At 63.1% G+C, this 57,671-nt stretch carries 48 protein-coding genes and 1 pseudogene (1 of these 49 running past the window's edge); 24 read left to right on the top strand and 25 right to left on the bottom strand.

Translation table 11 applies throughout. From position 1 onward, the window contains the following. On the top strand, nucleotides 1-964 hold the 3' portion of the coding sequence (locus J7302_RS20435; RefSeq protein ID WP_215378875.1) for an NnrS family protein. It extends 224 nt beyond the left edge of the window; 964 of the gene's 1,188 nt are visible here — the last part of the coding sequence; its start codon lies off the left edge, out of view; it ends in the stop codon at nucleotides 962-964. 13 nt (nucleotides 965-977) lie between these two features. Here the strand turns inward: J7302_RS20435 and J7302_RS20430 are convergent, their stop codons facing one another. Further along, nucleotides 978-2,342: an MBL fold metallo-hydrolase RNA specificity domain-containing protein gene (locus J7302_RS20430; protein WP_215378874.1), complete on the bottom strand. Its 1,365-nt coding sequence runs from the start codon at nucleotides 2,340-2,342 to the stop codon at nucleotides 978-980. A 120-nt stretch (nucleotides 2,343-2,462) separates the two neighbouring features. On the opposite strand from J7302_RS20430, the gene J7302_RS20425 reads away from it, so the two are divergent. Then, entirely contained in the window at nucleotides 2,463-3,353 is an 891-nt protein-coding gene (locus J7302_RS20425; protein ID WP_215378873.1) for a GGDEF domain-containing protein, read from the top strand. 147 nt (nucleotides 3,354-3,500) lie between these two features. Here J7302_RS20425 and J7302_RS20420 read toward each other — a convergent pair whose 3' ends face one another. Next, entirely contained in the window at nucleotides 3,501-4,403 is a 903-nt protein-coding gene (locus J7302_RS20420) for a universal stress protein (protein WP_215378871.1), read from the bottom strand. Between the two features lie 184 nt (nucleotides 4,404-4,587). Between J7302_RS20420 and ftsH the strand changes: the two genes are divergently transcribed. The 3 genes from ftsH (at nucleotide 4,588) to J7302_RS20405 (ending at nucleotide 7,769) form a co-directional block, all read left to right on the top strand. Then, on the top strand, nucleotides 4,588-6,444 hold the full coding sequence (ftsH, locus tag J7302_RS20415; RefSeq protein ID WP_215378868.1) for an ATP-dependent zinc metalloprotease FtsH: 1,857 nt from the start codon (nucleotides 4,588-4,590) through the stop codon (nucleotides 6,442-6,444). A 51-nt stretch (nucleotides 6,445-6,495) separates the two neighbouring features. Further along, nucleotides 6,496-7,056, top strand: coding sequence for a GNAT family N-acetyltransferase (locus J7302_RS20410; RefSeq protein WP_215378866.1), 561 nt, complete (start codon nucleotides 6,496-6,498; stop codon nucleotides 7,054-7,056). 170 nt (nucleotides 7,057-7,226) lie between these two features. Then, nucleotides 7,227-7,769, top strand: coding sequence for an Hsp20/alpha crystallin family protein (locus J7302_RS20405; RefSeq protein WP_215378864.1), 543 nt, complete (start codon nucleotides 7,227-7,229; stop codon nucleotides 7,767-7,769). Nucleotides 7,770-7,949: 180 nt separating this feature from the next. Here J7302_RS20405 and J7302_RS20400 read toward each other — a convergent pair whose 3' ends face one another. After that, on the bottom strand, nucleotides 7,950-8,846 hold the full coding sequence (locus J7302_RS20400; RefSeq protein WP_215378862.1) for a universal stress protein: 897 nt from the start codon (nucleotides 8,844-8,846) through the stop codon (nucleotides 7,950-7,952). Nucleotides 8,847-9,036: 190 nt separating this feature from the next. Here J7302_RS20400 and J7302_RS20395 point away from each other — a divergent pair, with 190 nt between their 5' ends. The 3 genes from J7302_RS20395 (at nucleotide 9,037) to J7302_RS20385 (ending at nucleotide 11,455) form a co-directional block, all read left to right on the top strand. Beyond that, the gene (locus tag J7302_RS20395) at nucleotides 9,037-9,987 is read left to right on the top strand and encodes a ribose-phosphate diphosphokinase (protein WP_215378860.1); all 951 of its coding nucleotides are present in this window, start codon (nucleotides 9,037-9,039) and stop codon (nucleotides 9,985-9,987) included. 106 nt (nucleotides 9,988-10,093) lie between these two features. Then, entirely contained in the window at nucleotides 10,094-10,834 is a 741-nt protein-coding gene (gene fnr / locus J7302_RS20390) for a fumarate/nitrate reduction transcriptional regulator Fnr (RefSeq protein WP_215378858.1), read from the top strand. A gap of 54 nt (nucleotides 10,835-10,888) precedes the next feature. After that, nucleotides 10,889-11,455, top strand: a complete 567-nt coding sequence (locus J7302_RS20385) for a phosphoribosyltransferase family protein (protein ID WP_215378856.1) — start codon at nucleotides 10,889-10,891, stop codon at nucleotides 11,453-11,455. Between the two features lie 70 nt (nucleotides 11,456-11,525). On the opposite strand, the gene rloA3 is transcribed toward J7302_RS20385, so the two are convergent. The 9 genes from rloA3 to J7302_RS20340 form a co-directional block, all read right to left on the bottom strand. Further along, a complete protein-coding gene (rloA3, locus tag J7302_RS20380; protein ID WP_215378853.1) occupies nucleotides 11,526-12,038 on the bottom strand; it encodes a retropepsin-like aspartic peptidase RloA3 in 513 nt (170 codons plus the stop codon). A gap of 109 nt (nucleotides 12,039-12,147) precedes the next feature. Beyond that, a complete protein-coding gene (locus J7302_RS20375; protein WP_215378851.1) occupies nucleotides 12,148-13,410 on the bottom strand; it encodes an MgtC/SapB family protein in 1,263 nt (420 codons plus the stop codon). A gap of 131 nt (nucleotides 13,411-13,541) precedes the next feature. After that, nucleotides 13,542-13,787 carry an acyl carrier protein gene (locus J7302_RS20370; protein ID WP_215378847.1) on the bottom strand — a complete coding sequence of 82 codons (246 nt, stop codon included), beginning with the start codon at nucleotides 13,785-13,787 and terminating at the stop codon, nucleotides 13,542-13,544. A 10-nt stretch (nucleotides 13,788-13,797) separates the two neighbouring features. Further along, nucleotides 13,798-14,913 (bottom strand): dihydrolipoamide acetyltransferase family protein, encoded by a 1,116-nt coding sequence (locus J7302_RS20365; RefSeq protein WP_215378845.1) that lies wholly within the window; start codon nucleotides 14,911-14,913, stop codon nucleotides 13,798-13,800. Nucleotides 14,914-14,949: 36 nt separating this feature from the next. After that, nucleotides 14,950-15,924, bottom strand: a complete 975-nt coding sequence (locus J7302_RS20360) for an alpha-ketoacid dehydrogenase subunit beta (protein ID WP_215378842.1) — start codon at nucleotides 15,922-15,924, stop codon at nucleotides 14,950-14,952. Then, nucleotides 15,921-16,910 carry a pyruvate dehydrogenase (acetyl-transferring) E1 component subunit alpha gene (pdhA, locus tag J7302_RS20355; protein WP_215378840.1) on the bottom strand — a complete coding sequence of 330 codons (990 nt, stop codon included), beginning with the start codon at nucleotides 16,908-16,910 and terminating at the stop codon, nucleotides 15,921-15,923. The genes J7302_RS20360 and pdhA overlap by 4 nt, the downstream gene beginning before the upstream one ends. Next, nucleotides 16,907-18,667, bottom strand: coding sequence for an acetate--CoA ligase (acsA, locus tag J7302_RS20350; protein ID WP_215378838.1), 1,761 nt, complete (start codon nucleotides 18,665-18,667; stop codon nucleotides 16,907-16,909). Before acsA ends, pdhA begins: the two co-directional genes overlap by 4 nt. Nucleotides 18,668-18,682: 15 nt before the next feature. Beyond that, nucleotides 18,683-19,522, bottom strand: a complete 840-nt coding sequence (locus J7302_RS20345) for an iron-sulfur cluster-binding protein (protein WP_215378836.1) — start codon at nucleotides 19,520-19,522, stop codon at nucleotides 18,683-18,685. Continuing rightward, on the bottom strand, nucleotides 19,519-20,535 hold the full coding sequence (locus J7302_RS20340; RefSeq protein WP_215378834.1) for a 4Fe-4S dicluster domain-containing protein: 1,017 nt from the start codon (nucleotides 20,533-20,535) through the stop codon (nucleotides 19,519-19,521). Before J7302_RS20340 ends, J7302_RS20345 begins: the two co-directional genes overlap by 4 nt. A gap of 298 nt (nucleotides 20,536-20,833) precedes the next feature. Here J7302_RS20340 and J7302_RS20335 point away from each other — a divergent pair, with 298 nt between their 5' ends. Continuing rightward, on the top strand, nucleotides 20,834-21,817 hold the full coding sequence (locus tag J7302_RS20335; protein ID WP_215378832.1) for a magnesium transporter: 984 nt from the start codon (nucleotides 20,834-20,836) through the stop codon (nucleotides 21,815-21,817). A 12-nt stretch (nucleotides 21,818-21,829) separates the two neighbouring features. On the opposite strand, the gene J7302_RS20330 is transcribed toward J7302_RS20335, so the two are convergent. The 9 genes from J7302_RS20330 to J7302_RS20290 form a co-directional block, all read right to left on the bottom strand. Beyond that, entirely contained in the window at nucleotides 21,830-24,481 is a 2,652-nt protein-coding gene (locus tag J7302_RS20330) for a cation-translocating P-type ATPase (protein WP_215378830.1), read from the bottom strand. Between the two features lie 51 nt (nucleotides 24,482-24,532). Continuing rightward, nucleotides 24,533-25,201 (bottom strand): dienelactone hydrolase family protein, encoded by a 669-nt coding sequence (locus J7302_RS20325; RefSeq protein ID WP_215378828.1) that lies wholly within the window; start codon nucleotides 25,199-25,201, stop codon nucleotides 24,533-24,535. A 17-nt stretch (nucleotides 25,202-25,218) separates the two neighbouring features. Continuing rightward, nucleotides 25,219-25,902, bottom strand: coding sequence for a phosphoribosyltransferase (locus J7302_RS20320; RefSeq protein ID WP_215378826.1), 684 nt, complete (start codon nucleotides 25,900-25,902; stop codon nucleotides 25,219-25,221). 190 nt (nucleotides 25,903-26,092) lie between these two features. After that, nucleotides 26,093-27,001: a universal stress protein gene (locus tag J7302_RS20315; RefSeq protein WP_215378824.1), complete on the bottom strand. Its 909-nt coding sequence runs from the start codon at nucleotides 26,999-27,001 to the stop codon at nucleotides 26,093-26,095. A gap of 287 nt (nucleotides 27,002-27,288) precedes the next feature. Next, nucleotides 27,289-28,227, bottom strand: coding sequence for a quinoprotein relay system zinc metallohydrolase 1 (locus J7302_RS20310; RefSeq protein ID WP_215378822.1), 939 nt, complete (start codon nucleotides 28,225-28,227; stop codon nucleotides 27,289-27,291). Nucleotides 28,228-28,237: 10 nt separating this feature from the next. After that, nucleotides 28,238-28,984: a quinoprotein dehydrogenase-associated SoxYZ-like carrier gene (locus tag J7302_RS20305; protein WP_215378819.1), complete on the bottom strand. Its 747-nt coding sequence runs from the start codon at nucleotides 28,982-28,984 to the stop codon at nucleotides 28,238-28,240. Nucleotides 28,985-28,998: 14 nt separating this feature from the next. After that, a complete protein-coding gene (locus J7302_RS20300) occupies nucleotides 28,999-29,877 on the bottom strand; it encodes a substrate-binding periplasmic protein (RefSeq protein WP_215378817.1) in 879 nt (292 codons plus the stop codon). Nucleotides 29,878-29,882: 5 nt separating this feature from the next. After that, the gene (pedF, locus tag J7302_RS20295) at nucleotides 29,883-30,320 is read right to left on the bottom strand and encodes a cytochrome c-550 PedF (protein ID WP_215378815.1); all 438 of its coding nucleotides are present in this window, start codon (nucleotides 30,318-30,320) and stop codon (nucleotides 29,883-29,885) included. A 592-nt stretch (nucleotides 30,321-30,912) separates the two neighbouring features. Beyond that, entirely contained in the window at nucleotides 30,913-31,350 is a 438-nt protein-coding gene (locus J7302_RS20290; RefSeq protein ID WP_215378813.1) for a cupredoxin domain-containing protein, read from the bottom strand. A 155-nt stretch (nucleotides 31,351-31,505) separates the two neighbouring features. Between J7302_RS20290 and J7302_RS20285 the strand changes: the two genes are divergently transcribed. From J7302_RS20285 to J7302_RS20240, 10 genes are all read left to right on the top strand, one after another. Then, on the top strand, nucleotides 31,506-32,720 hold the full coding sequence (locus J7302_RS20285) for an ABC transporter substrate-binding protein (protein ID WP_215378810.1): 1,215 nt from the start codon (nucleotides 31,506-31,508) through the stop codon (nucleotides 32,718-32,720). A 4-nt stretch (nucleotides 32,721-32,724) separates the two neighbouring features. Then, the gene (locus J7302_RS20280) at nucleotides 32,725-33,693 is read left to right on the top strand and encodes a YVTN family beta-propeller repeat protein (protein WP_215378808.1); all 969 of its coding nucleotides are present in this window, start codon (nucleotides 32,725-32,727) and stop codon (nucleotides 33,691-33,693) included. Further along, nucleotides 33,690-34,421 carry an ABC transporter ATP-binding protein gene (locus tag J7302_RS20275; RefSeq protein ID WP_215378806.1) on the top strand — a complete coding sequence of 244 codons (732 nt, stop codon included), beginning with the start codon at nucleotides 33,690-33,692 and terminating at the stop codon, nucleotides 34,419-34,421. The genes J7302_RS20280 and J7302_RS20275 overlap by 4 nt, the downstream gene beginning before the upstream one ends. Before the next feature lie 97 nt (nucleotides 34,422-34,518). Further along, nucleotides 34,519-35,310 (top strand): ABC transporter permease, encoded by a 792-nt coding sequence (locus J7302_RS20270; protein WP_215378990.1) that lies wholly within the window; start codon nucleotides 34,519-34,521, stop codon nucleotides 35,308-35,310. Nucleotides 35,311-35,420: 110 nt separating this feature from the next. Further along, nucleotides 35,421-35,978: a PQQ-dependent catabolism-associated CXXCW motif protein gene (locus tag J7302_RS20265; RefSeq protein ID WP_215378804.1), complete on the top strand. Its 558-nt coding sequence runs from the start codon at nucleotides 35,421-35,423 to the stop codon at nucleotides 35,976-35,978. A 53-nt stretch (nucleotides 35,979-36,031) separates the two neighbouring features. Then, nucleotides 36,032-36,694: a response regulator gene (locus tag J7302_RS20260; protein WP_215378802.1), complete on the top strand. Its 663-nt coding sequence runs from the start codon at nucleotides 36,032-36,034 to the stop codon at nucleotides 36,692-36,694. 39 nt (nucleotides 36,695-36,733) lie between these two features. Then, entirely contained in the window at nucleotides 36,734-37,591 is an 858-nt protein-coding gene (locus tag J7302_RS20255; protein WP_215378800.1) for a DMT family transporter, read from the top strand. Nucleotides 37,592-37,897: 306 nt separating this feature from the next. After that, a complete protein-coding gene (locus J7302_RS20250; protein WP_215378799.1) occupies nucleotides 37,898-40,600 on the top strand; it encodes a type VI secretion system Vgr family protein in 2,703 nt (900 codons plus the stop codon). Next, nucleotides 40,597-42,441, top strand: coding sequence for a phospholipase (locus tag J7302_RS20245; protein WP_215378798.1), 1,845 nt, complete (start codon nucleotides 40,597-40,599; stop codon nucleotides 42,439-42,441). Before J7302_RS20250 ends, J7302_RS20245 begins: the two co-directional genes overlap by 4 nt. Further along, nucleotides 42,441-43,727 carry an SEL1-like repeat protein gene (locus J7302_RS20240; protein WP_215378797.1) on the top strand — a complete coding sequence of 429 codons (1,287 nt, stop codon included), beginning with the start codon at nucleotides 42,441-42,443 and terminating at the stop codon, nucleotides 43,725-43,727. The genes J7302_RS20245 and J7302_RS20240 overlap by 1 nt, the downstream gene beginning before the upstream one ends. A gap of 151 nt (nucleotides 43,728-43,878) precedes the next feature. On the opposite strand, the gene nahK is transcribed toward J7302_RS20240, so the two are convergent. From nahK to pqqF, 4 genes are all read right to left on the bottom strand, one after another. Next, a complete protein-coding gene (nahK, locus tag J7302_RS20235; RefSeq protein WP_215378796.1) occupies nucleotides 43,879-46,509 on the bottom strand; it encodes a hybrid sensor histidine kinase/response regulator NahK/ErcS' in 2,631 nt (876 codons plus the stop codon). Next, the gene (nosP, locus tag J7302_RS20230; protein ID WP_215378795.1) at nucleotides 46,439-47,605 is read right to left on the bottom strand and encodes a nitric oxide-sensing protein NosP; all 1,167 of its coding nucleotides are present in this window, start codon (nucleotides 47,603-47,605) and stop codon (nucleotides 46,439-46,441) included. The genes nahK and nosP overlap by 71 nt, the downstream gene beginning before the upstream one ends. A 398-nt stretch (nucleotides 47,606-48,003) precedes the next feature. Beyond that, nucleotides 48,004-49,182 carry a porin gene (locus J7302_RS20225; RefSeq protein WP_215378793.1) on the bottom strand — a complete coding sequence of 393 codons (1,179 nt, stop codon included), beginning with the start codon at nucleotides 49,180-49,182 and terminating at the stop codon, nucleotides 48,004-48,006. 557 nt (nucleotides 49,183-49,739) lie between these two features. Beyond that, nucleotides 49,740-52,178: a pyrroloquinoline quinone biosynthesis protein PqqF gene (pqqF, locus tag J7302_RS20220; protein WP_215378791.1), complete on the bottom strand. Its 2,439-nt coding sequence runs from the start codon at nucleotides 52,176-52,178 to the stop codon at nucleotides 49,740-49,742. Nucleotides 52,179-52,406: 228 nt separating this feature from the next. On the opposite strand from pqqF, the gene J7302_RS20215 reads away from it, so the two are divergent. The 5 genes and pseudogenes from J7302_RS20215 to J7302_RS20195 all read left to right on the top strand — a co-directional run. Next, entirely contained in the window at nucleotides 52,407-52,730 is a 324-nt protein-coding gene (locus tag J7302_RS20215; RefSeq protein ID WP_215378789.1) for a hypothetical protein, read from the top strand. 409 nt (nucleotides 52,731-53,139) lie between these two features. Next, nucleotides 53,140-53,364: a hypothetical protein gene (locus J7302_RS20210; protein WP_215378787.1), complete on the top strand. Its 225-nt coding sequence runs from the start codon at nucleotides 53,140-53,142 to the stop codon at nucleotides 53,362-53,364. Between the two features lie 293 nt (nucleotides 53,365-53,657). Next, nucleotides 53,658-55,181: a sigma-54-dependent transcriptional regulator gene (locus J7302_RS20205; RefSeq protein ID WP_215378785.1), complete on the top strand. Its 1,524-nt coding sequence runs from the start codon at nucleotides 53,658-53,660 to the stop codon at nucleotides 55,179-55,181. 548 nt (nucleotides 55,182-55,729) lie between these two features. Next, nucleotides 55,730-56,107: a glycine cleavage system protein GcvH gene (gene gcvH / locus J7302_RS20200; protein ID WP_215378783.1), complete on the top strand. Its 378-nt coding sequence runs from the start codon at nucleotides 55,730-55,732 to the stop codon at nucleotides 56,105-56,107. A 9-nt stretch (nucleotides 56,108-56,116) separates the two neighbouring features. Continuing rightward, nucleotides 56,117-57,671, top strand: a pseudogene (locus J7302_RS20195) (glycine dehydrogenase (aminomethyl-transferring)); the annotation flags it as partial.

Here is a 57,671-nt window from a genome sequence, read left to right as displayed (position 1 = left end):
CTTATTGACTGCGGTACAGAGCTGGACCGGGCAGCCCGGACTCAGCGGCCGGCCACTGGTCCTGCTGTTCCTGGTCTGGCTGGCGGCACGTATCGCCTGGTTCCTGCCCCTGCCCGTCGCGCTATTGGTCGCCACGCAAGCAGCATTCCTGCCGTTGCTGGCAGCGGTCCTGGGCATGCAGCTCTGGCGGGTGCGCCAGCGCCGGAATTACCCCGTGGTGGCCGTGCTGCTGTTGATGGCCGCATGTCAACTGCTGGCCCTCTGCGGGCTGGCCTGGGCCGATGACACGTTGCAGCGTCAGGGGGCGCTCGGAGCGCTCTGGCTGGTTGCGGCCCTCCTCAGCCTGATCGGTGGGCGGGTGATCCCCTTCTTCACCCTGCGCGGTGTTGGCCGCCCTGATCCGTTCCCACCGCGACCGTGGCTGGATTGGCTGACCTTCGGCTGTTCACTGTGCATTGCCGGTATGACCGCAGCGGGGATCGGCGTCCAGCCTTCACTGCTGGTGGCGCTGTTGTTCCTGCTGGCGACCATGCTGCATGGGGAGCGGTTGCTGCTGTGGCACGACCGGCGAATCTGGCAGGTTCCCTTGCTCTGGTCGCTGCACCTGGCCTACGCCTGGCTGATGCTGGCCACCCTGGGCATGGCCTTGTGGCACGCTGGGTTGATAAGCCAGTCGAGCTCTGCCACCCACGCCCTGGCCGTAGGCGCCATGGGCGGCCTGATCCTGGCGATGATCGCAAGGGTCAGCCTCGGGCATACCGGACGGCCATTGTCGCCTCCAGCGGCCATGGTCTGGGCCTTTGTTCTGCTACAACTGGCGGCCCTCAGCCGTGTGCTGCTGACAGCCCTCTCGACCTTCGGCCTGTGGCTCTCTGCACTGGCGTGGATAGCGGCGTTCCTGCTGTTCCTGCGCTACTACGCGCCCATGCTCTGGAAGGCCCGGGTCGACGGCCATCCAGGCTGAGCGAACCTTTCGCTCACTCTTTCTTCATCTCTACCCGGTCTCGGTGCTCCGGCACCGAAACCGACCAGCCCAGCTCGACACTGATGCGCCGCCGCAGGACATCCGCCGCCATCGGCTCACCATGCACCACGTAGGTGTGCTTGGGTGGACGCTTGAAGCCCCGCAGCCACTCCATGATTTCATCCGCATCGGCATGGGCGGAGAGGTTCTCCATTTGCACGACCTCGGCCCGGATCGGCACTTCCTGGCCATGCATGCGCACGGTTTCGGCACCACTGACGATCAGCGAGCCTCGCGTGCCTCCAGCCTGGAACCCGGAGAACAGCAACGTATTATGCGGGTTCGGTGCAAGAGTCTTGAGGTGATACAGCACCCGGCCGCCAGTCGCCATGCCGCTCGCCGCAATGATCACCGCCGGTCTGCGAAATTCGTCCAATAGCTTGGATTCATCGACCGAACGCACAATGTGGGCCACCTTGCAGGTCCCTTCGCATTCCTCCGCCGTAAGCCGGTGCTCGCTGCGAAACCGGTGATAGAGCGCTGTGGCATCGGTCGCCATCGGGCTGTTGAGGAAGATCGGAATGTCGGGGATGAGTTTCTCCTCCTTGAGGCGATACAGGTAGTACATCAGCAGCTGCGCGCGTCCCACCGCAAAGGACGGCACCAGGGTAATGCCCTGGCGCATGGCGGTTCGGTTGATCACATCCGCAAGTTGTTTTTCCACCGGCTCGGGTGAGTGCTTGCGATCGCCATAAGTCGACTCCACCAACAGGTAGTCGGTCTCGTCGATCAGTTCAGGCTCCTTCATGACCGGGTCGTGCATCCGCCCCAGATCCCCGGAACACACCAGCTTGACGCCGCCCACCTCCAGCTCCACGGTCGCGGCACCCAGAATATGCCCAGCCGTGCGCAGTAGCAGACGGATGCCGGGCAGAATGTTTTGCGGGTGGTGCAAGGCAATGGGATGGAACAGCTTCAAGGCTCGCTCTGCGTCCGCTTCGGTATACAGCGGCTTCGCCGGATGGTGCTTTGAATAGCCCCGCCGGTTGGCATATTCGGCCTCTTCCTCCTGGAGTCGGCCGCTATCCAGTAGGAGGATTCGCGCCAGCTCGCAGGTAGCCGGCGTCGCATAGACCGGCCCGCGATAACCATCGCGCACTAACACCGGCAGGTAACCGCTGTGGTCGAGGTGGGCGTGGGTCAGGACGATGGCGTCCAGATCTTCGATCGGCAGCGGAAAGTGGTCCCAGTTGCGCAGGCGTAGTTGCTTGTAACCCTGGAACAATCCGCAATCGACCAGCACACGCTTGTGCTCATGCTCCACCAGGTATTTGCTTCCCGTCACGGTGCCAGCCGCACCAAGAAACGTCAGTCGCATCGAACTCTCCTGTAGAGCCTATGCCCAAAAACCGCTTGATCCTGATCAAAGGGTTTAGCAGACCACCGGACTATCGTGACGATATCAACGTGATATCTCCGATCAAAGGCGGAGGCTCCAATGATCGAACAAGACCAACAGCTGTTGGTGAAGGCATTGGAAGCCACAACGAACGCCATACTGATCACCGACCGCTCAGGCTGCATCGTCTGGGTCAACGCAGCCCTCTGCCGGCAGAGCGGCTACACGCACGACGAACTGGTCGGGCAGACCCCGCACATGCTCCATTCCGGACGGCAGGAAATGACCTCCTACCAAGATCTCTGGCAGACCATCCTTGCCGGCCAGGCCTGGCAAGGTGAGCTGATCGAACGGCGCAAGGACGGCTGCTGCTACACGGTCAACCAGGTCATCACCCCACTGTTCGATGACACCGGTTGCATCACTCACTTCGTCGCCATCCAGCACTGCCTGACCATGGAGGACCAGGAGCGCGCCCAGATGCGCCAACTGGCGTATCACGATGGGCTGACCGGCCTGGCCAACCGCATGCTGTTCCTCGATCTGGCGCAGCAGGCCATCAAGCATGCTGCGCAGCACGAACAGATGCTGGGGCTGATGTTCCTTGACCTCGATCAGTTCAAACAGGTCAACGACCGGCTTAGCCACGCGATTGGCGACAAGCTCCTGATGGCCGTGGCCGAACGCCTGGAGCGCTCCGTGCGCAAGACCGACATCGTGGCACGGCTCAGTGGCGACGAGTTCGCGATTCTCGTCACCAACCTGGACCAGACGGAGGTGCTGGAGTCCATGGCAAGCCAGTTGGTTGCCAGCATCGACCGACCATTCATGCTGAACGAGCAGCTCGTGCAAACCCATATCAGCATCGGCATCAGCCTCTACCCGGACGACGGCCTGACCGCGGACGTCCTGCTGGACCGGGCGGATGCCGCGATGTATCGGGCCAAGGCCGTCGGGGGTGGCGCGTACCAGTTCAGTGCACAGGGATAATGGGGTCGTGCACCGCGCCCCTTCCTCCGCCCTTTCCCGACTGCCAGTCGGGTGGGCTTCGCTTTTGCTACCGATTTATGGCCAGGATCCACATAGGGTGGGCTGAAGCCCGCCCTGACCTCTCACCTCACCCAGCCCCTGAAGCAATTACTTGTCGGCCCGAACAGCCAGGATGCTGCTGGGCACCTGGTAGAGCGTGTGCTCGGTGGTGCTTCCAATCAGTTTATCGATCGCCTTGTGGTGGACGCGGCCCATCACCACGACATCCGCCGCCTGCTCCGTTACGAAGTCGGCGATTCCGCGAATCGGTGAGCCCATCAGGAAGTGGCGACGCTCCTGCGGGACACCGAAGCGGTCGGCCAGACTGACGAACGACTGGTGCAACGCAATGCGCAATTCTTCAGCCAGGTCGGACCAGGAAACGCCGCCCTCGCCACTGTTGGCCATGTACGCTGGCAGGCAGTCATAGATGTACAGCAGGTGCAGTTCCGCGTTGGATTGCAGGGCCAAGCCAGTGGCAGCCGAGATGATCTTTTCGTTCACGCCACTGATCTGGGTGTCCGGGTCCATCGGGTCGACTGCAGCGACGATCTTGTGCGGCAGCGGATGCCGGGCGTCCGCTACCAGGTGTATCGGAACCGGGCATTCACGTAGCAGGTACCAGTCCAGCGGCGTGACGAAGGCGCGTTTGAGCGCCGGCTCGCGCTGGATGTCCTTGACCACCAGGTCCGGCTGCATCTCCAGGATCTGGCGAATCGTCTCCCTATGCCTATCGGTCGTCCAGACCACCGAAGTCGTGATCTTCACACCCCGCCCGCGCAGTGTCTTGGCCTCTTCTTCCCACCATTGACGCTGCTCCAGCAACAGGCTCTCGCGGGTCTGCTCCTGGACCTTGCGATCCAGCAAGCCGAAGGTCGCGAATGGCTCCACGAACGCCACCACGTGAAGTGGCGCATCGCTCGCCAAGGCCAGCGCGACCGCGCGTTGCAGGGCGGGAGAATGGCGCTGGTCGGGATGGGCGATCAGCAAAAGTCTTTGCATCGGGCTCATGTCGCACCTCTGGATTGCCTGACAACGCACTGCACCAAGTGGCAACAGCACTCCGAAACAGACTGGACCCGGTCATATTCCTGCGACTTGATATGCATCAAATTTGTTCGTGAAGAGGCGCTCAAACTGCAGAGGGCGGTCGCTTGCGGCCGCTCTTTCTTCGACTGCGGCAGGAGCACGCATCATGGAGAAGCAGCACCAGTGGAACATCTGGTACTTCATCGTCACCTTCAGCGCCCTGATGCTGCTGCAGAGTTGGTGGACGGAACAGCGCGCGGTCGAAACCATCCCCTACAGCGAATTCCTGAGCCTGTTACAGCAGAACAAGCTCGCCGAGCTGAAAATCGAAGATCAACGCATCAGCGGCACCCTGAAGGAGCCGATCAACGGTCGCAGCCACTTCACCACCAACCGGGTCGAACCGGCCCTGGCCGATGAACTCGCCCGCGCCGATGTGCGCTTCACAGGGGTACGTGAAAACACGCTGGTCACCACCCTGGTGGGCTGGATCCTGCCGTTCATCATGATCTTCGCGCTGTGGAGCTTCCTCTTCCGTGGGCTGGCCGAAAAGCAGGGATTCGGCGGACTGGTCAATGTCGGCCGCTCTCGCGCCAAGGTATTCGTGCAACGGGACACGGGCGTCACCTTCGATGATGTAGCCGGCATAGACGAAGCCAAGGCAGAGCTGGAAGAAGTGGTGTCATTCCTCAAGGACCAGCCGCAGTACAGCCGGCTGGGCGCGCGGGTGCCCAAGGGCATCCTGCTGGTCGGCCCGCCGGGCACCGGCAAGACCCTGGTAGCCAAGGCCGTAGCCGGCGAGGCAGGCGTGCCCTTCTTCTCCATCTCCGGATCGGAGTTCGTCGAGCTCTTCGTCGGCGTTGGCGCCGCGCGGGTTCGCGATCTGTTCGAGCAGGCGCGCAAGGCGGCTCCATGCATCATTTTCATCGACGAACTGGATGCCCTGGGGAAAATGCGCGGTGTAGGCTCCTTCGGTGGCAACGACGAAAAGGAACAGACCCTCAACCAACTGCTTGCCGAGCTGGATGGTTTCGACCCGCGCGAGGGAGTGGTGCTGCTGGCCGCCACCAACCGGCCCGAGGTGCTGGACCCTGCCCTGCTGCGCTCGGGTCGGTTCGACCGGCAAATCCTGATCGACCGCCCGGACCGCCGGGGTCGTGCAGCGATCCTCAAGGTCCACCTCAAGCAGATCCGCGCCGGCAGCGATGTCGATTGCGACCAGATCGCCGCAATTACAACCGGGTTTACCGGGGCTGACCTGGCCAACCTCGTCAATGAAGCGGCGCTGGTGGCCACGCGCCGAGGTGACGAGGCAGTCCGTTTGAACGATTTCACCGTGGCCGTCGAACGCATCGTCGCGGGTATCGAACGCAAGAGCCGGTTGCTTCAACCGAACGATCGCCGTGTGGTGGCCTACCACGAAATGGGCCATGCGCTGGCAGCGGTTTCCCTGCCGGGAATGGACCCGGTGCACAAGGTATCCATCATCCCCCGTGCCTTTGGTGCCCTGGGCTACACGCTGCAACGGCCGACCGAGGACCGTTTCCTGATCGGCGCCCAGGAACTCAAGGACCGTATCGTCGTGCTCCTGGCCGGTCGCGCTGCGGAGTCCCTGGCATTCGGTGAAGTTTCCACCGGGGCGGCCGACGACCTGGCCAAGGCTACCGATATCGCCCGTCAGTTGGTCACGCGCTTCGGCATGAGCGAAGAGCTGGGCCAGGCGGTGCTGGAAAAGCAGTCCGGTGCCTACCTGGGCGAACACCTGCCGATGCTGCGCGAAAAGGATTACTCGGAACAGACTGCGCGCGAAGTGGACCTGTGCGTCCGCAAATTGCTTGACGAGGCCTACGCCCGTGCCAAGACCCTGTTGACCGAGCACCGGGCCGACCTCGACCAGGGCGCTCGCTTGCTTCAGGAAAAGGAAACCCTGACACCCGCCGACTTCCCTCCCCTGGCCCGCGCCCTGGACTCGCCCAGCCCACATACCCCGCTGCTTGGCGTTGTGCCGGGTGGCCCACGTTGATTCCGTGCAATTCGCACAGTAGGCCCCATTCAGTTGATTGGAGTACCCACCATGCCCACATTTCCAACCCCTGACATCAGTGAGTTGACCCCTTTTGTAGGTGAAGGCCACTGGATCGAGACACTCCAGGACGGCAGCCACGTGCTGATCCGCCCCTTGCAACCCGACGACCGCGATCGGGAAATCGACTTCATCGAACGGCTTTCCCCGGAGGCAAGGCACTTCCGCTTCCTGGGCACGATCAAGGAAGTCAGCCCCGAACTGCTCGACCGACTGATGGAAGTCGATTACCGCAACAGCTTGGCGTTGGTCGCTCTGGCCCACCAGGACGGCGAACTGGTCGAAGTCGGCATCAGCCGCTATACCGCCAGCGGCGAGAAGGACCGCTGCGAATGCGCAGTGACGGTCGCCGACGCCTGGCAGCATCGCGGTCTGGGCGTTGCCCTGATGCGCCATCTCATCGATGCCGCGCGCAAAAATGGCTTCAAGCAGATGTACTCCATCGATTCTGCCGCCAACAGACCTTTGCAGGACCTGGCCAGCTACCTGGGATTCGAGCGTCAGCGCGACCCCGAGGATTCGACCCAGGTGATCCACACATTGCAGCTTTAGCGCACTGAAGGCGGCAGTATCCCGATGACCAGTCCCAGCGGGGGCCCAACAATTTCGAGCACTTTGCTACCCGGGCGCCGGACTTGATCGAGATCAAAGTGAATAGGCAATGCGGGTCTCAGAATCATTGTTGCCCTATCCGTACCACCATTTGAATGGAGGAACTGAAGATGGCCGAACCCGAAAAGAAAGTCCCCGTAGAAACCCAGGAACCGGTCACTAAAACCCCGGCAGTGCAGGACCCTTGGCGCCCACTGGACAACCTCCGCCAACAGGTGGATCGCCTGTTCGAAGACTTTGGTCGTGGCTCCCTGCACTTTCCATTCGGTCGCAGCGCCTTCGATGTAGAGCCGTTCTGGCGCCGTCCGATGATTGGCCATGGAGTACCGGCAGTGGACATCTCGGAGAAGGAGAAATCCTTCGAGATCACAGCCGAACTGCCGGGAATGGACGAGAAAGACATCGAGATCCGACTGGCCAATGGCAACCTGATCATCAAAGGCGAAAAGAAAGAAGAGAAGGAGGAAAAGCAGAAGGGCTATTACCTCTCGGAACGCCATTACGGGTCCTTCGAGCGCATGTTCAGCCTGCCCAAAGGGGTGGACTCTGACCAGATCGAAGCCAGTTTCACCAAGGGTGTGCTGACGATCTCGCTACCAAAACGCCCGGAAGCGATACAGCCGGAGAAAGTCATCCCGGTCAAGCCCAGCTAAGGCGTCTGATGTGCTGAGCGCGACCCTGTCGGTCGCGCTCGATCTTCTTCGTACCGTGTGCCACTCACGCCCGTCGAGAAAACAGGCGGCAGGGTGTGCTTGCCGCGAACCCTGATAACAATCTCTGGGCCATCTGGTTGGTGCGAATGGTGCACCGAACCCTCGCCGTCCCGACTCCAACTAAACCGCCTCCACGGCGAGGATGCTGCACGGAACACGCTGCAGCAGATGTTCCGCGGTGCTGCCGAGCATTTTCTCCAGGCCATGTCGTTGAACCCGGCCCATGACGATCACATCTGCCCGGCTCTGAACAGCGAAATCGGCGATCGAACTGATCGTCCGCCCGACGACGAAATGCCGACGTTCCACGGGCACGCTGAAACGCTCGGCCATGGCTGTGAACGCGCTCCACAATGCCGCCCGCTGGTCCTCGGTGAAATCCGTTTCCCAGGCCAGTGCCAACGCATCCGCCAGATGGGCCGAGCCAAGGTCGCAGACATAAAGCAGATGCAAATCGGCATTGCATTGCAGAGCCAGGCCATTAGCGGCCTGGATGATCCTCTGGTTGAGGCCCGGCACCTGCTCCTCCGTGTTGCTGACATCTACCGCTGCGATGACCTTGCGAGGTAGCGGGTGGATGATCGCGCCCACCAGATGCACAGGCACCGGGCACTCGCTGAGAAGGTACCAATCCAGGGGCGTAACGAAGGTTCGAAGCAGCTCCGACTCCGTCTGCGCCCCCTTGATCACCATGTCCGGCTTCTGCTCGGCTATCTGGATCAGGATTTCTTCGAGCGGGTCATCCGTGCAGATCGCCTCGGCAAACACCTGGATACCCTTGGCGCGAACCTGCGCGGCCTGGTCCTCCACCCAATGGCGGCACTGCTGCAAGGCGCTCTCGCGGAGCAGTGCCTGATCGACCTGGTCCAGGCGTCGCATGGAGGTGGTTGGCTCGAAGAACGTCAGGATGTGCAATGCCGCGCCGCTGGCTTGTGCCAGCGCCGTGGCCCGTTGCAGCGCGGCCGCACTCTGAAGTGAAGGTTCTGCGATCAGGTAAAGGCAACGATACTGGCTCATGACGCACCTCCCGGTTCAGGCTTGCCGGTGCTACTGACAAGAATGGCACCGATTTTTGTCCAGACTGCGCGTGAGGCCCGACCAGCTCTTTGATGTTCATCAAGGGCAGCCCCGGTTGCCGTCGCTCTGGCGCTTGACGGTCTACCGATAAGGGCGATGCTCAACAGCAAGGCATCTCGAGGATCAGCCCATGGCCACCAATAGTCCCCTGCTGTTCGCCCTGCATGACAACCAGGCCTATGCAGCCCTCGTCGCCGCCAGGCTGGGCCTGCCGCTGGCAGCTGTAGAGGAACGTGTCTATGAGGATGGTGAGCACAAGTCCTGGCCAGTGGATGAAGTCGATGGTCGCCGCGTGGTGCTGTTCGCCTCCTTGCACAGCGATGCCGAATTGAGCGCCAATGACAAACTCTGCCGGCTGATGTTCTTCTGCTGCGCCCTGAAGGATGCCGGCGCCAGCCAGGTCCAGGTGGTCGCCCCATACCTCTGCTACACGCGCAAGGAGCGCCGGACCCACCGCCAGGACGCGGTGATCAACCGCTATGTCGCCATGTTGCTGGAAGCCACCGGGGTCGATCGTCTGATGACGCTGGAAGTACACGATGCCGCCGCCTTCGATAACGCCTTTCGCATCCCCACCCAACATTTGGACAGCACCGAACTCTTCGCCGAACACTTCGCCGGCCTGGCGGATGGCACCGAACTGGTGGCTGTTTCGCCCGATATGGGTGGAATCAAGCGGGCCGAACGATTTCGCTCACGGCTGGAGCAACGCCTTGGACGCCCGGTAGCCAGCGCCTGCGTCGAGAAGCACCGCAACAACGACGTAGTAACCGGTGGCGGACTGCTCGGCTCGGTTCGAGGCAAGACGGCGATCATCGTCGACGATCTGATCAGCACCGGTTCCACCTTGCTGCAAGCGGGCAAGGCCTGTCAGAAAGCTGGCGCCATCCGTTTGTTCGCCGCCGCTGCCCATGGCCTGTTCACGGGCGGCAGCGCCCTGCTCGACAGCCCATTGTTCGAACGCATCGTGATATGCGACAGCGTGCCGCCATTTCGCCTTGCCCCGGAGGTGGCAGCACAGCGTCTGGAGATTCTTGGTACCAGTGCCTTGGTAGCCGCACGTCTCGTGCAAAGCTACTAAATCGCAACTACCGTTCAATGTTGTACGTAATCCGACGGAACACTGTCCGTGTCGCCTGCTGGCGACCTAGACTTGAATCACAAATCGGCTTGAGGTCACGCTGCTCATGTCCACAGACGATCAAGGCATTCTGCCTCGCTCCCCTGTGAAGTCTCATATCCAGTGCCACGACTGTGCGTTGAGTCGTTTCTGCCTGCCCGAAAGCCTGGACGAGGGGGAAGTCTCCCAGCTTGAAAGCATCATCAAGCGCAATCGCCCATTACAAAAGCATGAGCACCTCTTCAGGGCGGGCGAGCCCATGCAGCATGTCTACGCACTGCGCTCGGGGGCGCTGAAGAGCTACCTGCTGGACAAGGACGGAACCGAGCAGATCACCGGATTTCACCTGCCAGGCGAGCTGATCGGCCTGGATGGCATTGGCTACGAGCACTACCCCAGTTACGCCGAAGCCCTGGAAACTTCGATGGTATGCGCCATTCCGATCCACCAGCTGGAAGAGCTCGCCGGAATGATCCCGAGCCTGAGAAAGCAATTGCTCCGGGTCATGAGCCACGAGATCCAGGCGGAACACGAACACCTCAGCCACACTCGGGAAAGCGCCGAGCAGCGCCTGGCCTCGTTCCTGCTCAACCTGTCATCGCGCTACAGCAAGCGTGGACTTTCACCGGTTAACTTCTTTCTGCCGATGAGCCGCAGCGAGATCGGCAACTACCTGGGGCTGACGACAGAGACCATCAGCCGCCTGTTCACCCGCTACCGCGAGCAGAACCTGATCGACAGTTCCGGTCGGGAGCTCCATATCCTCGACCCACAAGCCTTGCACCGCCTGGGCGGATTGTCCGCCTGACCGGCGGGAGCCCTCTCACGGCACCACCAACCGACGGCCACCCGGGATCGCTGCATGACCCTTGCAACCACCCCAGAAAGGTACTGCCTTTACGACTCCGATGAGCTCGACGCCATCATCGCCGCCATGGCGCACAATGTCAGCGCCCGGCTCCCAGTGCATGAGTGCATGCTGGTCGGCATCCTGCGACGTGGCGAACCCTTGGCGCGGATGCTTCGCCAGCACCTGGCCGCGCTGACCGGGCAGGATGGGCCGCCGCTCCATGCGCTCAAGGTCAAGCGCTATGCCGACGACCTCAGCCTACTCCATGCCGGTACGGCCCTGACCGAGAACCCAGAACTGGCGTCGATGGACCTCGCCAGCATGCATCTGCTGGTGGTGGACGATGTGCTCTACGAAGGCCACTCTCTGCTGCGCACCTGCGCGTATCTGGCCAGCCTTGGCGCTCGTCAGATCCACACCGCCGTATTGGTGGATCGTTGCGTACAGAAGCAGCCGATCCGAGCCGATATTGTCGGCATCTCATTGCAAGTGGCACCGGGCGACATCGTCGAATGCCATGTGCCACCCTACGAACCGGACTTTCGCATCGAGCTGGTGCGCCACGGCCAAACGCGCTGAAGCCACCGCGCCGATAGCCGACTGGCGATTGCGCGTGCAGCCGTTTGCGCAAACCGCATCCATCAAGAACCTATAGGCCGCATTGAGGCTTGAGGGTAAAGGTTCTCGACACATCCACCAGGCCAAGGTGCTCAAGCGTTCGCCGACCAATCAGGACCGGGTAGAGCATCTTGCTGCGGTTGCGCAGGGAGAACTGCTCGTCATAGCGCTGCTTGCCGATGCAGATCGACATCTCGACCACCGAGCGATGGTCTACACCGCCGGCGCCACGAACCTTCACATTGCGCACCACCGGCCGCTCGAATTCGCGGACGAAATCGTTCCCGGTCTTGCTGTCCGTCAACTCGACTTTGAACCGTACCCACTTCTCGCCATTGCGTTCGAAACGCTCGATCTCCTTAGCATCCAGCGACGAAGTCAGTGCCCCAGTGTCCATCTTGGCCTTGACCTGGACATTTTCCGGCAACAGCACGGCTTCTTCGACCCAGCCGACCACCTGCGGCTGAGCCTGGGCGACCACCGCGAACAGGCAGCCAACCAGCAGCCCCAGGCTGCGCCCAATAATGGCAGTGATACTTTGCATGAGTGACCTCTTCACCGATCGCAGGGACTGCCCCAAATGAGCGCGAGCCTACCCACCGTGACGTGAAGGCGCCGTCAGGTACTCGTGAACATTTCGTTGCCTGCTGATATCACCTCAGGAAAAAGAGAAGGAGCAAACCGCAGGCAGCCAGCCCGAATAGAAAACACATGCTCTCCATTCCCGCTTTCCGCGAAGAAAGCACAAACGCATAGATCCCCTTCACCATGTTGTTGCTGGCCGCCGCAACAATGATTGCCGTCCCTGCCACGGGCAAGGGCGTGATGGTCGAGGCAGACTGAGTCATGCCCATGATGAAGGGATCGACATCGATAACGCCCATCAGGGTCGCAAGCGTATAGACACCTGCCACGCCGAGATGCCGACTGACTAACTGCGTCGCCACCAGCATGCCCACAAATAGCAGCGCGAACAGCAGTGCCGCACTGATTTCGAGTGGGTTCTTCGGCTCGAACGGAGCCATATCCCTGGCGGTGCCTTCATCGCCCCTGCGGGACCAGAGCCAACCGATCAGCATCGCCACACAGCCCAGAGCGACAAAGGGAAGTGCCAGCAGATCCATCAAATCATGATTGAACAGCGCCAATAACACTGCCACGCGCAGATACATAACGCCTGACGCAATCAGCACGCCACCGGAATAGAGGTGAGCCTGTTCATCCTGCCTTGATCTTCTAGCGAGGACTACGGTCGTCACCGTCGACGAATAGGCACCGCCGACCAACGCGGACAGGAGCAAGCCACCCTGACCCTTGGTCACTCTCTGCAGCACATAGCTGCCATACGAAACGGCGCTGACCGCCACCACAACGAGCCATGTCTTGAAGGGGTTGATCTGGAACTGAGTCAGTTGTTCGTTGGGCAGCAGCGGCAGGATCACGGCCGAAAGCAACAGAAACGTGGCAAACGTGAGAATGTCCGTCGCCTCGATACGCTTTGCCAGGTTTTCCAACTGCGCCTTGAGTTCAAGCAGAAGAATGCTCGATACGGTCAGTGCAGTGGCCAGCCAGAACATCTCGCGATAGACCAGGGCCCCCATCAGGTAGGTGGTCAAGCCGGACATTTCCGAGGTAACCCCTGAATAGCCCGACGAAGTGAGCTTGTGCCAGTAGGCCATCATCAAGAACCCGGCCAGCACAGCAAATCCCAGCATCTGCGCCAGCAAGTTGCCACCCGACAGCGCCGCTATGGCATAACCAAGAAGGCCTATCAGCGGATAGGTGCGCACGCCCCCAAAAGCGAAGCGCTCATTGCTGGCTTTGCGTTCTTCCCGTTCCAGCCCGATGAGAAAGGACAGGAACAGCACGAAGACGATGTGCGCGGCATCCGCGGGCAGCCAGTCGAAGTATTTCATCGTGCGTCGTCAAACCAGGCGATAAGGGGCCTTCTCAATATAGACACCACTCCCCGTTGGACAGGTTGCCCGGGATGGCGGGTACCTGGCTGCGCTCGTGTTCAGCCGACGTGCCCTTGGATCGTCCGACATCAGCCCATTCGTGGGCGCAGATACGCCACCAGGGCATCCACGCTATCGAGCTGCTGGTAATCCGCTTCCGGAATGTTCACCCCGGTCGATCGATGCAGAGTGCCGAGAAAGCGCAGCCAGTCCATCGAATCCAGGTCCACCTCCTCGCGCAATGGCCGATCACAGCGCAGATGCTGCGGTTCGATCTCGGGTGCAACGCTCTTCAGCGCATCCAGCACCTGCTGGCGAATCGTCGCGTCATTCATGGTGCGCTCCTCATAACCGCTCAGGTGTCTGCAACAGTCGTTTGATTTCAGCGAGGAACCGGGCGCCGGTATGTCCATCGCTGGCCCGATGGTCGGCCGCCAGGCTGGATATCACCGTCGGCATTACGCAAAGGTTTCCATCTTCCACCCAGGGTCGATCGGCGATTCGGCCAAAGCCCACCAGCGATACCTGGGGCGGGTAGACCACCCCGAACACCGAATCTGCCCCTTGCTCGCCGAGCTGGGTCACGGTCAAGCCTGCCTCGCCCAACTCTGAGCTGCGCAGTGAGCTGTTACGCGCGCGCACCACCAGGTCGGCAAGCTCGGTCATCAACTGCGCAAGAGGTTTGTCAGCGACGTCCTGAAGCGTGGGCGCGACCAAACCGCCCTGCCGCAGCGCGATGGCAACCCCCAGGTGAATGCCCGTCACCGGTTTGAAGGCCCCCTCGCGCCAGTGACCGTTGAACTCGGGGTGCTCACGCAGCGCCAGGGCCACGGCCTTGAGCAACATCACCGTCGGCAACAGGCGCTCTTCCGGCGGCAGCCCGGCGTTGTGCATCTGCAACCAGGCCAACGCTGCGCCAAGGGGAATGGTTTCCGACAGGTAGTAATGCGGAATCTCGCGCTTGGAACGGCTCATCAAGGCAGCGATCGCCTGGCGCATGGCAGCCGCCCGATCAACGGGTGCAGTGGCGGCCGCAGCCCGCTCCACATCCTCCAGCGAAACGACGCCATGGGGACCGCTGCCGCTCAGGGTTTCGGGATCGATGCCAAGCTCCCCGGCACGCCGCCGAGCAGCCGGGGAAACCTTTGGCCGGCTGGCAGCCGGCAATGGAGCGGCTGCGACTGGCGGTGCCTCGGGCCGGCGCCGCGCGGTTTCGGGGGACTCCCCCGCCTCGAGCAAGGTGGCGATCACCGTGCCCACCGGCACCTTGCTGCCCGGTTCGACCAGCAACTGGAACACCTCGCCGTCCTGCCAGCACTCCACATCCACCGCCGCCTTGGCCGTGTCGACCACGGCGACCACCTGCCCGCGCTGGACCTTGTCGCCGGGCTTGACCCGCCACTCCAGCAAGGTCCCTTGATCCATGTCGGCGCCCAGCGACGGCAGCTTGAACTCGATCATCCGCACCTCATTGGCCCAGAGCGGACCTGGGAGTCATTACCCGCAAATGCCATGGGCTGCGGCTACGATATCCGGCACCTGCGGGAGCGCGGCCTCTTCCAGGTGCTTGGCGTAAGGAATCGGCACTTCCGCGCTGCAGACCCTTGCCGGCGGCGCATCCAGTTCGAAAAAACCTTGTTCAACGATGCGCGTGATGATCTCCGCTGACAGGCTCCCACTGCGCCAGCCTTCGTCGACCACCAGCGCGCGGCGGGTCTTGCGCACCGAAGCCAGGATCGTCGCGTCATCCAGAGGCCGTAACACGCGAAGGTCGATCACTTCCGCGTCTATCCCCTCGCCGGCAAGTTGCTCGGCGGCTGCCAGCGACTTGCCCAGGGTGCCGCCGTAGGCGACCAGCGTCAGGTCGCGGCCCTCGCGGCGCACTCGCGCCGAGCGGATATCCACCGGCTCTGCGATGCTCAACTGGCCTTCCAGGTTGTAAAGCTGAGCATGCTCGAAGATCAGCACCGGGTCCGGGTCCTCAAGCGCCGGCCAGAACATGCCGCGAGCGTCCTCAAGGGTGGCCGGAGCGAGAATCTTCAGGCCGGGGATGTGCGCGTACCAACCTTCGAGGCTGTGCGAATGCTGGGCCGCCAGTTGGCGGCCGGCACCAGTGGCCATGCGCAGCACCAGCGGCACGGAGAACTGCCCGCCGGACATATGCCGCAGGGTCGCCGCCGTATTCATCAGCGGGTCCAGTGCCAACAGGCTGAAGTTCACCGTCATCACTTCCACGATTGGGCGCATGCCGCCTAGCGCCGCACCGATGCCAGCGCCCACGAACGTCAGTTCCGACAACGGCGTATCTCGGATGCGTTCCGGGCCGAACTCATCCAGCAATCCCTTGGTCACCGCGTAGGTACCGCCATAGCGGCCAACGTCTTCACCCATCAGGAACACCCGCGGGTCACGTTGCAGGGCTTCACGCAGCGCCTCGCGTATCGCCGCGCGGTAGGTGGTCGGCTCGCTCATGGCGCCACCTCCGGAGTGTAGACATCGCGGGCGAGATCAGCCGTAGGCTCCAGGCTGCCGGCCTCGGCGTAGGCCACCGCCGCCTCGACCTCCTCGTTCACTTCGTCGGCGATTACCAGAAAACCGGCCTCGTCCAGCAGACCCTGCGCCTTCAGCCGTGCGCTGAAGGTGTGGATCGGCCCCCGCTCCTTCCATTTCTCCACTTCGGCCTTGTCACGGTACAGTTCGGGATCGAACATCGAGTGCGGGCGGAAGCGATAGGTCTGAAACTCCAGGAAGTAGGGTCCACCCCCGGCCCGTATCGCCGACACAGCCTCCCGCGTGGCCTCGTGCACGGCCACCACGTCCATGCCGTCGACAGCACGAGTGGTGACCTTGAAGGCCCCTGCCTTGGCGCACAGGTCGAGCTGGGATTGCGAGCGGGCCAATGCTGTGCCCATCGCATACAGGTTGTTTTCGCAGCAGAACAGCACAGGTAGCTGCCAAAGGGCAGCCAGGTTCAACGACTCGGCGAATGCGCCCTCGGCCATTGCACCCTCGCCAAAGAAGCAGGCGCTGACCCGGTTGCCGCCTTGCATCCGCTCCGCCAGCGCCAGCCCCACCGTCAGCGGCAGGCCACCGGCGACGATGGCGTTGCCTCCATAGAAGCGTGTGCGGGCGTCGAACAAGTGCATCGAGCCGCCGCGCCCTCGTGAGCAGCCCTCCTGTTTGCCGAACATCTCAGCCATGATCGCGGTCATGGGCACGCCCTTGAGCAGCGCGTGGCCGTGCTCGCGGTAGGTCGCCACCACCGCATCGTCGATCGCCAGCGCATGCAGCGCGCCGGCCGCCACCGCCTCCTCGCCGATATACAGGTGCAGAAAGCCACGGATTTTGCTTTCCCCATACAGTTCCGCCGCGCGTTCCTCCAGGCGGCGGATACGCAACATGTCGCGCAACAGACGCAAGGCGAATTCTGCCGGGTACGGCACGTCTGGCGTGTTCATGAGGGATTCTCCAGCGTCGAGAGATCGCCTTCCGGCAAGCCGAGCTCACGGGCCTTGAGCAGGCGCCGCATCAGTTTGCCGCTGCGGGTATGCGGCAGACTCGCAACGAACTCCAACTCCTTGGGCGCCACCGCTGCTCCCAGTCGCTTGCGCGCATGGCCGAGCAGCTCGTCGTGCAGGGCCGGGCTCGCGGCGTATCCACCCTTGAGCGAAACGAAGGCCTTCACCGTCTCGCCCAGCAGCGGGTCCGGCTTGCCGATCACCGCCACCTCCGCAACGGCCGGCAGCTCCATCAGCACGCTCTCCACTTCGAATGGGCCGATCAGGTGACCGGCAGACTTGATCACATCGTCGCTGCGCCCGACGAACCAGTAATAACCATCGCTGTCGCGGCGGGCCAAGTCGCCGCTGAGGTACCAATCCCCGGCGAAGCAGCGCTGGTAGCGTTCCGCCTGCCCCAGGTAAGCCCTGAACAGTGCCGGCCAGGGCTTTCTCAGCGCCAGCTCGCCCACCTGCTCGTTACCCAGCAGTGTCAGTCGGCCTTCCTCGCTGTGATCGACGATCGCCGCCTCGACACCCGGCAGCGGCTTGCCCATGGAGCCGGGCTTGATGGCCATGGCGGCCGTGTTGGCGATCATGATTCCGCCGGTTTCTGTCTGCCACCAGTTGTCATGGATGGGGTGACCGAGCACTTCCTTGCCCCACCAGACGGCTTCCGCGTTCAGCGGCTCGCCGACGCTGGCGACGAAGCGCAGGGCCGGGAAGTGATGCGCAGCGGCCAGCGCCGCGCCGGCCTTCATCAGCAGGCGAATGGCCGTGGGTGCGGTGTACCACACGCTGACCCGCTGCTGTTCGAGGATTCGATACCAGCGCTCGGCATCGAACTCGGCGCAATCGACGATGCAGGTCACCCCCAGCATCAGCGGCGCGAGGATGCCATAGGAGGTACCGGTGACCCAGCCTGGGTCGGCACTGCACCAGTAGATATCATCCGGATGCAGGTCCAGCGCGTATTTGCCGGTGACATAGTGGGTCACGGCAGCGCCGTGCACGTGCAGTGCGCCTTTCGGGGTGCCGGTGGTGCCACTGGTGAAATGCAGGAGCGAGGGGCTTTCGGCCGTAGTGGGGGCAACCGTGAAGCTGTCCTCGGCGTCGGCCAGCATCGCGTGCAGGTCCAGCGTCCCATCAGGCAATGCCTCGCCTTCAGGAATGCCGAACAGCAGTACGTGCTTGAGCGAAGGCAAGCTGGCGCGAATGTCGGCCACTTTCCGGCGGTACAGCACCTCGCTGGTCACCAGGATGCTGCCCTCACCCAGGCGCATGCGGGTGGCGATAGGTTCCGGTCCGAACGCGGAAAACAGCGGCGAGACCACGCATCCATGCTTCAGCCCCCCCAATACGCCCAGGTAGAGCTCCAGCCCGCGCTCGCAAAGCACGAACAACCGCTCGCCGCTGGCGACGCCAAGGCGCTGCAGCAAGTGAGCGAAGCGATTGGTCTGGAGGCCCAGCGCGCGGTAGCTGATATCACGGCTGTGCCCATCACGGTCCAGTAGCCGCAGGGCTATCCGGTCCTGACGCGGACCCTGAGCATGGCGGTCGACGGCTTCGAAGGCCAGGTTCAGCCCGCCTCCCGGCAGGCCAACCAGTTCGCGGGCCTCCGCTGCCCAGGAGAACGCCGCCCGCGCCTGGGCGCTGTCCAGCCAGTTGGGACTCACTGGCAAGTCGCTGGCGGTTTTCTCGATCATGGTTGAGCGCATGGCGCGTCTCCCTTCTCAGCAAAACTCGCTACTGAACGTTGGCGGATGGGCATTGCCGATTCCCAACAACTCCCGGTAACGGTCGTAGCGGTAGGTCGGACCGTCCGTACAGACGTAACTGGACCCCAGGTAGCAGTGCCCGCACAGGCCGGTGCCGCACGCCATGTTGCGTTCGATGGACAGCCAGATGCGGTTGGCCAGCACCCCGTGTTTCAGGCATTCACCCGCCACCGCCTGCATGAAAGGCTCCGGGCCGCAGCAGAACACAGCATCCGGGCGTTCTAGAGCGAGTTGCATCCGCAGCTGCTGCAAGGGGTTGCCATGACACTGCCCACGAGGCTCGTCATCGCAGGTCTCATGCAAGGTGACGCGGCCCTTCCAGCGCTCACGTTCACGGCCGAGGACCTGGCTCTGGCGATGGCGCGCCCCGTAGATCACCGTCATGCGAATCGGATAGAGGGCCAGCCCCGCCTCATCCACGACTCCGGCGAGTGGCGCCAGCCCGCAACCGCCGGCTACCAGCAGCAAGCGTTCATTACCGAGCAACAACGGCCAGCCTTTTCCGAAGGGGCCGCGATAGCCGAGAAGCGCGCCTTCGGGCTGCTCGAACAAGGCAGCGGTCAGGCCACCCTGCCGGCGAATCAGGGCATCGAATCGCCCCTCCAGGTCCGGGACACTCACATAACTGAAGGGTGCTTCACCGCAGCCTGGCACGCTGAGCATGAAGAACTGGCCGGGAATCACCTCGAAATCCCGCGGTTGCGGGCGTGCGATGCGGAAGCTGAAGTGCCGCGCATTTTCGCCGTCCGGGTACTGGCAGAGCAGGTGCACCCTGCGGGGGGTGACGCCGTTCATGGTTGCTCCAGCCGATGCATGACGCCCATCAGCCCCATGCCATCAGGGCAATGACGGTCACAGCGGCCGCAACCGACGCAGCCATATCCGCCCATGCGGGCGCGGAATGCCTCCCCGAGTTTGTGGAACCAGAATCGCTGGACCCGTTGCCCAGCGCTTGCGCTGGGATTGCGCCCTCCCGCCTCGCGCTGGAAATTCTCGTCCAGGCATGAGGCCCACTCCCGTAAGTGCCCTATGCCCGAGCTGGCTGCCGGTATGTCGACTGCCGTGAAGCAAGAGCAGGTCGGGCATACGCTGGTGCAGCCCGTGCAGTTCAGGCAGCGCTGCCCCAATTCGTCCCAGGTGGATTGTTTCACCCAGCCGGCATTGATCGCGGCGATGCCCTCGATGATGGCGTCCGTATTCCTCTGCTCGTACATCACCCGCTCGCCGGCCAAGGCCCGTTCGTGCGGCCAGTCGCTCTCCATGGTTTCCAACTCGAGGCCGCACAATGCACGCGCCCCAGCCAGTGAAGTGACCAGTAGGCAGCTAGTCGCCATGCCTTGCTGGGGCACCAACACCAGGTCGGCGGTACCGGCTTGCGCCTGTGGCCCGCAACCGAACAGACTGCAGGAGCCGTGGCCGCAGCTGTGCAGGCAATCGACACCCACCAGCAGCGTGGCCTCGCGTCGCGCCTGGTAATACGGGTCAGCGGCAAAGAAACGGTCCTGGTAGGCGATCGCTTGCAGATCGCAGGCTGGCAGGCCGAACAGAACCTGAGGCCTGACAGCGGGTAATTCCGAGTAGAAGGCGCCACCGTCGAAACGGAACAGCAACTCCCGCTCGGGGAAGAAGAAGGACTTGGCGGAGCAGCCTGGCGGGTCGACAGGCGGTGCGAAGGGATGCGAGTCCTGATCGCAGACCTGCTGCCAGGCATAGACGCCTGGGCCGCTCGCCCGCAACTCGAACACCTGGCTCTTCCTGGCCAGGTGGTCACGCAGCAACTCGGGACGCTCAAGGCTATAGGCACGCATGATGATCCGCCGGGTATACGCAGGTATCACGCCCCACCTGCAACGCGCCAAACCTCGGATGACAAGCGGTGTTCGCTTCGCTGCGCATTACCGTCCCTCCGCGAACCTATTGAACTCAGCCTAGGCAGCGGGCTTGCCGATCCGCTTGATCAACATCAAGAAAACCGGAAGAAGCTTGGGGGGGATGCCAGGCGGTCGTGCAGGCACGGCAGCGAGCGCAATAGCGCCTATAGTCCAGACGATCCCAGACTGGTAGCGAGCGTCATGCCTCTCTCCCCACACAGGCCAGGAGATGCCCATGCTGTTGGACACCAAGGTCGCCCGCGAGCGAATCAGCTTTGAAACCGCGGCACAACATGCCACGACTCGAATTCCAGTGTTCCCGCCCGACCGACTGGTCGGCGACGCCCGCGCAACCCTGATGAGCCACCACTATGATTGCGCCAGCCACATCATGGTCTGCGAGGATCAGCGCTTCCTTGGGCTGGTGCGGATCGAGGACCTGCTCGGCGCACCCGCAGACGCTGCCTTGGATGACTTGATGGACCGTGATGCGCCTACTGTGACGCCCCACGAGGACCAGGAAATCGCCGCCTGGCGCGCCGTTCGCCATGGCGAGTCGGCGCTCACCGTGGTCGATGCGAATGGCCGACTGGTCGGCGTGATCCCGCCCCATCGCCTGCTGGCGGTCCTACTGTGGGAGCATGAGGAAGACCTCACGCGTCTCGGTGGCTTCATCAAGGGCACCGAGAGTGCTCGGACCTCCAGTGAGGAGGCAGTCGAGCGGCGCTTCCAGCATCGGATCCCGTGGTTGCTGGTCGGGCTTATCGGCGCCCTGCTGGCGGCGAATTTCGTCGAGCGCTTTCAGAACCAGCTGGAAAGCACGCTCATGCTCGCCTTCTTCCTGCCCGGGATCGTCTACCTGGCGGACGCTGTCGGCACCCAGACCGAGACCGTGGTCGTTCGTGGCCTATCGGTGGGTGCCAGCATGGGTCAGATGCTGCGGCGCGAATTGCTGGTCGGCCTGGCCATTGGGCTCACCCTGGCACTGGTGGCGGGTCCCCTGGTGTGGTGGATCTGGGGAGCGACCGACGTCGCACTTTGCGTTGGTCTCGCCGTATTCGCGGCATGCGGAACCGCCACCCTGGCGGCCATGGCGCTGCCCTGGCTGCTCAGCACCCTCTCGCTGGACCCTGCGTTCGGCAGCGGCCCCTTGGCGACCGTCATCCAGGACCTGCTCTCGATCCTGATCTACTTCGCCATCGCCAGCGTGCTGATCTGAATCGCACTCAGCTCAGCGTCGGCGCGCGACTGCGACCTTGCGCAGCCCTTCGAGCAGGACCATGCCCAATGCGAACGGCAGCATGAACAGCCAGACCCTGGCAGACAAAGGCTCGGTACCGAACAGCCAGTTGCCGAGCTGCGTGTAGTCGATCAACAGGATCAGCACTACCTCGAACGCAAGTCCGGCCCAGATCAGCCCATTCGGCCAGCCACTGCCGAATGCCCGCCCCCGCTCGCTGCGGCAGAGGAACAAGTTCACCATCTGCATGACCACGATGGCGCTGAGGCATGCGGTGGTCGCAGCTTGGTACAACGGGGCATCGGCAGGCAACAGCACGCCGTATTGCCAACCGCCGGCATCAAGCACATAGAAAAAGGCTGCCAATGCTGCCGCAGCTTCCATGGGCCCGAGCACCAGATAGGCACGTGCCAGCAGGCGCCTGTCCAACAGCCGCTCATGCCGCGCAGGCGGCGGGCGCTGCATGATCTCGGCATCGGGACGCTCCGCACCTAGCCCGAGGGCCGGCAGCATATCGGTACCAAGGTCGACCGCCAGAATCTGCACAACGGTGAGTGGCAGCGGAATGCGGAACAGCACAAAGGCCAGGTAGGGCACGATCTCCGGGACGTTGGAGGTAAGGATGTAGGTCATGAATCGACGGATGTTCTGGAAGACTGCACGCCCCTCCTCCACCGCGGCAACGATGCTGGCGAAATTGTCATCCAGCAGCACCATGTCGGAGGCTTCCCGTGCGGCATCGCTGCCGGACAGGCCCATGGCAATACCAATATCGCCTTGGCGCAGAGCGGGTGCGTCATTCACCCCATCGCCGGTGACTGCCACCGTTTCACCTTTGGCCTGAAGCTCCTTGACGATGAGCAGCTTCTGCTCCGGATTGACCCGGGCAAAGATCAGTTCCCGCGCCTCCAGGGCCAGGCTCAGCTGGCTGTGTGACATGGCGGCCAGCATTGTCCCGGTGATGACCGTGGGCTGGCCCTCGGCCAAGCCGATTTCACGGGCTACGGCCACTCCGGTACGGGGATGGTCTCCTGTAACCATGAGGACCCGGATTCCCGCCGCCCGGCAGCGCCTGACCGCCGAGGGCACCTCTGGACGAGGCGGGTCCTCCAGCCCCACGAGCCCGATCAGCACCATTTCACGCTCCAACTGGTCACGCTCATAACCCTCCGCCACCGGCCTGAAGGCAAAGGCCAGCACCCGCAATCCCCGGTCCGCCAGGCGATGCTCGGCATTACGCCACTGATTGCGCTGTGTCTCGTCCAGGGGCGACTCTCCAAGAGCGGTCTGGACCCGCGTAGCGATGGGCAGCAACGCTTCAAGGGCGCCCTTGCTGTAAAGCACCAGGCCCTGCTCGGAGCGGTGCAGGGTCGAAAGCATGCGCCGCTCGGCGCTGAACGGCAGTTCGTCCACACGCGGTATCGCCTGCGCAGCGCCTGCGTTCTCGGCCATCCGCAACAGCGCCTCTTCCAACGGGTCACCGACCAGCGTTTGCTGGCCATCGACCTCGCCTGGCTGGAGCGTCTGACAGAGGGCAGCCACGGCCACCAGGGTGGCCGGCAAAGCGACCTGCCCGGCAGTCAGGTCGATATCAGTACCCGCATACACAGCCAGCCGCGCCTCCATTCGGTTCTGCGTCAGCGTGCCGGTCTTGTCCGTGCAGATGACCGTTGCCGAACCCAGCGTCTCGACACTTGGCAGGTTTCGGATCAGCGCTTGCCTGGCGGCCATGCGCTGGGCGCCGATAGCCAGGGCCAGCGTCACGGTCGGTAGCAGACCCTCCGGTACATTGGCCACGATGATCCCGATGCCGAACAGGAAGCTGTTCCAGAACCCCAGCCCGACCCATTGGCCAAGACCGAAGAACAGGACACCCAGCAACACGGCCAGCATCGCAATGAGCCGACTCAAGCGGTTGATCTGGAGCTGCAACGGGCTTTCCACCTCGCCACCGGTCTGCATGAGCTGGGCGATGTGACCGAACTCCGTGCGCATCCCCGTGGCATAGACCAGCGCCCGCGCCTCTCCGCTGGCCAGAGAGGTACCCGCTAGGAGAATGTTTCGGCAGTGGATCAGGTCGGAGGTGTCGGTGGGGACGGCATCGCGGGCCACCGGATAGGACTCGCCAGTCAGGGTCGCGGTATTGACACGCACGTCGAACGCCTCGATCACCCGGCAATCGGCCGGCACATCGTCACCGGCCGACAACAGCAGAACATCGCCTGGCACCAACTCCGCACGCTTGAGCTTGCGCAAGCGGCCGTCACGCATGACCCGGACGGTGTCGGGCATCAAGCGTTCCAGGGCGAGGATCGAGCGCTCCGCCCGGTGTTCTTGCCAGTAGGAAAAGGACGCGTTGATCAGGATGACGCAGATGATGGCCACACCCAGCGTCGCCATCCCCTTGCCCGGATCGCTCCATTCGGCGAAGAAGGCCAGCAGCGCGGCCAACCACAAGACGATCGCGAGGAAGTGGGTAAAGCCTGCCAGAAGTCGTCGCCACCACGGCACCCGCTGCACATGCTGGATACGGTTAGGCTGGAAAAACTCCAGACGCCGCGCAGCCTCCGCTTCCGCAAGGCCATCCTCGCTGCTTTTGAGGCTGACCAGAGCCTGCGCTGGACTGAGCGCCTGAATCTTCATCCACGCGTCCTTTCCACCGGCGGCGGCTCAGGTATCTCGCATGAACAGGGCCTAGGCGCCCAGTTGGATCGGCTCGCGCAGATGGCTCTCGAACCAGTCACCCGCCAGTCGCGCAGCCTCCTGCAGGGTGCCTGGCTCCTCGAACAGGTGCGTAGCACCAGGGATCACTTCCAAGCGCTGTTCGCAGCCCAATGCACGGCTGACCTTGCGATTCAGGCCGAGAACAGGCAGGTCGCGGGCACCGACAATCTGCAGGGTCGGAGCCTGAACCTTCTCCAGTGCCTCACCCGCCAGGTCGGTCCGGCCGCCTCGGCTGACTATGGCGTGGACAGACCGCGGTCGCTCCACCGCTGCCAGTATCGCCGCCGCTGCGCCAGTGCTCGCACCGAACAGCCCGACGGGCAGATGGCGCAGTTCGGGTTTGGCCGCAATCCAGTCAAGCACGCCTACCAGCCGACGCGTCAACATCGGAATGTCGAACCGCAACTCGCAGGTAACCTGGTCGATACGCTGCTCTCGCTCGGTGAGCAGATCGAACAACAAAGTGGCGAGGCCACGATCGCTCAGGTACCGGGCAACATGCTGATTGCGTGGACTCAAGCGGCTGCTACCGCTGCCATGCACGAACACCACCAGGTCCTTGGCGCCCGGAGGCAACAGCAGGTCCCCCACCAGTTGCACATCCGTTAGTTCGATACATTGATGTTGAGGTTGAAGCATCAGTCACCTCCGGGAACTCAGCCAGGTCCGTGCTGTTCACGGCGCCAGGCACGTTGTAGCAGGGCGATCACCTCCTGGTCCGTGGTCTGTGAAAAGTCCACATACCAGCGGCCGATCGCCATGAACCATTCAGGCATGAAGGGGCAGACCACTTCATCCACCTCCTCACGCAACTCTGCCACGGTGTCATCCGGCGCCACCGGTACCGCAACGACGATCCGCGCGGCGCCGAGGCGGCGCACCGCGCGCACGGCTGCGCGCATGGTCGCGCCGGTGGCCAGACCATCGTCCACCAGAATCACCTGCTGACCCTGCAGGTCGGGTTGGGGGCGATTGCCACGATAGACCCGCTCGCGACGTTGCAACTCGAGCATCTCCCGCTGCGCCACTTCATCCAGCGTAGCCTCATCGATGCCATGCATCTTCACCACGTCGCGGTTGAGTACGCGGACGCCACCACTGGCGATGGCACCCATGGCCAGTTCCTCGTGGTATGGAACTCCCAGCTTGCGCACCAGCATCAAGTCCAGGCGCAGTTCCAGGGCTGTGGCAATCTCGAAGGCCACGGGGACACCGCCGCGCGGCAAGGCCAGCACAATGGTGTCAGCTCGGCGCCGGTACGCGTAAAGCATGGGCGCCAGGGCCTGGCCAGCGGCCACCCGGTCACGTATCGGAATCTGGATCGAATCGGAGCGCGTCATCAGGCAGCCCTCGAATCCCGTCATCTATTCATTAGGTGTAGCAAGACGTCACATGTTTGTAGGGTCTAATACGTTCGCGAAGCTGAAAATCCACCCGTCCAGCTTGCGCCCTGTGCACCTGGCGGCGCATGGGCAAGGAACGAGGTTGCCCGCACAACATCATTGGGTCACGCACTGCCCCTACCCTGCTTCAACCTTCAGTCGGCGGCCTGACAGCAAGGATGCTGCTGGGCACTTGGTACAGCGCCTGCTCGGCGGTACTACCCAGCACTTTCTCCAAGCCCTTGCGGTTCAACGTCCCCATCACGACCACGTCCATATGCTCGCGGCCGGCGAAGTCGGAAATGACCCGGATCGGCGAACCCAATACCACGTGCCGACGCTTCTCCGGGACGCCATGTTTTTCGGCGAACTGATTGAAGTTGGCGCGCAACAAGCCAGTCAGCTCGTCCTGCAACTCCTTGGACCAGCCCACCGGGCCGGCGGCATAGGTCAGGTAGGCGGGCGAATTCTCGTAGGCATGCAGCAAGTGCAACTCGGCATTGCTTTGCAGCGCCAGATCGTTGGCGGCCGCGAGGATGCGTTCGTTGACACCCCCAATCTGGCTTTCCGGCTGGGACAAGTCCACGGCTGCAACCACTTTGCGCGGCAACGGCTGCTCGGCAAAGGTCACCAGGTTCACGGGTACCGGGCACTCGCGAAGCAGCTGCCAGTCCAGCGGAGTCATGAACGCCCGCTTGAGCGCAGGCTCGTGATGGGTGTCCTTGATCACCAGGTCCGCTGGCAACTCCTTCACATGGCGAATGAGTTCCCCTACCGGGTCCTCAGTCCATAACACTTCAGTGGTCACCTGGAGACCCTTGGCGCGCAAGGGCTCCGCGACTTCCTTCAGATGCGCCTCCTGCCCTTTCATGAAGTCGACATGCATGTGCTCCTGCACCGCCTTGTCCATCAACCACACGGTCGAGTAGGGGCCGCCACAGGTGACGATGTGAATGGCAGCACCGCTGGCTTCAGCCAGGGCGGAAGCCCGGCTCAGAGCGGAGGATGGACGTGCGACGGACTCGAGGATCAGCAACAGTCGGCGATATTGGCTCATGGAAACCTCCAAAGGATTTGGTGGTTATTTCCCGACGCCTGTTTATTCCCTGGCTCCGCCTGCAAGAGACCGGGTCTGAATGCTGTAACTGCCCTGTATTGGGTCAGGCTGCGCCTGGCCGTGCCTGGTTGAGTTGATATGCATCAAGTTCAACGCAACCGTTGGGGCGAAGTGGAGTGAGGCTGGGATGAAGCTTCATTCGTAAAGGGCCGCACCACGGCCCAGTCAGCCATAACGGATGGGGTGTCGGACCTGTGCAGCCCGAGCCGTACCATGATCCTGCGACCCTACTCGGCCGCGGCACTGTCCACTCGATGCAACCGCTGTGCTTCATAGCGCGGGTAGAGATGGCTGACTGTGCGAATCAGCTCGTACCGGTTCAAGCTGACAGCGGCGAAGCGCACGGGGATTGGCGCGCGGATCACTTCGTTCATCTCCTCGCCCTGCTCCGCCGCATCGCGAAGCAGGCCGTCGAGCCAGCCGAGGTAGTCACGCATCTGGGCGAAGGGCGCGCGGTCCGTGCTGACCGGGCCATGGCCGGGCACCACCTGCTTCCAGGGCAATCGTTCCAGCTGGTCAAGATCGGCTAGCCAGGCATCCAGTCCGGGGCTGTTGGGTGTGGTGAGGGCGCGCTGATAGAACACGAGATCGCCTGCGAAGAGCACGCCGGTCGTCTCGTCGAGGATGGCCAGGTCGGCTCCGGTATGGCCACGCAGGCCCAGCATGCGAAAGCGGTGACCACCCAGCTCACGGATTCCGGGTTGCACCCGCTCAGTCGGCAGGAGTACCTCAGTGCCGCGCATCCAGTCGCCCACCAGGCGGTACATGTTCTCCGCCATGGCGTCGCCCTGCTCAGCCAGCAAGTCGCGGGTCCCAGCCAGCGCGGCGATGGGCACATCAGCGAACGCCTGGTTGCCGAGCACGTGGTCCGGGTGATGGTGAGTCAGCAGGACCCACACCACCGGTTTGTCGGTGACCCGCGCAATGGCCTTGCGCATGGATTCGCCGTAAGCCCTGGATGGCCCGCTGTCCACCACCACCACGCCCGCGTCGGTGACGATGAAACCGGTATTGACGATATTGCCGCCGTTGGTTTTGTCGAAGTTGTCGGTGCTGCCTTCCAGCAGCCAGGTATCGGAGGCGATTTCACGCGGTTGCAGCCGATATTCCTGGCTGGCCTGGGCGGCCAGTGCCAGGCAGGCGATGAGCATGGCGAACAGGCGCATGGAATCTCCTTCAGAACGCGGCTTCGAATTCGTTGCCGTTGTTGTCCCGTAGCCACAGGCGAGCTTCGATCTCGCCCTGCACTTCCAGGCTGATGGTGGGGTTCTCACTCACCGCTGGGAACAGTTCAAGGGTCGCCAAGGGGTTGCCTTGCGCATCCCGCAGCTCGGCCTGGTTGATGAAGAATTCGGGGATGCCGCCGGTCAGGCCGTTGTCCATCGGGTGGTCAACCCGCAGGCGCAGGCGACTGGCGTCGCCATGGGCAAAGCGCGCGCCGTGGACCTGTCCAAGCCGGTCTTCCCAGCCAGCCTCGGCCCGCACCACGCTGGGCGCGGTGCAGCCACCGCCAGCAGCGTCGATGCGGGTCGAGCCGATGTGCCAGAGACCATCACGGGTCAACACCGCTGCACGGATCGGCGTCGCCTGTTCGATGCGAATACGGATAGCCAGCATCGGCGCCACGCGCTCTCCCGGCACGAAGGTGAATATCTGCGGGATGGGGTTCAGCTCGGCCCAGGCCATGATCTTCACCACCTGCCCGCTGTACGCACGGGCATCCACCTGGATCGGAACCTGGCGGGCGTCTTCGGCGAAGGGCGGCGCTTCCAGCACCACCTTTTCGTCGTAGACGAAAGGTTGCCCCTCCAGCAGTCGCTTGTGGAAGAAGCTCCACATCACCGACTCCACCGGGTCCTGTGCTGCCCACAAGGGCGCGGTGCCTCCCAGCAGGGCCAACGCCAGCAACGAACGCCTGCGCATGCCGCACCTCCGTGTCATTCAACGTCCTGGTAAAGCCCCGGTAGTTCGTAGCGCAGCCCGTAGGCGGCGTAGAGCTTCTGCATGCGGCCGTCGCGCACCAGGGTGTCGACTTCCGCCTCCAGGGCATTGGCGAGCTGACGGTTGCTTTCGTGCACCGCCATGCCGATATCCCAATCGGGCTGGCCGAGGTTGGGGTAAGTGTTGTCCGCATTCTTGATCTGCGGGTCACGAACCTGGTGCTGCATGTAGTCCAGCTCGCCACGCAACGCCATCACTGCATCCACTTCACCCTTGCGCATGCCTTCGAATGCCGCCTGCGGCCCCGGATAGTGATGGGTGTTGCGGCTCAGGCGCCCACCGAAGACCGAGGTCAGGTAGAAGGACGGTACGCTCTCCAGCTCCACACCGATGGGATGGAACTGGAATACCCCGATGCTCGACACCTCCGGTAGGCGGCGGCTGTCATAGGCCACCTGCCAACGCTCGCGCTGATAAGGGGCGAACATCACCACCAGTTCGTTGGCCAACTCGCCCACATCGTTGCGCTTGAAGGCATAGTCACGGTCGTAGGGCACCCGCAGCATTACGTCCGCCAGCACATTTGGCCGCAGGTAGTGCCCCTTCCAGATGAAGTTGCGCAGGTCGTCGTCGAGCTTCTCGCCCGGCGTTACCCAAAGTACTTCAAGCTTGAGGTCCAGCCCTTCGGCCAGGGCCTTGGCCAGGTCCACGTCCACCCCGCGCGCCCGGCCCGCCTCCTGGAAGCTGTATGGCGCAAAGTTCTCGTACACCGCCACCTTGAGCACCCCCGAATCGAGGATGTCGTCATAGGGGCGCACCTGTGCCTGCGCAACAGGCAGGCACAGCAGACAGACCAGCAAGGCGAGCAGGCGCATGGCAGTTACTCGGTTACAGCGACGCTTTCCAGGTAGCTACGAATGGCCCAAAGCGCTTCCTGGCTGAGGTAATCGGCCATTTTCGGCATGTACACCGCGCCATCGCGCACCGCGCCGTTGATCACCCGCTCCTTGAACCACTCGTCACCGCTGACGTCGGCCTCCAGGTAGCGCAGGTCGGGGGCGATACCGCCCGATTTGGCTTCCAGGCCATGGCAACGGGCGCAGTTCTGGTTGTAAGCCGAAGCGCCAATCTCCACCGCCAGACCGTTCTTCTCATAAGGCTGGCGATAGGGGTTCTCGTCGAGCCACTCCGTGCCCAGGGGCTCCAGGCCCTCGGTGTTGACCGCTTGCGGTACCACGTCGCCGTGGGCCAGGGCCAATCCGCTCAGGGTAAGGCCGGCAGCGATTACCAGGCCGCGCAGTGCGCTGTTCTTGTTCATGGCGTGTTTCCTCATCGAGCTGCTGTGCAAGGCGGCGCCCCGGTTGGAGCGCAGTGAGGAGATGGTAAGAACCCATGGGCCAACGGCAGAATGCTGCTTTGGTGGCCAGCCCCTACTCCCTTGGTAGTAGAGCGGCGGTAGGCCAGTGAAGGCGCTTTCGCAGCAAGTCCACGCCATGCCCGCCAGGGAACAGGAGGACGCAACGCTGATCGCAACGAACCACGGACAGGGACGGAAGGGGTGGATTTGCCGCCATTATCGGGTTTCGACAAGACTCGGTACCAACCTGCCAGGCAGGCCGACGCCAACTTGCAGGAAGCCAACATGGAGGGCTAGGGCTGCAAGGCCGATCGAACGGACTGGGGGTGAGCCGAAGCGATAGGCCGCGAATTCATTGGCTCTTTCTGCGTTGAGCGTTACAAGTGGCAGGCCTTGTAGGAGCGGAGGGGCTTGTCGGGCGATTTTCCCTGCCGGCAAGCCGCGCAGCAGGATCACGAAGATCTCGAGCTTGCTGAGTGATCTTGCACTGCCGCCGAGCAACTCGGCCCCCCCGCTGTCCTTGCCATATGCCCCAGCGTGGCCATGGCGCGGCTTACTTGACCACGAAGCTGCCCTGCATGCCCTTGGCCTCCAGGCCCTTGGCATAGAAGCGATAGCGACCGGGCTTGATCGGCACAAAGAAGATTTCCGCCTCGCTGGCATCTTCGAACTCCAGCTCGGTGAGGGTCACCGCCTTGACCTCGACACCGCCCGCCTCGACCTTGCGCAGGTAGATCGACGTGGCGAACTCGGGAGCCTGGAAGGCGTATTCCTTCTTGCCGCTGGCGATGACCTTGAGCTGGTAGGCCTTGCCGGTTTCCAGTTGGTACTCCTGCTGCGACAGGCTGTAGTCGCTCTCCTCCGAGCCCAGCACCAGGTCGGGCAGGCTGATGGTGCGCCGGGTCAGATCCCCAGCGGCCAGTACTCTGTCGAAGCCCAGCAGGCTCAGGATCAGCAGCAGGGGCAAAAATAGATGCTTGACGGTACGCATGGGAGCAGCCTCTTTCTGATTTTTGTGCTGCCATGCTAGGTCCGATCGAGCCTCGGTTTTCTACGACCTTGGTACCGCAAGACCGGTACTTTCTGCATATTTTCCGCCCCCTGCTCTCTTCTTATGCTGGCGACACCAGTAGAGGAGTCGCCGCAATGCGCCAGTATCTGTTCCATGGCCTGGTCTACCTGCTCGCCATCGCCGGCGGCGCCGCCCTGGCCACAGAGGCCCATGCCGAAGCAGGCCAGCTGACTGTGCGCATCGGCTACCTGAGCTACCAACCTGCGCGTGGCCCGCTGCTCTCCAACGTCATCCCCGAGCCAGAGGATGCCGGCCTGCGCGGCGCACAACTGGCAATCACCGACAGCAACAGCACCGGGCGATTTCTCAAGCACGGCTACCAGCTGAGCCCAGTCCAGGCCAGCAGTCCCGAGCAACTCCTGGCGGAAGCCAAGCAGTTGCATCAGGCGGGCCTGCGCCTGTTCGTGGTCAACGCCCCGGCCGATTCGGTGCTGCAACTGGCAGATGCACTGCCGGACAGTCTTCTGATCAACGCCGGCAGCCCAGCCGACGAACTGCGCGGCGCCCAGTGCCGGGGGAATCTGCTGCACAGTTTGCCGAGTCGCGCCATGCTCACCGATGCCCTGGCGCAGTTCCTCGCAGTGCGCAAATGGCAGCGCTGGTTCCTGGTCGTCGGCCAACAGCCTGACGATCAGGCCTATGCCGCCTCTTTGCGCCGTGCAGCGGGGCGCTTCGGTGCGCAGCTGGTGGCGGAAAAGCCCTGGAGCTTCGACAACGACCAGCGCCGCAGTGCCCAGGCGGAGATGCCGCTGTTCACCCAGGCCGCCGAATACGACGTGGTGCTGGTGGCCGACGAACGCGGCGATTTCGGCGAATACCTGCCCTACAACACCTGGTACCCGCGCCCCGTGGCCGGTACCCAGGGCCTCACGGCAACCGGCTGGCACAAGACGGTGGAAACCTACGGCGCCGCGCAGTTGCAGAAGCGTTTCGAGGCGCTTGCCGGACGCTGGATGAACGACCGTGACTTCGCCGCCTGGATCGCCGTGCGCAGCATTGCCAGCGCCATCACCCGCCTGAAGACCGACGACGCCGTGGCGATCCGCAAACTGGCGCTTTCCGCCGACCTGCCGCTGGACGGCTTCAAAGGCCGCAAGCTGAGTTATCGCGACTGGGACGGCCAGCTACGCCAGCCCATTCCCCTGGTCCATCCACGCGCTCTGGTCAGCACCTCCCCCCAGGATGGCTTCCTGCACCCGGTCAGCGAACTGGACAGCCTTGGCTACGACCGTCCCGAAACCCAATGCCGCCAGTTCGCCGTCGGCGGATCCACACAACAAGAAGGATGACCCCATGCCTATGCCAATCGCTGCCATCCTGAGCGGCACGCTCCTGCTCCTGGGTGGGCAGGCCCTGGCCGCCACGGCCTATGTATCCAACGAAAAGGACGACAGCATCAGCGTGATCGACCTCGACAGCCTGGAGGTCACCGCCAGCCTCAAGGTCGGCATGCGCCCCCGTGGCCTCGCCCTCTCCCGCGACAATACGCTGCTATACATCTGCGCCAGCGATTCGGACACCGTGCAAGTGATGGACCTGGCCAGTCGCAAGGTCATCAAGGAGCTGCCCTCCGGAGCCGACCCCGAGCAATTCTCCCTGCATCCCAATGATCGCTGGCTGTACATCTCCAATGAGGATGACGCGCTGGTGACGGTCGTCGACACCCAGAGCGACCAGGTGCTGGCCCAGATCGACGTGGGCGTCGAACCGGAAGGCATGGCCGTGAGCCCGGATGGAAAATGGGCGGTGAATACCAGCGAAACCACCAATATGCTGCATTGGATCGACACCAGCACTCACCAGCTAGTGGACAACACCCTGGTGGACCAGCGCCCTCGCCATGTCGAGTTCAGCCCGGATGGCAGCCTGCTCTGGGCGTCCGCGGAGATCGGCGGCACGGTCAGCGTGGTGGATGTGGCCAGCCGGCAGATCAAGAAAGTCCTCAAGTTCCAGATCAAGGGCGTGCACCCGGACAAGGTCCAGCCGGTCGGGGTGAGGCTCACCTCCGACGGCAAGTACGCCTTCGTCGCCCTCGGGCCGGCCAATCACGTAGCTGTAGTGGACGCCAAGACCTATGAGGTCCTCGACTACCTGCTGGTGGGGCGGCGCGTCTGGCACATGGCCTTTACTCCGGGCGAGAAACGTCTGCTGGCCACCAATGGCATCAGCGGCGATGTGTCGGTGATCGATGTCGCCAGTCTCAAGGTGGAGAAATCCATCAAGGTCGGCCGCTACCCCTGGGGCGTGGTGGTGACGCCATGAATGCCCTGGAAGTGTCAGCAGTCGGCTTCCGCTATGGCCAACGTGAAGCCCTGAAAGGGGTTGGCTTCAGCCTGGCGGCTGGCGAGTTTGCCGCCCTGCTCGGGCCCAATGGCGCCGGCAAGTCGACCCTGATCGCTCTGCTCACCCGGCTCTACGACCTGCAACTGGGCGAAATTGCCGTCTGCGGCCACTCGCTGAAGCACCAGCCACGCGTCGCTCTTGCCCGGCTTGGGGTGGTGTTCCAGCAAAGTACCCTGGACCTGGACTTGAGCGTGGAGCAGAACCTGCGCTACCACGCTGCCCTGCACGGCTTGTCGGGCAAGGTTGCGGCACTGCGCATCGAGCGTGAACTGGAGCGCCAACAGCTTGGCCAGCGCCGGCGCGAAAAGGTGCGCCTACTCAATGGCGGCCACCGCCGGCGCGTGGAAATCGCCCGCGCCCTGCTCCACGAACCCAGCCTGTTGTTGCTCGATGAGGCCAGCAGTGGGCTCGACCCGGCCAGCCGCAATGGCCTCAACCGGCACGTGCGGCGGCTGTGTCGCGATCAGAACATGGCCGTGCTCTGGACCACTCACCTGCTGGACGAGGTGCAGGCGGACGACCACCTGCTGCTGTTGCACCAGGGCCGGATCATCACCGACGACCGTGCCGGCGCCGTCGGAGGCCAGGAAGCAGGCGGATTGGCGCAAGCCTTCGAGCGCCTCACCACGGCGAAGGCCTGCGCATGAACTCGCCAGTGCAAGGTGCGCGCAGCGCAGCACCCTGCGACGAATGCCCTCACGCCGGGCGCGCCACACGCACCGCAATCACGGAGTTCGCACCATGCTGATCCCCTACTGGCATTGCCTGCGTGGCATCCTGCTGCGCGAGTGGCTGCGTTTCGTCCTGCAGCGCAGCCGCTTCCTCAGCGCCCTGGTACGCCCGTTACTCTGGCTGCTGGTGTTCGCTGCCGGTTTTCGTGCGGCGCTGGGCATCGCCATCATCGAGCCCTACGCCACCTACATCACCTACGAGACCTACATCGTCCCAGGCCTGGCCTGCATGATCCTGCTGTTCAACGGCATGCAGGGTTCGCTGTCGATGGTCTACGACCGGGAGATGGGCAGCATGCGCCTGCTCCTCACCAGCCCCTTGCCGCGCGCTTTCCTGCTAGCGGCCAAGCTGCTGGCGACGGCCCTGGTGTCGCTACTGCAGGTGTATGCCTTCCTCGGCATCGCCTGGCTGTACGGCGTGCAGCCACCTGCCATGGGGCTGCTGGCCGCGCTGCCGGTGCTGCTGCTGGTGGCGCTGTTGCTCAGTGCACTGGGCCTGCTGCTGTCCAATGGCATCCGCCAGCTGGAGAACTTTGCCGGAGTGATGAATTTCGTGATCTTTCCGCTGTTCTTCCTGTCTTCGGCGCTGTATCCGCTTTGGAAAATGCGCGAGGCGAGCGAATGGCTGTACTGGCTGTGTGCCCTGAACCCGTTCAGCCATGCCGTGGAGTTGGTGCGCTATGCCCTGTACGGACGATTCAATGGCCTGGCGTTTGCCGTATGTGTCGGGCTGACGCTGTTGTTCAGCCTGGCGGCATTGTGGAGTTTCAACCCGCAGCATGCTGCGCTGAGGCGGGCGGGCTGAGTTGCACACAAAATTACTACTTTGGTACTGGTTTTCCCCGCTCAACGTAGCATTCCCAAACCAGCACTACTGGCATGTAATGACGGCACAAGAAGAATAGAGACATCACCATGAAGCGCTTTTTCGCCTGCCTGTGCTGCCTTGCGCTGGGCCTGCTGCCGGCCCTGCCCGCCCTCGCCGAGAACACCTCCGAATCGGCCCTGTTTTCCGACGACGGCTACCGGATTACCCGCTACCGCAGCCCCACGCCGGAGCGTGCCGAGCCCGCTCGCACCATCGATACCCCTGCCCTGCAGGCGCTCCTGCAACAATTCCCCAACGCCTTGTTGATCGATGTCTACCGCCGCCAATGGCTCAATGGCCAGTTCATCGCCGACGAACCCCATGCCAACCTGCCCGGCAGCCTGTGGCTAGCCAACACCGGCGACGGCCAACTCGCCCCACAATGGCAGGATTACTTCGCCAGCCACCTGCAACGCGCCAGCCAGGGTCGCAAGGAGCGGCCGCTGGTCTTTTACTGCCGATCCGACTGCTGGTTGAGCTGGAATGCCGTGAAGCGCGCTAGCGCACTGGGCTATACCCAACTCTATTGGTACCGTGACGGCATCGATGCCTGGGAACAGGCGGGCCTGCCCCTGCAGCCCGCCCATCCCGAACCGCTACCCTGACCCTGCGTGGCCACGCCAACCGCACCATAATCAAAACAATGAGGTGAAAGGCCGTGTACAAGATTCTGATTGCCGATGATCACCCGCTCTTCCGTGAAGCCATCCATAACGTTATCAGCGACGGCTTTCCCGACAGCGAAGTGATGGAGACCGCCGACCTGGACAGCGCCCTGGCCCTGACCCAGGAACACGACGACCTGGACCTGATCCTCCTCGACCTCAACATGCCCGGCATGCATGGCCTCAATGGCCTGATCAACCTGCGCAACGAGGCACCGACTGTGCCGGTGGTGATCGTCTCCGCCGAGCAGGACAAACAAGTGGTGTTGCAAGCCATTACTTACGGTGCGGTGGGCTTCATCACCAAGTCGTCGCCACGCGCGCAGATGACCGATGCCATCGAGCAGATCCTCAACGGTAACGTCTACCTGCCCTCTGACATTATCCGCACCCAGAAAACCTCGCCACGCCGCCACCATGAAGAGTCCAGCATTCCCCCGGAGCTGCTGCAGGCCCTGACCCGCAAGCAACTACTGGTGCTGGAGCGCATGACCAAGGGCGAGTCGAACAAACAGATCGCCTACAACCTGGACATCGCCGAAACGACGGTGAAGGCCCACGTGTCGGCGATCCTGCGCAAGCTCAACGTGCATAACCGCGTACAGGCCATCCTCTCGGCCAACGACATCGACTTCACCGCCTACCTGCGCCGCTGACCCAGCGGGGCCTTTCGCCCGAGGGCCGCAAGGACTCCAATGCCCACCGCCAGCACCTTGCTCCTGACCGCCCTGGCCATGCTGGCATTTGCCGGCAACTCCCTCCTGTGCCGGCTGGCCTTGAAGGACACCGCGATCGACGCGGCGAGCTTCACCGCCGTTCGCCTGGCGTCGGGTGCCCTGATGCTGTGGTTGCTCTTGCGTTTGCGTCGCCAACCGCTCAAGGCCACGGGGAATTGGCGGGCAGCCGCCGCACTGTTCGTCTATGCCGCTGCATTTTCCTATGCCTACCTGCAGCTCGATGCCGGTAGCGGTGCATTGTTGCTGTTCGGTGCCGTCCAGCTGTGCATGATCACCAGCGGCCTGTTGCGCGGTGAGCGGCTGAACAGCCAGCAAACGCTCGGATTCGCCCTGGCGCTGGGCGGACTGCTGGCCCTGCTGCTGCCCGGCGCCAGCGCGCCGTCCCTGGTCGGCGGTGTTCTGATGCTGCTCGCCGGGCTCGCCTGGGGTGTCTACACCCTGCTCGGCCGCCAGGCCGGAACACCACTGGCTGGCACCGCAGGCAACTTCATCCGCGCCTTGCCGTTCGCCGCCCTGCTGCTGGCGCCCTTCTTCGCCGAGTTGCGCTGGGACCTGCCCGGACTGGTCTATGCCCTGCTCTCCGGCGCTCTCACCTCTGGCATCGGCTACGCCATCTGGTACAGCGCTCTCCCCGGCCTCGGTGCCTTGCAAGCGGCCAGCGTGCAGCTCAGCGTACCGGTGCTGGCGGCACTCGGCGGTAACCTGTTGCTGGGCGAAACCATCAGTCTACGCCTGGCGCTGGTGTCGGTGGCAGTGCTGGGCGGCATCGGCCTGGTATTCAGGGCCAGGTTCAAGGCCGTGCCACAGAAGGCCTGATTTCCTCGACATGGGTCGCCATCCAGGCGCACCTGCCCTCCCCCCCAGAGAGTCAAGCCATACATAGCCCACCGCCCTGGTGGCACGAAAAGTTCCCCTCGCCCTTCGGGAGAGAGGTTGGGGGAGAGGGATCGTGGAATTGCTTCGGATTTCACGCCCTTTCGCGAATAAATTCGCCCAGGGGAGTCCGCAGAATTCAGAAAAATCGGATCTTTCCAGCAGCCTTTCCGAACAGTCTGATAGTCGCGACACAAGGGCGACCGGCAGTCTTCTGCGCTCGGTGTTAACACAGGGAAGTCCTTCCGCATGCTCGATGCACTTCAGCCCTTCTTCGACCACAGCCGCCACAAACTCCAGGTCCGTGGCCTCGACGCCGCCCTCGACGTGCTCGCCTTCCGGGGAGAAGAAGCGCTCAGCCAGCCCTTCCTTTACCGCGTGGAATTCACCTCCACCCAGCGCGACCTACCCGCCGACCAACTACTGAGCCAGGACGCCCGCTTCAGCCTCTTCCCGCCGCCCACGCCGGTGCCCTTCGCCGGCATGAGCGTGCCGCCGGCCCAGCCGCTGCGCACCCTGCACGGCGTGGTGACGGGTTTTCGCCGCCTCTCCGGCTCCCACGACGAAGCCCACTACGAAATCACCCTGCAGCCGCGTCTGGCGCTACTCGGGTGTGGCAAGCAGTACCGCATCTACCAGAACCTGTCGGTGCCCGAGATCGTCGAGACCATATTCCGCAGCGATCGCCACCACTGGGCCGGGCAGGACTTCGTCTTCGACCTCAAGCGCGAATACCCCAAGCGCGAACAGGTCATGCAATACGGCGAAAGCGACCTGGCCTTCATCCAGCGCCTGCTGGCCGAGGTCGGCATCTGGTACCGCTTCATCGCCGACGAGCGCCTGGGCATCGAGGTCGTCGAGTTCCATGACGACCAGCGCCACTACCAGTTCGACGTCCAACTGCCGTACCGCCCACAGTCCGGCACCAGCAGCAGCGGGCAGGACGCCGTCTGGCACCTGCAATCGCGCCATGGCGTGGTGGAAAAGCACGTCCACATCCGCGCCTACACCCCGCGTGATGCCGCCGCCTACCTCGATGGCGGAGTCAACCAGACCCGGGGCGACAGGACCACCCACGGCGAGGCCTACCACTACGCCGAGCCCTACACCGAGCTCGGCGATCCCTACGCCCAGGACGAAGACCTGCAAAGCGAGAGCGGCTACTTCTATGCCCGCCTTTCGCATGAGCGTTACCTCAACCAGCAGACCCGCCTCGGCGGCCGCACCAGCAGTGCCGCCCTGGCGCCGGGGCAAGTGCTCAAGGTCGACGGCGGCGCGCCCGAGGCCTTCGCCCCCGGCGCGGTCATTACCCACGTGACCACCACCGCCGCCCGCGACCGCAGCTTCGAGGCCCGCTTCACCGCCATCCCCTACGCCGAGAACATCTGCTTCCGCCCGCCGTTGCTACCCAAACCGGTGATCGCCGGCACCATTCCGGCCCGGATCACCAGCCCGCAGACCGGCGACCTTTACAGCCACATCGACCTGGAAGGCCGCTACAAGGTCAACTTCCTCTTCGACCGCGACACCTGGCCCGCCGGGCATGAGAGCCTGTGGCTGCGCCTGGCGCGGCCCTACGCCGGGGACACCTACGGCCTGCACCTGCCGCTGATCCAGGGCACCGAGGTCGGCATCGCCTTCGAGCACGGCGACCCCGATAGAGGCTTCATCGCCTTCGCCCTGCACGACAGCCGGCACCCCGACCTGGTCACCCTGAAGAACTACAAGCGCAACGTGCTGCGCACCCTGGCCAACAACAAGCTGCGCCTGGACGACACCCGCGGTCAGGAGCACATCAAGCTCAGCACCGAGCACAGCGGCAAGAGTCAGCTCAATCTCGGCCACCTGGTGGATGCGCAGCGGCAGGAACGCGGCGCAGGCTTCGAACTGCGCACCGACGGCCAGGGCGCCGTCCGGGCGGGCAAAGGCCTGTTCATCAGCGCCGACCAACAGCCGCGTGCGCAAGGCCAGGTCCTGGCCATGCAGGAAGCCGTCGCTCGCCTGCAACAGGCGGGCGAGGAGATGCAGAAACTCTCCACCGATGCCCAGGCCGCCCAGGCCGATCCGGCAGATGTGCAGGCGCAACTGGCCTTCATGCGCGAACGGGTCGACCAGCTCAAGGCGGCTGTCGCGCTGCTTAGCGCGCCACAGGGCATCGCCCTGACCAGTGGCAACCACCTGCAACTGGCCGCAGAGCGCAACCTCATCGCCAACGCCGGCAACGACGCTTCCGTCAGCGTGGCCAAGCGCCTGTTCATCGGTGTAGGGGAAGGCGTCAGCCTGTTCGTGCGCAAGCTGGGCCTGAAACTCATCGCCAACCAGGGCGCGGTGCAGATCCAGGCGCAGAACGACCGCCTGGAGCTGCTGGCCCGCCACGGCCTGGACATCGTCAGCAGCGAAGACGAAATCCGCATCACCGCCAAGAAGAAGATCACCCTCAACGCCGGCGGCAGCTACATCACCCTCGATCCGTACCGCATCGAGTCCGGCACCCAGGGCGACTACCTGATCAAAGCGGTGCATTTCGACTACCAGGGGCCGGCAAGCATGACGGCCACTCATCCGGAGTATCCGAAGCTCGCGTCCGCGCCACGGCTACGCCTGCGCATGCCTCAGGCACCCAATGCTCCGCAGGCGGCCTGGACGGGCATGCCCTACACGCTGTACGCCGATGGCGCACCGCTCCAGCAAGGCGTGCTGGACGAGACTGGGTACCTGACCTTCGAGCATCAGGTGGTCACCCGACACTACCGGCTGGAGCTGGCCAACGGTCTGAGCTACCAGCTACCGGTGCCCAGCGAATACCGCAACCCCGAACAAGGGGAACTGGCCAATCGCGGCCTGCACAATCACCCTTCCCAGGCCAGCGACGGTATTCCGCACACTGAACAGCGGGTCTGGTATGCGGCACTGCTGGAGAAGCGCAGAAGCAAGGAAGGAGACAACGCATGAGGCCAGCCAACGCCTGTCACCCCGATATCGTCGTGCCCATCGCACTGCAGCATACCCATGAGGCGACCTGCTGCACCCCCTGGTTCGTGTGCGATACCGAGTACCGGCCATGGCCGGCCACCTACAAGCCCCTGATCAATGGCGAAGAGGCATTCCGCGCGGTGCATCAGGCCCTCGCCAATGCCCAGCGTTCGGTCGACATCATCTGCTGGGGGTTCCAACCGTCGATGCACTTCATACGCGATGGGAGCGACGACCGCTGCATCGGTGAACTGCTCAAGCAAAAGGCCAGGCAAGGCATCCAGGTGCGCATCCTCGGCTGGGAAATGCCCTTGAACGCGGCCGGACTCGCCGATGAAGCCAACCTGCCGGGCAAAGGTGGGCTTGCTGACCGGGCCGGGCAGACGGCCACCGAGGAGCAGTACGCCTATGATCGCCAATGGTTCGCCCAGTGCGCGGTTGCCGATGACAAGGCTGGCGCCATGGCTGAAGCGGGCCTCCCGTTGTTCGTCAGCCGTGGCTTCAGCCTGTTCGAACGCGCAGAGATCGCCCATCAGCTGAGGCTCAACCGCCTCGATCCGGGGCTCGCAAAACGCGCGATCGCCACCATGGCAAGCACCGTCACGCACCATCAAAAGACCGTGCTGGTCGATTACGAACTGCCGGATCGGGCCATCGGCTTCGTCATGGGCCACAACATGCTCGACGAGTACTGGGATACCGACCGCCACTCGGCGCTCAAGCGTCCCGATCCCCGGCGCCCCCGGGCTGAAACCCACGCGCCCCATCGCGGCCCGCGCGGTGCCTTGCCGCGCCAGGACATCTCCAGCCAGATCACCGGTCCGATTCTCCAAGACCTGCACCACAACTTCGCCACGGCCTGGGCCAAGGCAACCGGGGAGGACTTGCTGCTGTCGCGTAACACCGAGGGGGTGGCCAAGCAGCTGCAACCGCGCCCGGAGCACGGCAACGAGCAAATGGCCCAGCTATTGCGCACCCAGGCGCAGGAGGACGAGGCCGTGCGCGATATCCAGGCGGGCTACCTGAAGGCAGTCAACAACGCGACCCAGTTCATCTACATCGAGAACCAGTACCTCCGTTGGCCGCCCCTGGCCGAGGCGATCAAGCAGGCGGCGCAGGATCAGACCCGCGCCGGGCGCGATCCGGGCCAACACGGCGCCTTGCATCTGTTCGTGGTCACCAATGTCACGGATGACGGCATCGGTGCCGGCACCGTCAACACCCAGCGGATGCTGGAAAACCTCGGGCGGGCCGACACCATTCCCGAAGTGACCAAGCGCTTGCGCGTCAAACAGGCCAAGCAGGACATGCCGCCCGCCCCTCACGCCGATGACCTCCCCGGGAAGCGGGAACTCGCCAAATGGAAGGCCGAACGGGCCAAGAAGATCCGGGACATCTGGAAGAGCACCGTGGTCCCCGAGACGATCCCCGGCCTGAAGGTGCACGTCTGCTCGCTGGTGGCGCCCGATTCGCCGGCCGGCAACTGGATGCCGGTGTACATCCACTCCAAGCTGATGATCGTCAACGACGTGTTCACCACCCACGGCTCGGCCAATATCAACACCCGCAGCATGCAGGTGGACAGCGAGCTGAACATCGCCCACGAGTGGCACAGCGTGACCCAGGCCATGCGTCGGCGGCTGTGGGGCCTGCATACCGACGGAAGGGGTGCGCAGGATGACCCGAAGAAGGCGTTCAAGGCTTGGGAGAAGATCATCGAAAACAACAAGAAACTTCAGCGTGACAGAAAGAATGGTGTGCCCGATGCCCCGCTGGTGGAGTTCCTTTACGACAAGACCACCCTAAGTAACCTCGACTGATGCGTTCTCTTCTCCTGCTCTCGACCCTGTTGCTGGCCGCCTGCGCCGGCCATGGCCTCCACCTGAAAAAGGACCCGACCGTGAACCCGCTCGCCCAGATCAAAGCCAACCTGGCCTTCACCTGCCAGCATGAACGCATCCCCGACGCCTCGGCGGACAGCGACCAGCTGTTCACCTACGCCCGCTGGCTGCAGAAGAACAACCAGCTCAAGCAGGACCCGGCCGTGGAGGCCGAGGTCGAACGGCTCTACCGCATCGCCGCCGAGCACGGCCACTACAAGGCCAATATCAACCTGCAGAACGGCGCCATGCGCGGCCACTTTACGCTGCGCGCCGCCGAACATCTGCGCCTGAGCCAGTCACTGATTGAGGCCAGCGTGGCCACCGGCTACTACTTCGTGGGCATCTTCCTGCAGCAGGGCTCGGCCGGTCTGCGCGAGGATCAGGACATGGCCCTGCGTTACTACCGCAAGGCCGCCGACGAGGGCAGTGCCCTGGGACAGGCGCTGGTGGCCGATAAGCTGGCGCCAAGCGATATCGCCCCGGATATCGCCCGGCAAATGTGGCGTTGTGCTGCCGAGCAAGGCCATGGCAAAGCTGCTTTGTCGCTGGGTGTTGATCTGAAGGTCGATGGGCACTTCCAAGAAGCACTCGAAGCTTTTCAGCTTGGGGTGGCGGCGGGTGACGAAACGTCGGCGGGTTTTCTGGACGATGGCTTTCGTGGACCGGACCCGACGGATAGGCTGAACTACCTGGGCCAAGAGGAAGACCTCGAACGCGCCAACCGTTACGAAAGAATCTGGAGCATCCTCGCAGATTATTCCTACGCCCAACCCACGGTCCCCGAAATCAACGAGATCGTCCCGCTGCCGCCAGCCAAGCTGCCACCGTGGGACGGCACGCTCCAGTGGCTGGAGGCGCGCGAGGCCAACATCCCGCCGCCCAAGCCCAACGAGGCGCTGATCCAGCAACTGGCCAAGGCCAGGCAGCTCGACCCCGCCACCGGCCGGCCGCTGCCGGCATCGCCCCACTTCATCACGGTCGACTTTCCCGAGCCCGTCTGCAACAGCGGCCAGCCCTGCCCGCACAGCGGCTACTGGCAAGCGGTGGCGCTGGCCCAGGATCGTTTCGCCCGCATCCACAACGGCGAGATTCGCCGCTTCGAGCAGGGCGAGATTCTGCCCACGCTAGTGGTTCGGCAAAGCCATTCCCGTATCTGGCCGCTCCCCGACAAGGTCACGGTGGGCGAAGCTCAGATCGAATGGAGAATGCTCGGTGAGGCCTAGGTGGTGCTGGGTGGGAGCGCAGGGTTTGCTGCTGGCGGGCTGCGGCAGCCGCCAGGCTAGCCGCTAAAGGGCTTGAGTCTTAGCGTACGATTTTCTCCGAATTCTGCGGGCTCCCCTCCCACAGGGATCAATGCTCCCTGGCGGCTCGCCGCTACCGCCCCAACAAATGACTCATCGCCGTTTTCAGCTTCATCGGGCGCACTGGCTTGTGCATCAGGGTGTGGCCCAGTTCGCTCATCTGTTGCTTGAGTTCGTTGCTGTAGTTGGCGGTGATCATCAGGGCCGGCAGAGGGGTGCTGCGGCGGGCGTTGATGGTAGCCACGGCGTCGACACCATTGCAGTCGTTATCCAAGTGGTAATCCGCGATGAGCAGGTCGGCCTCGGCATGGAAATTGTCCACTTGCCGCGCCAAGTCCTCCTCCGACAGTGCAGTGATCACACGACATCCCCACCCTTCCAACAACGTGCGCATGCCCGCGCAGATCGCTGCGTCGTTATCCAGCACCCAGACCCGCGCCCCCTCAAGGCGCTCGAGCACTGCCTGTGGCTCATCCAGTTCCACCTTCTGCCGGGGTGCACAGCGGGCCAACGGGACCTCTACCGCGAACCAGGAGCCTCTGCCCAGGCAGGATCTGACATGGATGCGGTGCCCCAGCATTCGGGCGATCTTCTCGACGATGGCCAGCCCAAGACCCAGGCCACGATCCTGCTTCTGGCGCGGGGCATCGCCGCGCTTGAACTCCTGGAAAATCTCGTCGAGCTTGTCGTGGGCGATACCGACACCGGTGTCCCACACTTCAATGGACAGACTGTGCCGCCGACGCCGGCAGCCCAGCAGGATGCGGCCATCAGGCGTGTAGCGAATCGCGTTGCTGAGCAGGTTACGAAGGATGCGTGCCAACAGCTGAAGATCGCTGCGCACAACTGCCGAACTGCCGACAAAATCGAGTATCAGCCCTTCGCTGATCGCAACCTGGCTGTACTCCGCAGCAAGAGTCTCCAGCAGCTCGCTCACCACGAAAGGCGCGATATCCGGTTTGATCACGCCCGCATCCAGCTTGGAAATGTCCACCAGCGTCCCCAGCAGGCTCTCCACGTCCTCCAACGAATTGCTTACATTCCGGACCAGAGCCAGGTTGCACGTCTGGCTGCGCTGTTCAAGCAACGCGCTGGTGAACAACCGGGCGGCATTCAGGGGTTGCAACAAGTCGTGGCTGACGGCGGCGAGGAACTTGGTTTTCGACAGGTTGGCACGCTCGGCCTCGGACTTGGCCTCGCGCAGGCGCAGCTCCACCTGGCTGCGCTCATCGATCTCGCGCCGCAGCTGGGTGTTGAGTGCGGTCAACTCGGTGGTGCGTTCACGCACGCGCTGCTCAAGGTTCTGATAAGCCTGGTGCAGGGCTTCGGCGGTGCGGCGGCGTTCAGTGATGTCACGGATCAGCACAAAGATGCCGACGACCTCGCCATTGGCCAGGCGGTTCGGCACGTAGGAACGCAACATGAAGCGTTCCTGGCCGTTCAGGTTGGTCTCGGCCACCTCGAACGACAGGCTTTCCCCCGCCAGTGCCCGTTCGACATAAGGCTCGAGGCGCCGCCAATGTTCTTCGCTGTGTACATCGCGCAGGCGCTGACCGAGCATCGCCCCGCGTGGCCAGCGGTACCACTCTTCGTAGACCTTGTTGGTGAACTCGTAGACCAGTTCGGCGCTGAGGTAGGCGATCAACGCAGGTACATGGTCGGTGATCAGACGAATCCAGCGCTCGCTCTCACTCAACGCCTCGGCATGGCGGTAGCGCTCGGTGATGTCGGTGAAGGTGTTGACGAAACCACCGGTGGGCAGCGGATGGGTACGGACCTCCAGGACCCGGCCGTTGTACAGGCGGTGCTCCATTTCCCGGATCGGCCTGCCGTTGGCGTCTCGGGTGTCGGGCGTGAGCAGCGGCAGTTCGCTGTCGGCCATGACGCCTGAAAAGGCTCGATGGGCCTCCACCGGGGCCAGGCCGCAGAGTTCGAGGAATCGATGGTTCCAAAGCTCCAAAGTGCCGTCGGCATTGATCATGGCGACACCCTGGGACAGGTTGTCCACGGCGCGCTGCAGCAGCCGGGACTTCTGTGCCAGCGCCTGTTCACGGCGGGCGGTCTCGCTCTGTTTGACCTCGGTGATGTCGGTGTAGACGATGACCAGGCCGCCCTCGCGGGTCGGCCGTTCACTGACCTGCACCCAGCGACCGTCGTGCAGGCGGTAGAGGATGTTGTCGTCCAGGGTGCTGCGGTGTTCTTCGACGATCAGGCCGGTGCTTTCGGCCAGCCGCCTGATTTCCGAGAGTCGCGTTCCGGCACAGATGCGCGCGCGGGTCTTGGCCCAGAACGACTTGAAGCGGCTGTTGAACAGGACGATGCGATGTTCGCGATCGAAGAGCACGAAAGCATCGGAGATGCTCTCGATGCCGTCGATCAGGTGCTGGTGTGCGGTTTCCGCACGCAGTCGGGCATCGCTGAGCAGCTGGTTGCTGGCCTTCAACTCGGCCATGGCCTGGTTCAGTGCATCGGTGCGCTCGCGCACCTGTTCGGCCAGCACCACGGAGTGCTGGAACGCGGCGTAACTGTCGTCACGGCGTGACGCGCTGGACTCGACCCGTTCGATCAGCGCGGCATTGATGCGCTTGAGCTTGCGGTTCTCGTCTTCGAGGGCGGCCAGGCGCACCTGCAGATCAGTGTCCGCCGTTGTGGCCACGTCGTCCGATGGCGACGCCGGTGAAGGTCTGGTTGATGTGCATGCCATTGAACTGCTCCCCGTAGGAGTTGAACCCGATCACTCGTTGCTGACGGAGGACGGCGGAAGTGCGTGCCACGGCCTCGGCGTCTTCCTCGATTTCCAGGCGCCGCAGGAAGCAGTCGCAGCCGATGGTCAGCAACGGCGGTCCGAGCTTCTCCTGCAAGCGCTGGAACAGCGATTCCAGGTTGGGCAACAAGGGGCCGGTACGCATTGCGGTGAGGACGATGCCGTTCTCCACCGCGCAATAGAAGCTGAGGCTGAGATCGGCGTTGACTCGCTGAATTGAACGCACGTAATGCTGTTCGCCTATTCGCACCGCCAGGGGGTGCGCGGCGAAGACACGGTAGTCGAGGTCCTCCAGTGACACCCCGATGAGGCGCGCATAAACCGCCGCCGCCGGCTCGGCATTCAGCTCGTATACCCGGCGGCTGGTGCTGTCGACGGCGGTCACTACCAGCTTCTCGCTGCCGGGCAGCATGTGGTGGGTGCTGAACACCTCGAAGTCCAGGCAGGTGTTGAACAGCACCACCACCGCCGCACCGGCGTGGAACTGCCCTTCGTAGTAGACGTGGGTGTGCTTGAGGTGATTGTCGTCAGCCGCTGAGCCACCGAAATGGGGAATGCTGCCGAAGGCTGCGCCCAATGCCGCCAGCACGACTTCTTCGCGGCTGGAAAGGCCATCGAGCAGCGTCAGGGCGAAGCTGTGGCCCTTGATCGGGGCCAGCGAGTTGACCCGGCAGTCCTGCACCAGGCGCTCCACCAGCTGCTGGGCATCGATCAGGCCAAAGCGGTCCATCTCATCAACCAGCGCGCTGGCGATGGAGAAGCTGCGGTGGTCGAAACCCACGGCGCTGACGCAGTTGCGACCGTAGCCTTGAGGCGTTATTTCGCCGGCGCTGGTGCAACCCACCAGGCGCACACCGCCGAAGTATTGCTGCAATGCGTGGCCCAAGGCCTCGAGGTCGTACTCGGCGGAGCAGAAGAACAGCACGAAGCCGAGGTAAGGATGAATCAGCTGTCGTGCAAGGTCCTGCGCCACGGTTTCAGCCTCTAAGGCCTGGGACATGGCGGTGACGACACCTTCTGCCGGTTCCTGGAGCATGGTGGGTCTCACCCAATAAGCCTGAGGTCAATGGAGGAATTCTACGAAGTGCCCCAGGTGGGCCCCATCCTTCTTGGGTAGCGACCGACTAGTCCGAAGGTAGTGTGTGGATGCAAATTGATCTGCCTACCACAAGGATCCGGCGGAGCATGACTGACATCTGCGCCGGGCTCACCGCTGGAATTGTTGGGGCGAGGGGGACGCCGAGTTCCTGCTCGCGAACAACCCGACCGTGCTCTTTCGCGAGCAAGCTCGCTCCTGCAGAAAACCCGCTAGTCGGCACATTTCAATCGTCACAGGCAGAGCCGATGACTCTTGATCAAAGGACCTGGTTTCCCAAGTTCAAATAAAAAAGACGGGAGGACTTTCGTCACTCCCGCCAAATTCGGAGCAAGTTCTTACCAGTTCAGTACGGCACCCACCGCGAAGGTGTCGGTGTCTTCGTTCTGCGCGTTGCCTTCGTGGCCATCGATCTCGAACTGGTTGTACTCGGCCACCAACTTGAGGTTGGCGTTGATGTCATGGAACAGCGCGATGCCACGCGTCTCGTAGTCGGCGCCGGTATTCACCACGCCGTTGCCGTCATCCTTGGTCTTGCCATAGGACAGCGCGACACGGTTCTTGCCAAAGCGGTAGGAGCTCTGCAGCAGGTAACCATCGCTGTCCACTTCGCGCAGGGTCGGCTCGCCTGCGTTGTTGGTGAAGAAGGGGTTGATGCCTTTGGCCTGGAAGCCCGAGCCCACGACAGTGAAGTCGCCCATTTTGGCCTGCACGCCATAGCCAAGGCCCTTCGACGTAACAGAGTCGACATTGGGATCGGTGTTTTCGGAGGTCTGGTAGCCACCGTTGAGCCAGGAGTAGATCTGCGCACCGGCAAGGTCGAACTGGTAGGTAAGCTCCGACTCGAAGCGCGGGTTCTCCTGGTAGGCCTTGCCGGTGGGGCTGTCGTCATTGGTGTCGACCGGGTCCATGATGCCTGCGGCCAGGCGCAGGCCGTCACTGACCGGCGAGCGGTAGGTGATCTGCGAGGTGGGGAACGGGTACGGGTAACCACTGCCAATATTGCCGAACGACACGCCGCCGCCATCGACCAGCCCGAGGGTATCGCTGACCTGGCCATAGCCGGCGAGCATCTCGTCGAGAAGGATATTGGAGCGGGCGAACAGGCCGAAGTCCTTCCCCACCAGCACTTCACCCCAGTCGCCGGTGACGGTGCCGTAGAACTGGCGTACGTCGATGGCGGTGGCGGTACCGTTGGTTTCGCTGTCGTTGATGGTGACCCAGAAAGATGAGCGGGCGCCGAGTTTCAGGTCATCCACCTGCTTGCCCATGTTGAAGCCGATCCAGTTGGGCAGGAACCCCATCTTCACCCGCGACTGGCGGCGGTCAAACTGTTCGCCCTCCCGATCCACATCGCTGTTGACGTAGAAGGCGTTGATATAACCGTCAGTGGAGAAGGTCGTCTGGTCCTTATCATAGAGAACGATTTCGGCGGCAGCCTGTTGGGCTGCGAGGGCCACGGCTGCCGCCAGGGCAAGACGGGCGAAACAGGCATGGGCGATCTTCTTGTTGTGCATTGCGCTCTCCGCTGTTGTGGACGACCGGCAGGTCAGTCGTGTCGGAGGCGATTATCGAAACGGGCCGAGGCTCGCCATACGCTGCATTGGCATCATTTCGCCACTGCTTTGGCCGGGTTCGGTGACCCGCCCGGCAAGGTGTAAGACCCAGGGACACCGTCGGACCAGGGCGAAGGTCGTACCCCGGCTGGCCATACCCGAGACCTCGGGAGGTGACGGCCGCAAAAACAAAAAACCCGGCGCAGGGCCGTAATGCTGTTCACTTAGGCATTGGCGGCAGCGCATAGGAGGAGGGGCGTGATCGGCCTTCGGAGCAGTCAGCCACCCCGCAGCCCGTATGAAGGCCCCCTAGGAGCGAGCTCTGCTCGCGAAGGAGGCAGGTTCGCGAGCAGAGCTCGCTCCTACGAGAGATACCTGCCCAACAGAAACAACTTCGTGATGATGTAAAACCAAAAACGCCGCCCTCCTGCTGAAGGAAAAGCGGCGTATTTTCTTATGTGAACAGCATTAGGCACAGGGCCGGGGTTGGTTGAACAGACAGCGGTATCAGCGAGCGATCAGTCAGCAGCCCGCCACGCACCGATCGGGCAATCGGCATTGGCCAGGGCTCGGCAGGCGCTGACGTCGTCCTGTAGTCGCTGCTGCTCTTCAAGCACGCGCTCGAGTTCGAGACGGACAAGTGCCTGGCGAACCTGCGCTGCGTGATCGTCTGGCAGGCCGGCAAGGCGGTCATGCCAGGCCTGCTCGACACAGCTGGTGAAGCGCGCCGCTTGACGCATTAGCTGTGCCGCCAGTGTCCGGCGCTGAGTGTCGAACTGGCCCGCGTCGAGTTTGCTCAGCCGGGCGTGGCAATCATCCAGAAAGGCCTGGATGTGTTGAACAATCTCGGCAACCGATGCGCGGGGCGACTGCACCGCGAACATCAGGCCCCGGTGCGGGCCAACCTGCCGAAAGCCGCAGGCAAGGCCGTAGCCCAACTGCAACTCCCCCCTCATGCGTTGATGGAAAGCCGGCTCCTGGCCGAGGCCAAGCAGACGCCATGCAGCCTCGGTTTCCGCCCCGCCGCCTAGAAGTGGATAGAACAGCAGGACTGCGGCGTCAGCCCCGGGCAGTGTCATTCGACGCCATACGCGGCCATCAGGCGTGTGCCTGGCGGATGCCATGTCCGGCTCGCCCGGCGCCCGAGCGAGCAAGGGCTGCCCGCCCTGCTCGCCCAGCCCAAGGTGTAGCCCCTGCCAGCAGCTGGTGGACCAGAACGCCTGCACCTCATCGTGATCGGCCAAGGGCGCAGACTTATCCGCCTGGTCGCCGAACAATCTGGCCATCTGCTGGAATAGCTGACGTATTGGCATCTCACTGGCCAATTGGCGGGCCGCCTCAGCCTCCAGCCTCGGGCCCTGCGCAAGGGCCGTAAGCGAAGGCGAGTGCAGCACGTCCATCAGGTCACCGGCCACTTGCGTCAGCAAATCGGCATGTCCATTCAGCACCAGTTCAAGGCTATCGGCCTGAGGCACAAAACACCCCTCTACGCCCGCCTGACGGGCTTGCCAGAGGATCGGCCGCAACGCACGCTGTAAACCATGCCCAAGGCCACCCGGCAAGCTGCCCTGCAGGGCACGCCAGCGCAAGAAAAGTACGGCCTGGGATTCCTCTGCATCCATCACCCGCGCGTATGGATTGGCCTCCGGCATGGACCAACTGGCCCGCGCTTGCCGTTCGGCCACCCTGGGCAGAACGCTCATATGCAACGGGAATCCCGCCGACACGACGCGACCGTCGACAGGCTCTGAAGAAACGTGCAGGTGAATCAGCCGGTCTCGGCGGAGCTGGCCGAGTAGCATGGTGAGCACCTCTGGCGATTCGCGACCGGCCGCCAGGGCAAGCTCAAGCGGCTGCTGGTTCTGGGCACGCAGTCGTTGCGTCTCTGCGTACGCCTCACGCAGCTCCGCCCATGGGCCTGCGTTGCGGAAAGCCGCGAGCCATTCGATCACCTCCGCCTCCAGCACAGTCGTATCGGCGCCCGCTACCAGATCGAACACCATCACCAGCAGCGCCTGTTCTCCACGAACGTAAGGCAACCGCACACGCAGTTCATCGCACAAGCCGGCTGCGCGCAGGGTTGCCAGCAGCCCACCCTCAGCCTCGCTTTGTAACGTCCAGCCAAGAAACTCGACGGCAGGCTCAAGCGCTTCGCCCAGAGCGTCCAGCACGAACCCCAGGTGCAGCATGGGCCGCCCCCCAGGAAGACTGAGCTGCAAGGCCTGCGCACGAAGCGGCAACATCGGCGGCGATTCGATACGCTGGGAAGACGACCCGCAAGGCAATCGTGCGCCCAGTCGGCCAGCCAAGGCCGCCATTCGCTCGAGTGGCTCGGGGCCGACCAGGGTCAGGCGCATACGCCCAGCCTGGAAATGGCTCCTGTGGAACGCACGCAGGGCTGCAGCGACCCCCCCGTCCTCCAGCCTCAAACTGGAAGCGTTGCCTGCGTGGAATCCGCCTAGCGGGTGCCCAGCCGGCAGGGCCCAGGCCAGCGCAGCATCGCAGAGCGTCTGCGGGTCCTGCGCTCGGGCGCGGTACTCGGCTTCCAACACCTCACGCTCACGCCACATAGCGTCTGACGCCAGCAACGGTCTCGCGAGCATGTCCAGCAACCGTTCGAGGGCGTCCTCGAAATGGGTCGCCGGCACTTCGAAGAAGAAGCGCGTGATGCCGGCGCCCGTTGTGGCGTTGACCCGGCCACCCAGCCCCTGCACGAAAGACAGCAAACCCTGCTCCTCGGCAAAGCCCTCGCTACCCAGGAAAAGCAGATGCTCGAGGAAATGCGCCAAACCTGGATAAGCGACCGGCTCATCAAAGCTTCCTGCCTCCACCTCCAGCACGGTTGCCGCCAGGTCAACGCCAGCCTGGCATATCAGCCGCAGGTGCAAGCCATTGCCCTGCCTCATCTCAGCAGTAGTCGATGGAGCAGCATGGGCAAGTTCGAATGAGATGTTCATCACAGTCACGCCGCCTGAGCGAGGGAACCAGCTTCGATCGACGCCGTCTTATCAGCAATGCTTCTTTCGACCTATATCGGACCACAGGCATTGCTCGTATCCGATTTCGTACAACGAGGTGAGAGATCAGCCGGCGCATCCAGTGGACGTGACGTAATCGTTAAGCAGGACATGTCAGGCGCATCATGGCGTATCGCCATATAACCAGGATGCCAATCAGGAGCCCGAATGGACATCAATTCATCACAAATCCCACCAAGTGAAATCGCACTGCTGGCGAATATCCTGGCGCTGAACACTCGCAACATGACCACAGTCACCATGCTGCTCGCGCAAGTCACGGCCAATCTCTCGACTTCCTCTGACAGCAACCTCCAGGCAGCGTCCTTGCCCCTCCTCGATCGAATCACCCAACTCGGCCAGGACCTTGAGCTGCAATGGGACCTGATCCAGTCCCTGGAACGTTATTGCCCCCTGCTCGCCCGGACGCTGCCGACTCGCACCTCGCTGGTAACCGAGATTGACATCAGCCAACTGCCCCTCAATCAGTAGCGGCAGACACAACTAGCAATCACTGTGCCAATCTGTTAGAGTCCGCAGCGTTTGTACCAAGTTGTAAGTCAATCCGGCCTTCCGATCCCTGCGCACTCTCGAACGAGCTGCCAAGTCAAAGGGACATAGCCTCCCCGGAATCTCACCGACAGCGACCAGCGCCCCTTGGCGATGAAGCACAGCTGTCATGAGCACCCGGTAGATTGACCAGGACTGCCAGCCAGGCCAGACCCTTGCCCGGCGCAGCACCTGGCATCCCAAGTACCAGCTGCCGGCCGTTGATCCCAGAACGGGAACTTCACACCGGCTCACTTGCTCCGATAAGGATCATCCGTCCCGAGCCTATTGCTCAGCGGATTCGGAGCTATTGCCTGGCGGCATTAGCCGCAATTCGAAGGAAGCAACACCCATGAACATCCATCACAAGACCCAAGCTGCAATCAGCACCCTGACCCACGCATTTGCACCGTTCACCTGCCACATCACCGCCGCCCGCAACGGCAACTTCAGCTTCACCGTCGTCAACGAGCATGGTGTCGCCCGTCATAGCGAGCGTCTGTACCCTGAGCATTATGGCAATGCCAATCGTCTGCAGAACGTGATCGACCGGGCCCAGAAGTCCCTGACATGTTGATTAGCCGCGCAGAAGAAAGCCCCGCAATGCGGGGCTTTTTCATGGGCGTAGGACTTTCTGACCCTTCTCCCCCAACCCGACACACGGGGCAATGCATAGGCAGGAGGATCACAGCTCACTGATCCACTTCACGCGGATTCAGTGGTGGGTAGACAGGGTGCCATCCCACTTACTGTTCACAGTGGCTCGCATCTGAAACAACGCCTGCTGCATTCGCCGAGGACGACAGGCGGTTACCTAAGCACGACAGACCGGGCATAATTCGCGCCTCGTCTTGGCAACCCAGCTTCTCCATGCGCATTCACGTCACCTTTATCGACCGTGTCGGCATCACCCAGGAGGTCCTGGCACTGCTGGGTGGCCGCAATCTGAACCTCGACGCCGTTGAGATGGTGCCGCCCAACGTCTACATCGACGCGCCGACCCTTAGCCCCGAGGTGCTCGACGAGCTGCGCGATGCCTTGCATGCAGTACGCGGCGTGCAGGCGGTGACCATCGTCGACATCCTCCCCGGCCAGCGTCGGCGCCTGCAGCTGGATGCATTGCTGGCCGCCATGAGCGACCCGGTGCTGGCGGTGGACGGTGATGGCCTCGTGCTGCTGGCCAACCCGGCGCTGATCGCCCTATACGGCCGCGAGCCCGAGGGCGAGCCCCTGGCCAGCCTGTTCGGTAACGACAGCCTCCATAGCGCCTTGCTGGAACAGGGTTTCCGCCTGCCACTGCGCGAAGTCACGCTCAAAGGCCAGGCGCTGCTGCTGGATGCCGTTCCGATCAACGAAGGCGAGCGCCTGGCCGGGGCCTTGCTGACGCTCTATCTCCCCAATCGGATCGGCGAGCGACTGTCAGCCCTGCATCACGATCACACTACCGAAGGATTCGACGCCCTGCTCGGCGAATCCCAGCCAATCAACACCCTCAAGGCCCGCGCCCAGCGCGTGGCAGCCCTCGACGCCCCGCTACTGATCCGCGGCGAAACCGGAACTGGCAAGGAACTGGTAGCACGTGCCTGCCACGCTGCCAGCACTCGTCGTAACCAGCCGTTCCTGGCGCTGAACTGCGCCGCACTTCCGGAAAACCTCGCGGAAAGCGAACTGTTCGGCTACGCCCCTGGCGCCTTCACCGGCGCTCAGCGGGGCGGCAAGCCCGGCCTGCTTGAGCTGGCCCACCAGGGCACGGTGTTCCTCGACGAAATTGGCGAAATGTCGCCCTATCTTCAAGCAAAGTTGCTGCGTTTCCTCAGCGACGGCAGCTTCCGCCGCGTTGGTGGCGACCGCGAGATCAAGGTCGACGTGCGCATCCTCAGCGCGACCCACCGTGACCTGGAAAAGATGGTCACCGAGGGCAGCTTCCGCGAAGACCTGTTCTACCGCCTGAATGTCCTTAACCTCGAAGTGCCGCCACTGCGTGAGCGGGGCCAGGACATCCTGCTGCTCGCCCGATTCTTCATGCAGCAGGCCTGCACCCAGATTCAGCGCCCAACCTGCCGCCTGGCGCCCGGAACCTACCCGGCGCTGCTGGCCAACCGCTGGCCAGGCAATGTGCGCCAGCTGCAGAACGTGATTTTTCGCGCAGCCGCCATCTGTGACGGCAATCTGGTGGAGATTGGTGATCTGGATATCGCGGGGACTGCGGTAGCGCGGCAGAACGATGGCGAAGTCAACAGCCTGGAGGAGGCCATGGAGAACTTCGAGCGTGCACTGCTGGAGAAGCTCTTCGTCAACTACCCCTCAACCCGCCAGTTGGCGGCGCGGCTGCAGACATCCCATACAGCCATCGCGCATCGGTTGCGCAAATATGGAATCCCAGGGAAAGCTTAAGTCGATTCTTGATAAAAGCCGTATCTAGCTGAAATTAAAGCGATATGCCCATTAGAAATCTGGCTTGCCTTATGGGAGCGAATTCATCGCGAACCAGGCCAGCGGCTTCACCTTGGGCCTCCGAGGCAGCTAGGCGGCCATTCGCGGATGAATTCGCTCCCACCTATCCCAGAAGCCTCGCAATTCTCAACAAGAACATCATTAATATCATTCAACTTGCTGTTAAATAAGCATATTAATCTTGAACAGCCCACGCCTGTATCGAAATCGCTACAGTGTAATGATTTCGCTACAAATCGCTGAAAGCCGCGCCAGTGAAGGCCTGCCACAGGCTGGATCGAACAACCCCCGTCCCCCTGTATCGATTTCAGTACAGGAAATTTAAGGCAGAATCTCCAGAAATATCCTCAAGGCCTTGTTAGACAAGGCTTTCATGCTTCTGGCACTCCCTTTGCTAAAGCGCGGGCAACAGTTCGCGGCCATGACCGCGTACGGGGCTAAGCGCCTGGCACAAGAAACAGGCGCGACATATGAGTTGAGGACTAAAGATGAGCGAATTGCGTTTCACCGCCGACCACGAATGGCTGCGCCTTGAACAAGACGGCCGCGTCACCGTCGGCATTACCGAGTACGCCCAGGATGCTCTCGGCGACGTGGTCTTCGTTCAACTCCCCGAGCTCCAGGGCTATGCCAAGGGCGAGGAAGTCGCGGTGCTCGAGTCCGTGAAAGCCGCCAGCAATATCGTGATGCCGCTCGACGGCGAAGTGGTGGAAATCAACGATCAACTGGTCGACAGACCTGAACTGGTCAACGAAGAGCCCCTGGGCAATGGCTGGTTCTTCCGCATGCAGCTGGCTGACAACAGCGTGCTTGATGCCCTGATGGACAAGGCCGCCTATGAAAACCTGCTGAAAGCCAACGGCTGAGGAACGACCATGAGCATCGAAACCCCTGCCCTCGGCACCACCAACGAGTTCATCGCCCGCCACATCGGCCCGCGCGAGACCGACATCCAGGCCATGCTCGAGCTGCTCGGCTACCAGGACCTCGAAGCGCTGACCGTCAGCGTGATCCCGGACAGCATCAAGGGCACTGCCGTACTCGACCTGCCAGCCGGCCAGAGCGAAGCCGAAGCGCTGGCCGCGATCAAGGCCATCGCCGCGAAGAACCAGCTGTTCAAGAACCACATCGGCCAGGGCTACTACCCTTGCCACACGCCGTCGCCGATCCTGCGCAACCTGCTGGAAAACCCGGCCTGGTACACCGCCTACACCCCGTATCAGCCGGAAATCTCCCAGGGCCGCCTGGAAGCCCTGCTGAACTTCCAGACCCTGATCAGCGACCTGAGCGGCCTGCCGGTGGCCAACGCTTCCCTGCTGGACGAAGGCACCGCCGCTGCCGAAGCCATGACCTTCTGCAAGCGCTTGTCGAAGAACAAGGCCAGCAACGCCTTCTTCGCCTCCAGGCATTGCCACCCGCAGACCCTCGAAATCCTGGTCACCCGTGCCGAGCCGTTGGGCATCGAAGTGGTCGTAGGCGACGAGCGCGAGATCAGCGACGCCAGCGCCTACTTCGGCGCCCTGCTGCAATATCCGGCGGCCAATGGCGACATCTTCGACTATCGCGAGCTGGTCGAGCGTTTCCACGCCGCCAATGCCCTGGTTGCCGTCGCGGCCGACCTGCTGGCCCTGACTCTGCTGACTCCGCCCGGCGAATTCGGTGCCGACGTCGCCTTGGGCAGTGCCCAGCGCTTCGGCGTGCCGCTGGGTTTCGGCGGCCCGCACGCGGCCTACTTCGCCACCCGTGACACCTTCAAGCGCGATATGCCTGGCCGTCTCGTCGGTGTATCCATCGACCGTCACGGCAAGCCGGCCCTGCGCCTGGCCATGCAGACCCGCGAACAACACATCCGCCGCGAAAAGGCCACCAGCAACATCTGCACCGCCCAGGTCCTGCTAGCCAACATCGCCAGCATGTACGCCGTTTACCACGGCCCGAAAGGCCTGACCCGCATTGCCCAGCGCGTGCACCAGTTGACTGCCATCCTGGCGCAGGGCCTGGTCCAACTGGGCGTTGCCGTCGAGCAGACCAGCTTCTTCGACACCCTGACCCTGGCCACCGGCGCCAAGACTGCCGACCTGCATGCCAAGGCCCGCACCCAGCACATCAACCTGCGTGAAGTCGATGCCGAGCGTGTTGGCCTGTCGCTGGATGAAACTACTACTCAGGCGGATATCGAGCAGCTTTGGGCTGTATTCGCCGATGGCCAGGCCCTGCCAGCTTTCGCCGATCTGGCCGCCAGCGTTGCCAACCGCTTGCCGGCTGCCCTGCTGCGCCAGTCTGCCATCCTCAGCCATCCGGTGTTCAACCGTTACCACTCGGAAACCGAGCTGATGCGCTACCTGCGCAAGCTGGCGGACAAGGATCTGGCGCTGGACCGCAGCATGATCCCGCTGGGTTCCTGCACCATGAAGCTCAACGCCGCCAGCG

It is taken from the genome of Metapseudomonas boanensis (assembly GCF_018704125.1).
Taxonomy (GTDB): Bacteria; Pseudomonadota; Gammaproteobacteria; order Pseudomonadales; family Pseudomonadaceae; genus Metapseudomonas; species Metapseudomonas boanensis.
The sequence above is the reverse complement of the archived record's forward strand: the minus strand, read 5'-3'. Positions and strand labels throughout refer to the sequence as shown.

Bases quoted from the DNA above. Each gene is read 5' to 3' on its own strand.
- J7302_RS20335 (WP_215378832.1), top strand. From the start codon at position 20,834: ATGCTGTTGGACACCAAGGTCGCCCGCGAGCGAATCAGCTTTGAAACC.
- J7302_RS20290 (WP_215378813.1), bottom strand. From the start codon at position 31,350: ATGCGTACCGTCAAGCATCTATTTTTGCCCCTGCTGCTGATCCTGAGC.
- pedF (WP_215378815.1), bottom strand. From the start codon at position 30,320: ATGAACAAGAACAGCGCACTGCGCGGCCTGGTAATCGCTGCCGGCCTT.
- J7302_RS20405 (WP_215378864.1), top strand. From the start codon at position 7,227: ATGGCCGAACCCGAAAAGAAAGTCCCCGTAGAAACCCAGGAACCGGTC.
- J7302_RS20385 (WP_215378856.1), top strand. From the start codon at position 10,889: ATGACCCTTGCAACCACCCCAGAAAGGTACTGCCTTTACGACTCCGAT.
- acsA (WP_215378838.1), bottom strand. From the start codon at position 18,667: ATGCGCTCAACCATGATCGAGAAAACCGCCAGCGACTTGCCAGTGAGT.
- J7302_RS20365 (WP_215378845.1), bottom strand. From the start codon at position 14,913: ATGATCGAGTTCAAGCTGCCGTCGCTGGGCGCCGACATGGATCAAGGG.
- J7302_RS20250 (WP_215378799.1), top strand. From the start codon at position 37,898: ATGCTCGATGCACTTCAGCCCTTCTTCGACCACAGCCGCCACAAACTC.
- J7302_RS20210 (WP_215378787.1), top strand. From the start codon at position 53,140: ATGAACATCCATCACAAGACCCAAGCTGCAATCAGCACCCTGACCCAC.
- J7302_RS20425 (WP_215378873.1), top strand. From the start codon at position 2,463: ATGATCGAACAAGACCAACAGCTGTTGGTGAAGGCATTGGAAGCCACA.
- J7302_RS20370 (WP_215378847.1), bottom strand. From the start codon at position 13,787: ATGAATGACGCGACGATTCGCCAGCAGGTGCTGGATGCGCTGAAGAGC.
- fnr (WP_215378858.1), top strand. From the start codon at position 10,094: ATGTCCACAGACGATCAAGGCATTCTGCCTCGCTCCCCTGTGAAGTCT.
- gcvH (WP_215378783.1), top strand. From the start codon at position 55,730: ATGAGCGAATTGCGTTTCACCGCCGACCACGAATGGCTGCGCCTTGAA.
- J7302_RS20400 (WP_215378862.1), bottom strand. From the start codon at position 8,846: ATGAGCCAGTATCGTTGCCTTTACCTGATCGCAGAACCTTCACTTCAG.
- J7302_RS20265 (WP_215378804.1), top strand. From the start codon at position 35,421: ATGAAGCGCTTTTTCGCCTGCCTGTGCTGCCTTGCGCTGGGCCTGCTG.
- nahK (WP_215378796.1), bottom strand. From the start codon at position 46,509: ATGGCATGCACATCAACCAGACCTTCACCGGCGTCGCCATCGGACGAC.
- J7302_RS20315 (WP_215378824.1), bottom strand. From the start codon at position 27,001: ATGAGCCAATATCGCCGACTGTTGCTGATCCTCGAGTCCGTCGCACGT.
- J7302_RS20330 (WP_215378830.1), bottom strand. From the start codon at position 24,481: ATGAAGATTCAGGCGCTCAGTCCAGCGCAGGCTCTGGTCAGCCTCAAA.
- J7302_RS20300 (WP_215378817.1), bottom strand. From the start codon at position 29,877: ATGCGCCTGCTCGCCTTGCTGGTCTGTCTGCTGTGCCTGCCTGTTGCG.
- J7302_RS20325 (WP_215378828.1), bottom strand. From the start codon at position 25,201: ATGCTTCAACCTCAACATCAATGTATCGAACTAACGGATGTGCAACTG.
- J7302_RS20305 (WP_215378819.1), bottom strand. From the start codon at position 28,984: ATGCGCAGGCGTTCGTTGCTGGCGTTGGCCCTGCTGGGAGGCACCGCG.
- J7302_RS20310 (WP_215378822.1), bottom strand. From the start codon at position 28,227: ATGCGCCTGTTCGCCATGCTCATCGCCTGCCTGGCACTGGCCGCCCAG.
- J7302_RS20395 (WP_215378860.1), top strand. From the start codon at position 9,037: ATGGCCACCAATAGTCCCCTGCTGTTCGCCCTGCATGACAACCAGGCC.
- J7302_RS20340 (WP_215378834.1), bottom strand. From the start codon at position 20,535: ATGCGTGCCTATAGCCTTGAGCGTCCCGAGTTGCTGCGTGACCACCTG.
- J7302_RS20345 (WP_215378836.1), bottom strand. From the start codon at position 19,522: ATGAACGGCGTCACCCCCCGCAGGGTGCACCTGCTCTGCCAGTACCCG.
- J7302_RS20280 (WP_215378808.1), top strand. From the start codon at position 32,725: ATGCCTATGCCAATCGCTGCCATCCTGAGCGGCACGCTCCTGCTCCTG.
- J7302_RS20225 (WP_215378793.1), bottom strand. From the start codon at position 49,182: ATGCACAACAAGAAGATCGCCCATGCCTGTTTCGCCCGTCTTGCCCTG.
- J7302_RS20255 (WP_215378800.1), top strand. From the start codon at position 36,734: ATGCCCACCGCCAGCACCTTGCTCCTGACCGCCCTGGCCATGCTGGCA.
- J7302_RS20275 (WP_215378806.1), top strand. From the start codon at position 33,690: ATGAATGCCCTGGAAGTGTCAGCAGTCGGCTTCCGCTATGGCCAACGT.
- J7302_RS20375 (WP_215378851.1), bottom strand. From the start codon at position 13,410: ATGAAATACTTCGACTGGCTGCCCGCGGATGCCGCGCACATCGTCTTC.
- J7302_RS20215 (WP_215378789.1), top strand. From the start codon at position 52,407: ATGGACATCAATTCATCACAAATCCCACCAAGTGAAATCGCACTGCTG.
- J7302_RS20285 (WP_215378810.1), top strand. From the start codon at position 31,506: ATGCGCCAGTATCTGTTCCATGGCCTGGTCTACCTGCTCGCCATCGCC.
- J7302_RS20430 (WP_215378874.1), bottom strand. From the start codon at position 2,342: ATGCGACTGACGTTTCTTGGTGCGGCTGGCACCGTGACGGGAAGCAAA.
- J7302_RS20240 (WP_215378797.1), top strand. From the start codon at position 42,441: ATGCGTTCTCTTCTCCTGCTCTCGACCCTGTTGCTGGCCGCCTGCGCC.
- J7302_RS20245 (WP_215378798.1), top strand. From the start codon at position 40,597: ATGAGGCCAGCCAACGCCTGTCACCCCGATATCGTCGTGCCCATCGCA.
- J7302_RS20410 (WP_215378866.1), top strand. From the start codon at position 6,496: ATGCCCACATTTCCAACCCCTGACATCAGTGAGTTGACCCCTTTTGTA.
- nosP (WP_215378795.1), bottom strand. From the start codon at position 47,605: ATGCTCCAGGAACCGGCAGAAGGTGTCGTCACCGCCATGTCCCAGGCC.
- pqqF (WP_215378791.1), bottom strand. From the start codon at position 52,178: ATGAACATCTCATTCGAACTTGCCCATGCTGCTCCATCGACTACTGCT.
- J7302_RS20320 (WP_215378826.1), bottom strand. From the start codon at position 25,902: ATGACGCGCTCCGATTCGATCCAGATTCCGATACGTGACCGGGTGGCC.
- ftsH (WP_215378868.1), top strand. From the start codon at position 4,588: ATGGAGAAGCAGCACCAGTGGAACATCTGGTACTTCATCGTCACCTTC.
- J7302_RS20420 (WP_215378871.1), bottom strand. From the start codon at position 4,403: ATGAGCCCGATGCAAAGACTTTTGCTGATCGCCCATCCCGACCAGCGC.
- J7302_RS20360 (WP_215378842.1), bottom strand. From the start codon at position 15,924: ATGAGCGAGCCGACCACCTACCGCGCGGCGATACGCGAGGCGCTGCGT.
- pdhA (WP_215378840.1), bottom strand. From the start codon at position 16,910: ATGAACACGCCAGACGTGCCGTACCCGGCAGAATTCGCCTTGCGTCTG.
- J7302_RS20205 (WP_215378785.1), top strand. From the start codon at position 53,658: ATGCGCATTCACGTCACCTTTATCGACCGTGTCGGCATCACCCAGGAG.
- rloA3 (WP_215378853.1), bottom strand. From the start codon at position 12,038: ATGCAAAGTATCACTGCCATTATTGGGCGCAGCCTGGGGCTGCTGGTT.